47 protein-coding genes and 1 pseudogene (2 of these 48 running past the window's edge) are annotated in these 57,671 nt (G+C 68.7%); 25 read left to right on the top strand and 23 right to left on the bottom strand.

What is annotated here, in order from left to right:
* Positions 1-1,088, top strand: the 3' end of a protein-coding gene (polA, locus tag ACPL7H_RS07200) for a DNA polymerase I (RefSeq protein WP_424796325.1). 1,597 nt of this gene lie to the left of the window's left edge; 1,088 of the gene's 2,685 nt are visible here — the last part of the coding sequence; its start codon lies off the left edge, out of view; the stop codon is at positions 1,086-1,088.
* Positions 1,089-1,132: 44 nt separating this feature from the next.
* Here polA and ACPL7H_RS07195 read toward each other — a convergent pair whose 3' ends face one another.
* From ACPL7H_RS07195 to ACPL7H_RS07145, 11 genes are all read right to left on the bottom strand, one after another.
* The gene (locus ACPL7H_RS07195) at positions 1,133-1,591 is read right to left on the bottom strand and encodes a GNAT family N-acetyltransferase (protein WP_424785811.1); all 459 of its coding nucleotides are present in this window, start codon (positions 1,589-1,591) and stop codon (positions 1,133-1,135) included.
* A 66-nt stretch (positions 1,592-1,657) separates the two neighbouring features.
* Entirely contained in the window at positions 1,658-2,467 is an 810-nt protein-coding gene (locus ACPL7H_RS07190) for a class I SAM-dependent methyltransferase (RefSeq protein WP_424796324.1), read from the bottom strand.
* A gap of 27 nt (positions 2,468-2,494) precedes the next feature.
* Positions 2,495-5,875 (bottom strand): thiol reductant ABC exporter subunit CydD, encoded by a 3,381-nt coding sequence (gene cydD, locus ACPL7H_RS07185; RefSeq protein ID WP_424796323.1) that lies wholly within the window; start codon positions 5,873-5,875, stop codon positions 2,495-2,497.
* Positions 5,872-6,954, bottom strand: coding sequence for a cytochrome d ubiquinol oxidase subunit II (cydB, locus tag ACPL7H_RS07180; RefSeq protein WP_424796322.1), 1,083 nt, complete (start codon positions 6,952-6,954; stop codon positions 5,872-5,874). Before cydB ends, cydD begins: the two co-directional genes overlap by 4 nt.
* A 26-nt stretch (positions 6,955-6,980) precedes the next feature.
* Entirely contained in the window at positions 6,981-8,450 is a 1,470-nt protein-coding gene (locus ACPL7H_RS07175; RefSeq protein ID WP_424796321.1) for a cytochrome ubiquinol oxidase subunit I, read from the bottom strand.
* A gap of 73 nt (positions 8,451-8,523) precedes the next feature.
* The gene (gene mobA, locus ACPL7H_RS07170; protein ID WP_424785816.1) at positions 8,524-9,120 is read right to left on the bottom strand and encodes a molybdenum cofactor guanylyltransferase; all 597 of its coding nucleotides are present in this window, start codon (positions 9,118-9,120) and stop codon (positions 8,524-8,526) included.
* The gene (gene narI, locus ACPL7H_RS07165) at positions 9,117-9,860 is read right to left on the bottom strand and encodes a respiratory nitrate reductase subunit gamma (protein ID WP_424790904.1); all 744 of its coding nucleotides are present in this window, start codon (positions 9,858-9,860) and stop codon (positions 9,117-9,119) included. The genes mobA and narI overlap by 4 nt, the downstream gene beginning before the upstream one ends.
* Complete coding sequence (gene narJ, locus ACPL7H_RS07160) at positions 9,857-10,621, bottom strand: nitrate reductase molybdenum cofactor assembly chaperone (protein ID WP_424796320.1); 765 nt, start codon at positions 10,619-10,621, stop codon at positions 9,857-9,859. Before narJ ends, narI begins: the two co-directional genes overlap by 4 nt.
* Positions 10,618-12,297, bottom strand: coding sequence for a nitrate reductase subunit beta (gene narH, locus ACPL7H_RS07155; RefSeq protein ID WP_424796319.1), 1,680 nt, complete (start codon positions 12,295-12,297; stop codon positions 10,618-10,620). Before narH ends, narJ begins: the two co-directional genes overlap by 4 nt.
* Before the next feature lie 71 nt (positions 12,298-12,368).
* Complete coding sequence (locus ACPL7H_RS07150) at positions 12,369-16,073, bottom strand: nitrate reductase subunit alpha (protein WP_424796318.1); 3,705 nt, start codon at positions 16,071-16,073, stop codon at positions 12,369-12,371.
* The gene (locus ACPL7H_RS07145) at positions 16,070-16,813 is read right to left on the bottom strand and encodes a helix-turn-helix transcriptional regulator (RefSeq protein ID WP_424796317.1); all 744 of its coding nucleotides are present in this window, start codon (positions 16,811-16,813) and stop codon (positions 16,070-16,072) included. Before ACPL7H_RS07145 ends, ACPL7H_RS07150 begins: the two co-directional genes overlap by 4 nt.
* 379 nt (positions 16,814-17,192) lie before the next feature.
* Between ACPL7H_RS07145 and ACPL7H_RS07140 the strand changes: the two genes are divergently transcribed.
* The 7 genes and pseudogenes from ACPL7H_RS07140 to ACPL7H_RS07110 all read left to right on the top strand — a co-directional run bounded on the left by ACPL7H_RS07140 (position 17,193) and on the right by ACPL7H_RS07110 (position 24,719).
* Positions 17,193-17,489, top strand: coding sequence for a DUF2249 domain-containing protein (locus ACPL7H_RS07140; protein WP_424796316.1), 297 nt, complete (start codon positions 17,193-17,195; stop codon positions 17,487-17,489).
* A 13-nt stretch (positions 17,490-17,502) separates the two neighbouring features.
* Entirely contained in the window at positions 17,503-18,636 is a 1,134-nt protein-coding gene (locus tag ACPL7H_RS07135; protein ID WP_424796315.1) for a hypothetical protein, read from the top strand.
* Complete coding sequence (locus ACPL7H_RS07130; protein WP_424796314.1) at positions 18,633-21,410, top strand: multicopper oxidase domain-containing protein; 2,778 nt, start codon at positions 18,633-18,635, stop codon at positions 21,408-21,410. The genes ACPL7H_RS07135 and ACPL7H_RS07130 overlap by 4 nt, the downstream gene beginning before the upstream one ends.
* Positions 21,411-21,449: 39 nt before the next feature.
* Positions 21,450-22,676: a ThiF family adenylyltransferase gene (locus ACPL7H_RS07125; RefSeq protein WP_424796313.1), complete on the top strand. Its 1,227-nt coding sequence runs from the start codon at positions 21,450-21,452 to the stop codon at positions 22,674-22,676.
* Positions 22,673-23,932, top strand: coding sequence for a gephyrin-like molybdotransferase Glp (gene glp / locus ACPL7H_RS07120; RefSeq protein WP_424796312.1), 1,260 nt, complete (start codon positions 22,673-22,675; stop codon positions 23,930-23,932). The genes ACPL7H_RS07125 and glp overlap by 4 nt, the downstream gene beginning before the upstream one ends.
* Positions 23,929-24,396 (top strand): annotated as a pseudogene (moaC, locus tag ACPL7H_RS07115) (cyclic pyranopterin monophosphate synthase MoaC); the annotation flags it as partial. The gene glp and the pseudogene moaC, both read left to right, overlap by 4 nt.
* Before the next feature lie 80 nt (positions 24,397-24,476).
* Entirely contained in the window at positions 24,477-24,719 is a 243-nt protein-coding gene (locus tag ACPL7H_RS07110) for a MoaD/ThiS family protein (protein ID WP_424796311.1), read from the top strand.
* Positions 24,720-24,752: 33 nt separating this feature from the next.
* Here the strand turns inward: ACPL7H_RS07110 and moaA are convergent, their stop codons facing one another.
* Genes moaA through ACPL7H_RS07095 form a run of 3 tightly spaced genes read right to left on the bottom strand, consistent with a single transcriptional unit; the run spans position 24,753 to position 26,772 of the window.
* Entirely contained in the window at positions 24,753-25,844 is a 1,092-nt protein-coding gene (moaA, locus tag ACPL7H_RS07105; protein WP_424796310.1) for a GTP 3',8-cyclase MoaA, read from the bottom strand.
* Positions 25,841-26,284, bottom strand: coding sequence for a molybdenum cofactor biosynthesis protein MoaE (locus ACPL7H_RS07100; RefSeq protein WP_424796309.1), 444 nt, complete (start codon positions 26,282-26,284; stop codon positions 25,841-25,843). Before ACPL7H_RS07100 ends, moaA begins: the two co-directional genes overlap by 4 nt.
* The gene (locus ACPL7H_RS07095; protein WP_424796308.1) at positions 26,284-26,772 is read right to left on the bottom strand and encodes a MogA/MoaB family molybdenum cofactor biosynthesis protein; all 489 of its coding nucleotides are present in this window, start codon (positions 26,770-26,772) and stop codon (positions 26,284-26,286) included. The genes ACPL7H_RS07100 and ACPL7H_RS07095 overlap by 1 nt, the downstream gene beginning before the upstream one ends.
* Positions 26,773-27,045: 273 nt before the next feature.
* Between ACPL7H_RS07095 and rpsA the strand changes: the two genes are divergently transcribed.
* The 3 genes from rpsA (at position 27,046) to coaE (ending at position 30,571) form a co-directional block, all read left to right on the top strand.
* The gene (gene rpsA, locus ACPL7H_RS07090) at positions 27,046-28,536 is read left to right on the top strand and encodes a 30S ribosomal protein S1 (RefSeq protein WP_424785831.1); all 1,491 of its coding nucleotides are present in this window, start codon (positions 27,046-27,048) and stop codon (positions 28,534-28,536) included.
* A gap of 98 nt (positions 28,537-28,634) precedes the next feature.
* Positions 28,635-29,264 (top strand): pyroglutamyl-peptidase I, encoded by a 630-nt coding sequence (locus ACPL7H_RS07085; protein ID WP_424796307.1) that lies wholly within the window; start codon positions 28,635-28,637, stop codon positions 29,262-29,264.
* Between the two features lie 62 nt (positions 29,265-29,326).
* Positions 29,327-30,571, top strand: a complete 1,245-nt coding sequence (gene coaE, locus ACPL7H_RS07080; protein WP_424796306.1) for a dephospho-CoA kinase — start codon at positions 29,327-29,329, stop codon at positions 30,569-30,571.
* Positions 30,572-30,591: 20 nt separating this feature from the next.
* Here coaE and ACPL7H_RS07075 read toward each other — a convergent pair whose 3' ends face one another.
* The 5 genes from ACPL7H_RS07075 to ACPL7H_RS07055 all read right to left on the bottom strand — a co-directional run bounded on the left by ACPL7H_RS07075 (position 30,592) and on the right by ACPL7H_RS07055 (position 35,217).
* On the bottom strand, positions 30,592-31,017 hold the full coding sequence (locus ACPL7H_RS07075; RefSeq protein ID WP_424785834.1) for an OsmC family peroxiredoxin: 426 nt from the start codon (positions 31,015-31,017) through the stop codon (positions 30,592-30,594).
* Positions 31,018-31,190: 173 nt separating this feature from the next.
* Positions 31,191-32,843, bottom strand: coding sequence for an ABC transporter permease (locus ACPL7H_RS07070; RefSeq protein WP_424796305.1), 1,653 nt, complete (start codon positions 32,841-32,843; stop codon positions 31,191-31,193).
* A complete protein-coding gene (locus ACPL7H_RS07065) occupies positions 32,840-33,763 on the bottom strand; it encodes an ATP-binding cassette domain-containing protein (RefSeq protein WP_424796304.1) in 924 nt (307 codons plus the stop codon). Before ACPL7H_RS07065 ends, ACPL7H_RS07070 begins: the two co-directional genes overlap by 4 nt.
* The gene (locus tag ACPL7H_RS07060) at positions 33,760-34,440 is read right to left on the bottom strand and encodes a TetR/AcrR family transcriptional regulator (protein WP_424796303.1); all 681 of its coding nucleotides are present in this window, start codon (positions 34,438-34,440) and stop codon (positions 33,760-33,762) included. Before ACPL7H_RS07060 ends, ACPL7H_RS07065 begins: the two co-directional genes overlap by 4 nt.
* Positions 34,441-34,527: 87 nt before the next feature.
* Entirely contained in the window at positions 34,528-35,217 is a 690-nt protein-coding gene (locus tag ACPL7H_RS07055) for an alpha/beta hydrolase (RefSeq protein ID WP_424796302.1), read from the bottom strand.
* A gap of 166 nt (positions 35,218-35,383) precedes the next feature.
* Between ACPL7H_RS07055 and uvrB the strand changes: the two genes are divergently transcribed.
* The 6 genes from uvrB (at position 35,384) to murQ (ending at position 43,123) form a co-directional block, all read left to right on the top strand.
* On the top strand, positions 35,384-37,480 hold the full coding sequence (gene uvrB, locus ACPL7H_RS07050; RefSeq protein ID WP_424796301.1) for an excinuclease ABC subunit UvrB: 2,097 nt from the start codon (positions 35,384-35,386) through the stop codon (positions 37,478-37,480).
* A gap of 188 nt (positions 37,481-37,668) precedes the next feature.
* Positions 37,669-38,628, top strand: coding sequence for a MurR/RpiR family transcriptional regulator (locus ACPL7H_RS07045; RefSeq protein ID WP_424796300.1), 960 nt, complete (start codon positions 37,669-37,671; stop codon positions 38,626-38,628).
* Between the two features lie 103 nt (positions 38,629-38,731).
* Complete coding sequence (ngcE, locus tag ACPL7H_RS07040; RefSeq protein ID WP_424796299.1) at positions 38,732-40,156, top strand: N-acetylglucosamine/diacetylchitobiose ABC transporter substrate-binding protein; 1,425 nt, start codon at positions 38,732-38,734, stop codon at positions 40,154-40,156.
* On the top strand, positions 40,153-41,178 hold the full coding sequence (locus ACPL7H_RS07035) for a carbohydrate ABC transporter permease (RefSeq protein WP_424796298.1): 1,026 nt from the start codon (positions 40,153-40,155) through the stop codon (positions 41,176-41,178). The genes ngcE and ACPL7H_RS07035 overlap by 4 nt, the downstream gene beginning before the upstream one ends.
* Positions 41,178-42,074, top strand: a complete 897-nt coding sequence (locus ACPL7H_RS07030; protein WP_424796297.1) for a carbohydrate ABC transporter permease — start codon at positions 41,178-41,180, stop codon at positions 42,072-42,074. Before ACPL7H_RS07035 ends, ACPL7H_RS07030 begins: the two co-directional genes overlap by 1 nt.
* A gap of 119 nt (positions 42,075-42,193) precedes the next feature.
* On the top strand, positions 42,194-43,123 hold the full coding sequence (murQ, locus tag ACPL7H_RS07025) for an N-acetylmuramic acid 6-phosphate etherase (RefSeq protein WP_424796296.1): 930 nt from the start codon (positions 42,194-42,196) through the stop codon (positions 43,121-43,123).
* Here murQ and ACPL7H_RS07020 read toward each other — a convergent pair whose 3' ends face one another.
* Positions 43,124-44,254: a serine hydrolase domain-containing protein gene (locus ACPL7H_RS07020; RefSeq protein ID WP_424796295.1), complete on the bottom strand. Its 1,131-nt coding sequence runs from the start codon at positions 44,252-44,254 to the stop codon at positions 43,124-43,126.
* Positions 44,254-45,129: a MurR/RpiR family transcriptional regulator gene (locus ACPL7H_RS07015; RefSeq protein WP_424785847.1), complete on the bottom strand. Its 876-nt coding sequence runs from the start codon at positions 45,127-45,129 to the stop codon at positions 44,254-44,256. The genes ACPL7H_RS07020 and ACPL7H_RS07015 overlap by 1 nt, the downstream gene beginning before the upstream one ends.
* A 304-nt stretch (positions 45,130-45,433) precedes the next feature.
* On the opposite strand from ACPL7H_RS07015, the gene ACPL7H_RS07010 reads away from it, so the two are divergent.
* Positions 45,434-46,447: a TerC family protein gene (locus ACPL7H_RS07010; protein ID WP_424785848.1), complete on the top strand. Its 1,014-nt coding sequence runs from the start codon at positions 45,434-45,436 to the stop codon at positions 46,445-46,447.
* A gap of 7 nt (positions 46,448-46,454) precedes the next feature.
* Here the strand turns inward: ACPL7H_RS07010 and ACPL7H_RS07005 are convergent, their stop codons facing one another.
* The gene (locus ACPL7H_RS07005) at positions 46,455-46,748 is read right to left on the bottom strand and encodes a YciI family protein (RefSeq protein WP_424796294.1); all 294 of its coding nucleotides are present in this window, start codon (positions 46,746-46,748) and stop codon (positions 46,455-46,457) included.
* Positions 46,749-46,771: 23 nt separating this feature from the next.
* Positions 46,772-47,455, bottom strand: coding sequence for an MBL fold metallo-hydrolase (locus ACPL7H_RS07000; protein ID WP_424796293.1), 684 nt, complete (start codon positions 47,453-47,455; stop codon positions 46,772-46,774).
* An 86-nt stretch (positions 47,456-47,541) separates the two neighbouring features.
* On the opposite strand from ACPL7H_RS07000, the gene uvrA reads away from it, so the two are divergent.
* The 7 genes from uvrA to ACPL7H_RS06965 form a co-directional block, all read left to right on the top strand.
* A complete protein-coding gene (uvrA, locus tag ACPL7H_RS06995; protein ID WP_424796292.1) occupies positions 47,542-50,517 on the top strand; it encodes an excinuclease ABC subunit UvrA in 2,976 nt (991 codons plus the stop codon).
* 51 nt (positions 50,518-50,568) lie between these two features.
* Positions 50,569-52,770, top strand: coding sequence for an excinuclease ABC subunit UvrC (uvrC, locus tag ACPL7H_RS06990; RefSeq protein WP_424796291.1), 2,202 nt, complete (start codon positions 50,569-50,571; stop codon positions 52,768-52,770).
* A 4-nt stretch (positions 52,771-52,774) separates the two neighbouring features.
* Positions 52,775-53,725 carry an RNase adapter RapZ gene (gene rapZ, locus ACPL7H_RS06985; protein ID WP_424796290.1) on the top strand — a complete coding sequence of 317 codons (951 nt, stop codon included), beginning with the start codon at positions 52,775-52,777 and terminating at the stop codon, positions 53,723-53,725.
* Positions 53,722-54,717 (top strand): gluconeogenesis factor YvcK family protein, encoded by a 996-nt coding sequence (locus tag ACPL7H_RS06980; protein ID WP_424785854.1) that lies wholly within the window; start codon positions 53,722-53,724, stop codon positions 54,715-54,717. Before rapZ ends, ACPL7H_RS06980 begins: the two co-directional genes overlap by 4 nt.
* A gap of 17 nt (positions 54,718-54,734) precedes the next feature.
* Positions 54,735-55,715, top strand: coding sequence for a DNA-binding protein WhiA (gene whiA / locus ACPL7H_RS06975; protein WP_424785855.1), 981 nt, complete (start codon positions 54,735-54,737; stop codon positions 55,713-55,715).
* A gap of 171 nt (positions 55,716-55,886) precedes the next feature.
* A complete protein-coding gene (gap, locus tag ACPL7H_RS06970; RefSeq protein ID WP_424796289.1) occupies positions 55,887-56,891 on the top strand; it encodes a type I glyceraldehyde-3-phosphate dehydrogenase in 1,005 nt (334 codons plus the stop codon).
* 111 nt (positions 56,892-57,002) lie between these two features.
* On the top strand, positions 57,003-57,671 hold the 5' portion of the coding sequence (locus tag ACPL7H_RS06965; protein ID WP_424796288.1) for a phosphoglycerate kinase. 531 nt of this gene lie beyond the right edge of the window; 669 of the gene's 1,200 nt are visible here — the first part of the coding sequence; it begins with the start codon at positions 57,003-57,005; the stop codon falls past the right edge of the window.

The following is a 57,671-nucleotide window of genomic DNA, read 5'->3' as shown; positions in this document are numbered from 1 at the left end:
AGAGCGCCTACGACGTGATCGGCCGGGAGGTGAACCTGTCCTCACCCAAGCAACTCCAGGAGGTCCTCTTCGACCAACTCGATATGCCCAAGACCCGCAAGACCAAGACGGGTTACACCACCGACGCCGACGCCCTGGCGGAGTTGTTCGTCAAGACCGAGCACCCGTTCCTGCAGCACCTGCTCACCCACCGGGATCTGATCCGGCTGCGCCAGACCGTCGAAGGGCTGTTGCGCACCGTGGCCGAGGACGGGCGCATCCACACCACCTACTCCCAGACGATCGCGGCCACGGGCCGGTTGTCCTCGGCGGAGCCGAACCTGCAGAACATCCCGATCCGCACCGAGGAGGGTCACCGGATCCGGCAGGCGTTCGTGGTGGGCGACGGATTCGAGACCCTGCTCACCGCCGACTACTCCCAGATCGAGATGCGGATCATGGCCCACCTGTCCGGTGATGAGGGCTTGATCGAGGCGTTCCGCACCGGCGAGGACCTGCACTCCTTCGTTGGCTCGCGGGTGTTCGGGGTGGAACCTGACCAGGTGAGTGCCCCGATGCGGGCGAAGGTCAAGGCGATGAGTTACGGCCTGGCCTACGGCCTCAGCGCGTTCGGGTTGTCCAAGCAGCTCAAGATCGCCACCGCCGAGGCGCGGGCCCTGATGGAGGAGTACTTCGAACGCTTCGGTGGGGTTCGCGACTACTTGACCGGCGTGGTCGAGGATGCCCGCAGCACCGGGTTCACCGAGACCATCCTGGGCCGGCGCCGCTACTTGCCGGACCTGACCAGCGACAACCGCCAGCGCCGGGAGATGGCCGAGCGGATGGCCCTGAACGCCCCCATCCAGGGCAGCGCCGCGGACCTGATGAAGGTGGCCATGCTCGGTGTGCAGCGTGACCTCCTGGATCGCGGCCTGGCCTCCCGGATGCTGCTGCAGGTGCACGACGAACTGGTCCTGGAGGTGGCGGCCGGCGAACGCGAGGAGGTCGAGCAGATCCTGCGCGAGCAGATGTCCGGTGCCGCCGAGTTGACGGTGCCGCTGGAGGTCTCGGTGGGCGTGGGCACCGATTGGCGCACCGCCGGCCACTGAGCATCGGCCGCTCCGGGGGCCGGCTCCGGTGACCTGCGCCGGTGTCAGCGCCCGAAGCGGTGCAGCCGCTGCCAGGGCCAGGCCGCGCGGAGCCAGGAGTGCAAGGCGTCGGCCAACGGCGTGTCCAGATCGGCGCGGTCGGCCCGCACCCACGACTGGACGTCGACGTCGTAGTCCGGCGAGGCGGCGGGGTAGAGGTACACGCAGCCGATGACGTCGCCGCCTGCTGGGTCCAGGACCGTGAAAGTGAATCCCTTTCCGGCGGCGAAGTCGTCCGCGTGGCGTTGCAGATCCCGAAGATTGTCCTCGGGTGACATCCCCTCATGCGGAGGCCAGCGGCCATCGGGGTAGCCCGGGGTGTTCCGGATGTGCTCCACGCTCGATGTCCATGCCGCCAGGTCGGCATCGTTGTGCTGGGGGCCCAGGGGCTCGAGCCGGAACTGGTCGGTGACCAGGGAAGTTGGGGGGTTGAATCCGACGGGAATGAATGTCGTGGAAGCCATGGAAGTACGGTACGAGCCGCCGGCGGAATGTCACCCTCATTTTCCGCCGCCCGCCGATGGGACCACTCATCGCAGGGTGGTGGCGAAGATCGCGGTTCCGGGGAGGAAGGCCCCGAGCTCGGGCCCCCATCCGCCCCAGATGTTGGTGTTGCCCGGCGGCCACTCGGGTTCGACCAGACCGGTCACCTGCAGCCCGGCGCCGACCAGGTCGCCGACGTGATCGCCCAGGGTGCGGTGAAACTCGCTGTAGAGCACCTCCCCGTCGGGTCCGGTCTCGACATAGGGGGTCCGGTCGAAGTAGGAGCGCACCACCGACATGCCGTGCCTCGTGGGGTCATCGGGGAAGGCCCAACGGATCGGGTGGGTCACGGAGAACACCCACCGGCCACCGGGGCGCAGTACCCGGGCCACCTCGGTGTGCACCCGGTCGGCATCGGCCAGGAACGGGATGGCACCGAAGGCGGTGAAGACCACGTCGAAGGAGTCGTCGCCGAACGGCAACGCGCGAGCGTCGGCCACCAGCGCCGGCACGGCGATCCCGGTGCGTCGGTCCAGGTCTGCGGCGGCGGCGATCATCCCCGGCGCCACGTCGGTGGCGATGGCGTTGACTCCCTGGCCGCGCAGCCACCGGGAGCACTGCGCCGCCCCGGCGCCGACCTCGAGCACATCCTCGGAGCGCAGCCGCTCCAACGGACCGAGGAGCCGCGCCTCGCTCTCGCGCAGGCCCTCCGGGCACCAGCAGAAGTCGGCGTCGCCGAGGAAAGGGCCGTGCTCGCCCAGATAGTCATCGGCCACGGCACTCCACCAGTCCCGGTTGGCGTGTGCTGCCGCCTCGCGGTCGACCTCGACGTAGCCGGCTCCGGTGAGTTCACCCATGCAGCCCAGTATGACCGCCGGCCTTCTTCAACCGCTGGTTCCAGCCAACGTCGCCGCCTGCGTGCCACCGGTCCCGGATCCAGCGCCGCCCAGGGCCACCTCATCGAAGTGCGCGCCGGGCACCCTGCGGTGGCTGACCAGCACGATCGTGGTCCCGGGCATCAGGGCCTCCAGCACGGTGCGCAGCGTGGTCTGCGCGGTGAACTCATCCAGGTGAGCGGCCGGCTCATCCAGCAGCACCACCGGGCGCCGGGACAGCACGGCACGGGCCAGGGCCAGGCGCGCACGCTCGCCACCGGAGAGGCCGCCGATGGTGGTGTCCAACCCGTGGGGGAGCGTGGCGTACCAGTCACTCAGTTGCGCAGCCGCGAGCGCGGCGACCAGCTCCTCGTCATCGGCATCGGGTCGGGCCAGGCCCAGGTTCGCCCGGAGCGGCCCGGCGAAGGCATGCGGCTCGTCGTCGACAACGGCGAGCAGCACCCGCACTTGCTCGGTCTGCAGGTCGGTGGTGCTCGCCGTACCGAGCAGGTACCGGCCTGCGAATGGATCGAGGTGGCGAGCCAGCACAGCCAGAGCGGTGGACTTACCGGACCCGTTCGCCCCGGTTAGTTGGACCCGGGCGCCCGGGGGCAGGTCCAGGTCCAGTCCGGTCAGCGCGGGTGGCCGGAAGGGATCGGTGGACCACCGCGCGCTGAGGCGGTCCAACGCCAGGTCCGGGCCGTGGCGCTGGTCGCCGGGCACCGGCCTCTCACCGGTATCGGCGACGGCGGGCTCGGAGTCCAGGAGCGCCGAGACCCGGCTCGCGGCGGCGCGCGCCCGGGCCCGGGCACCGGCGATGTCCGGCACCTCCCCCCACACGTCGGCAAGGGCCATCGGCAGCAGTGCCAGCAACGCGGCGTAGGGAGCCGACAGTGACCCGACCGAGTGCGCCTGCCACGCCAGCATCAGGACGACCGCGGCCGTGCCCGCGAGCGTGAGCCAGACTGCGGCCAGGGCACCCGCGCGCACCCCGATGAGGCGGCGCTCGGCACGCTGGTGCGCACGCTGGGACAGGGCCACCGGGGCCAGCAACGCTGAGGTGTCATGGCGCAGGCGCCGGATGCCGCTGGCCGCCTGGACCGCAAGCATCCGCCCGGCCACCGCGGTCGTGCGATGCTGCAGTTCACCCCGGGTCGTGACCGCCTGGTGCTGGGCGGTCAGTTCGGTGCGGGTGGCAAGCCACCCGATCATCCCCACGAGCGCGGACCCGGCCAGCACCGCCCCGGCTGCGGTCGGTGAGTGGAAGAGCGCGATGCCGCTACCGATCACCGAGGCGATGGCGACCGACCACCCGGGCACGGTGACCCGGATCTGGTCATCGACCACGTCGTCCAGGTCCCGGACGAGCGCGGTGAGCAACTGGCCGCGGCTGCGCCGGCCCAACCGGGCCGGGGTGAGCGGGATCAGCCGGGCGAAGACGTCCGCCCGGCGGGTTGCCAGGTCCTCCAGGGCCACGTCGTGGGAGACGATGCGCTCGGCGTAGCGCAACACCGGACGAGCCAGGCCGAAGGCGCGCACCCCCACGATCGCGACCAGCAACGTCAGGATCACCGGCTGGGTGGAGGCCTGCACGATCAGCCACCCGGACGTGGCAGTCAGGGCGATCCCGGCCGTCAGGGCGAGTCCACCCAGGACGCAGGCCAGGATCAGGCCGCGCCGGCCGTCCGGGGTGACGATCGGGGCGACCTGCCCGGGGCGCGGGGTAGCGGCCCGCGCGCCCTCCGCGTCTGCTCCAGGATCGGCTTCGGTCACGGGCCGGGCCGGCGTCGTCGGCGGGGCCGGATGAGGGGCAGGATCGATCCGCCAGCGCTGGTCGGCGAGCCCGGCCAGGTCCTCATCATGGGTGACCACGATGACTCGCCGGGTGCTGGCCAGTTCGGTGATCGCCTCATGCAGCGCCGGCAACGCAGCCGCGGCCACATTGGCCGTGGGCTCGTCCAGGAGCACCAGGTCGGCCTCGCTCAGCAGCGCACGCGCCAGGGCGAGGCGTGCCAACTGTCCGGCGGACAGGCCGAACCCGTCGTCGCCCAGGTCGGTGTCCAGACCGTCCCGGTCACGTAGCGCAGGCCACAGACCGACTCGGTCCAGGGCAGCGACGCGTGCCTCGTCCGGTCTCGCACCGGCGAGGGCCAGGTTGTCCCGGACCGTGCCCGGCAGGATCACCGGACGTTGCGCGGCAAGGTGCACATCACCGCCGCGCACGGCGCCGCCGGCGGGTTCCCGCAGCCCGGCGATGAGTTCCAGGACGGTGGTCTTGCCGGCACCGGATGGGCCGGTCAGTACGGTCAGGCCGGGGCCGGCCGGGGTGTTCAGGGTGACGTCGACGAGCGTTCGGGTGCGACCCGGGTGGGCGTAACTGACGTGGCTGAGCCCGACTGTGGCTGTGGATGCGGGCCCCACCTGCGGTACCGGCGACCCGCCCCGGTGCGGTCGGTTCGTGCGCAAACTCCCGCGCAACCGGTCCAGGGTGGTGGCGCCGTCGGCGGCGTTGTGGAACTCCGCACCGACGCGACGGATCGGCCAATAGGCCTCCGGCGCCAGCAGGATCGCCATCAGGCCGACCTGCAGGTCCATCGCTCCGTAGGCCAGGCGCAGCCCGACCGCCACCGCCACCAGCGCCACCGAGATGGTTGCCAACAGTTCCAGGGCGGTGGTGGTCATGAACGCGGTGCGCAGCGTCTTCCCGGTGGCCCGGCGGTGGCGCTCACCGACACGGCCGACGACGCCCACCTGGGCGCGGGCCCGCCCGTAGGTGACCAGGGTGGGTAGGCCCTTGACCACATCCAGGAAGTGGCCGGACAGCAACTCCATCGCCGCCCAGCGTCGTTCGGTTTCGGCCGCGGTGTGCTGACCGATCAGTGCCGCGAAGACCGGCAGCAGGGGCAGCGTGAGCAGCACGATGAGGGCGCTCCAGAAGTCCACCCACAGCAGTGTCGCCACCGCCAGGACCGGCACCACCACACCGGTCACCAGCGCCGGTAGGTACCGAGAGATGTACGGCTCGATCGTCGTCACGCCCTCCCCGGCGCGGGTCACCGCCTCATCGTCGCCGGGGCGCTGCTCCGCCGGATGGGTCAACCAGTGCCGCAGCACGGTGAGACGCACGATCCCGGCCACCTTCTGCCCCGTGACCCGGGCGACGTACTCGGCCGCGGCAGTGAGCAGTCCGCGCAGGACGATCAGGCCCACCACCGCCCCCAGCACCCAGCCCCAGGGCGTGCCGGTGACCACCCTGGCCACCGCGACGGCCACCAGCACCGCCTGTGCGATCGCAGCGACCCCGGAGACGACGCCGAGTACGCCGAGCAACCCGACCGGCCCTCGGATAGCCGGCAGGTCACGCAGCAGACCAGGGTCGAACGGTTTCATCGCTGCGTGGTGCTCTCCTCGGTCACCGCGGCGATATGCACACCGGTGGGGATGTGGTGCCCGGAGACCCGTTTGCGGAAGATCCAGTAGGACCATGCCTGATAGGCCAGCACGATCGGCATGAAGATCACCGCGACCCAGGTCATGATGCCCAGGGTCTTCTCCGAGGATGCCGCGTTGTGCACCGTCAAGGAGTTCGCGGGATCAAGCGTGGAGGGCATCACGTCGGGGAAGAGCGCGACGAACAGGGAGGCCACTGCCAGCCCGAGCGTCACGAACGTGCCGGTGAAGGCCCACCCCTCCCGGCCCCGCCGGGCCATCACGAGGCCGCCGAGGAAGACCACGGCCGCAGCCATCGCCATCGCCCAGGACAACGCCGTGCCGGTCCCGGACTGCATGAGAACCAACCAGACCACGGCCAACGCCGCGGCACCACCCCCGAGTCTGAGGCCGAGGGCGCGCGCGTCGTGACGTAGCCGCCCATCGGTCTTCAACGCGATGAAGAAGGCGCCGTGGACCAGGAACAGCGCCAGCGTGACCAACCCGCCGAGCAGGGCCACCGGATTCAGCAGGGCCCAGAACCCGCCGACGTACTCCATGTCGGCATCGATGGGAACCCCCCGGACGATGTTGGTGAACGCCACCCCCCACAACACCGCGGGAAGCAGCGAGCCGACGACGATCATCACATCCATCCGGGCCCGCCACAGCGCCGAGTCAACCTTGCCGCGGTACTCCAGCCCCACACCGCGGACGATCAGCGCCACCAGGATCAACAGCAGTGGCAGGTAGAAACCGGAGAACAAGGTGGCGTACCAGTGCGGGAACGCCGCGAAGGTCGCCCCGCCGGCGGTCAGCAGCCACACCTCGTTGCCGTCCCATACCGGGCCGATCGAGGAGAGCATCTGACGCCGCCGGGTCTCGCCGCTCTCGGGCTTCACGTCGAGGCTGTCGGTGCGGACATCGTCCCGGCCGAGCACCGGCAGGAGCATGCCGACGCCGAAGTCGAACCCCTCGAGCACGAAGTAGCCCACCCACAGCACCGCGATGAGGACGAACCAGATGGTGGTCAGTTCCATGATCAGTCGTAGTCCTTCCGCGCCGCTCAGTAGGTGAAGACGAATTCGTCGTCGTCGGACCGCTCGCCCGGGTCGAAGGAGGCGTCCTCGGGTACGTGTTCGGCGCCGGCCCGGCCGTAGCGCAGGCTCAGCTTCACCATCACCACCGCCAGGGCCCCGTAGAGCAGGGTGAAGACCGCCAGGGAGGTGGCCACCTCGAAGGTGGTCACACCCGGGGAGACGCCGGTGCGAGTGGTCATCAGGCCCATCACCAACCAGGGCTGGCGGCCCATCTCGGTGAAGATCCACCCGAAACTGTTGGCCAGTAACGGCATGAACAGCACCGTCGCCGCCGCCCAGAGCCAGTACCGGTGGCTGACCCGGTCCTCATCGTGCTCCGAGCCCCGGCCCCGCAACCGCCAGAGCACCGCCGCGGCCACCGCCATTCCGGCGAAGCCGAGTCCCATCATGAGGCGGAAGCTCCAGTACGTCACCGGGATGATCGGGCGGTAGTCATCCGCCTCGGTCAGTTCGTGGCCGGAGTAGGTCATCTCGTAGCGCTGTTGAATGTGGTTGATACCCTCCACGGCACCGGTCAGTGACCCGGTGGCCAGGTAGGACTGCAACTTGGGGACGGTCAACGCCCAGATCTCCTCCCGACCGTCCAGGGTGCCCACGGTGATGATGGAGAAGGGGGCGCCCACTCCCTCCGGGACGTCGTGGTACTGGCCCTCGGCGGCGGCCATCTTCATCGGCTGCACGTCGTACATGACCTTGCCCTGCACGTCACCGGTGACGATCACCAGCGCCCCGGAGATCAGCAGCGCCCAGGCGCCCAGTTTGGCGCCCTTGCGATACATCGGCTTGTCCGCCGCGGGCGTCTGGTCGGTGCTGCGCCATAGGTGCCACAGCGTGAAGGCCAGCACGAACGCCCCGCCGGTCATCCAGGCCGCGGTGAGCACGTGCGGGAAGGCCGCCAGTTGCACCTTGTTGGTGAGCACGGCGAGGAAGTCGGTGAGTTCGGCTCGGCCGTTCTCTTCGTTGATGTGGTACCCGACCGGGTTCTGCATGAAGGAGTTCGCGGACAGGATGAAGTAGGCCGACAGCATGGTGCCGATATGGATGATCCACATACTGGCCGCGTGGAGCTTCTCCGGGATCCGGCCCCAGCCGAAGATCCACAGGCCCAGGAAGGTCGACTCCAGGAAGAACGCCAGCAGGGCCTCGATCGCCAGGGGTGCGCCGAAGATGTCGCCGACGAACCGGGAGTAGTCCGACCAGTTCATCCCGAACTGGAACTCCTGCACGATGCCGGTGACCAGTCCGAGGATGAAGTTGATCGTGAAGAGTTTGCCGAAGAATTTGGTCAGCCGCAGCCACTGCGTATCGCGGGTGCGCAACCAGCAGGTCTGCATGATGGCCACCAGCAGGGACAGCCCGATCGTGATCGGCACGAAGAAGTAGTGGTAGACCGTGGTGATGCCGAACTGCCACCGGGCCAGTTCCAACGCTTCCATGACGCTCCCGCAGAACGAGGGGTGTAGTACTACAAGCGGTAGTTAGCCTACACCCGCGCGCCTGCGGTGCGGTTCAGAGCCCGCCGAGGCGTTGTTCCCAGCGGGCGTGGTCGGCCCAGGTGTCGATGTCGCCGACGTGCTCGGCCCCGGCCCGCAGGTACTGGAACCGCAGGCCCGAGACCAGGCGCCCGACAGGGACGCCGTGGCCGGTTCCGTGCGGGGCGAGAGCCTGGACGAGTGCGTCGTGGCGATAGGCGGCCAGGAGCCACTGCGCGTGAGACGTGGCATCGAGGTGGCACACCACCTCCACCAGGGGGTCGATGGCCGGTAGAGCGCCGATGATCGCGCTCAGCGCAGCCCCGGCGCCCGGCTGGTCCACCGCGAGCACACACGTCCACGGTGCCGGCTCGCCGAGGGCGGCCACACCGGCGTTGATCCCGGCGACCGGTCCGCCACCGGGAGGTTCCTCACTGACCTGCCGTACGCCGTCGGGCGTGTGCGCCTGCCCGACCACGACGACGTCGCGGGCCCCTTGCGCAGCCTCCAGCACCCGAGCCAGCATCGGCCGCCCGGCTACCGGCAGGGCGGCCTTGTCCTGCCCTCCCATGCGGCGTCCACGGCCACCGGCGAGGATCACGACGTCGAAGGAGGGGGTAGCCCCGGGGCTCAACGGTTCTGTTCCCAGCCCCGCTTCGGGGCCCGGCTGCCCACCGCGGCGACGGGGCGCTCATCCCGGCTGCGGTAGACGATGTAGGGCCGAACCACGTAGCCCAACGGGGCGGAGAAGACGTGCACCAGGCGGGTGAACGGCCAGATCGCGAACAGGAAGAACGCCGTCAGGGAGTGCGCCTGGAAACTCCACGGGGCGCCGGTCATGAGTTCGGGCTGGGGCTGGAACCAGAAGATGGAACGGAACCACACCGACACCCCCTCGCGGTAGTCGTAGTGCTCGGTGCCCGCCACCGCGATCATCCCGGAGGACTGGATGGTGTTCAGGCAGCCCAGCAGGATCACCACCGCCAGCACGAGGTACATGAACTTGTCGTTGGCCGTGGTGGCCGAGAACACCGGACCGGTCATCCGGCGCCGGTAGATCAGGATCACCAGGCCGGACAGGGCTGCGGCGCCGGCCAGCATGCCGCCGGTCACGGCGACCACGTGATACGCCTCATCGTTGATGACGGTCTGCGTCCAGGTCTTGGGGATCACCAGTCCGAGGAAGTGGCCCATCACCACCCACAGCATCCCGAAATGGAACAACGGGCTGCCGATCCGGAGCAGCCGTGACTCATACAACTGCGAGGAGCGGGTGGTCCATCCGAACTTGTCGTAGCGATAGCGCCAGATATGACCGCCCACGAAGATCGTCAGGCAGATGTAGGGGAAGATCACCCACAGGAACGTGGTCATCGCGGAACTCCAACGTCGATGGTGGAGCCCAGGAACTTGGGCTCCTGGGCGCCCGTGGGTGTGCCACACCCATCGGACCCGGGGGGTGTGCGCAACTGGTCCAGCGCCGGATCCAGCGCGTAGGGCGCGTTGTCGATACCGACGTCCTCGTGCGGGGGTCCCTCGGCGATCAGACGGGCCAGGGCCAGATTGTCGTCCTCATCCAGATCCGGCAACGTGGCTCGCAATGCCCGCACCACGTCGATCCAGGGGGAGGACCGGCGGAGCAAGCCCTGGTGCAGCAGTTCGATACCGACCCGGTGATGGTTCAGCAGCGTCCAGGCGGCGTCGGCGTCCACCGTGGCACCGAACTCCAGCACCACGCACAGGTGATCGGGCAGCTCGGCACGCTCATCGTGGAGCACCACCCCGGCCTTGCGATAAGCCTGCTTGAACTGCACCAGGGCCGCGCCACGGTTGCGGGTGTCCCCGTGCAGGAAGTAGGTCAGGTGCAGACAGCACTTCCGGGTGACGTCGAAGGTGTCCACGTACTGGGTCTGCAGTTCCGCGGGGTCACTGCGCCGGGCATGCTCGAGGAAGTCGTTCAGTGGTCCGGCGACCCGCTCCGGCAGGCTCGTGGCAACCTCGGCCAGGGTGGGTAACAGGGCCAGGAGCCGCGGTTCGGGGTAACCGAGCAGCAAGGACACGATCTGCCAGGTGTCGGCCTGCTCCCGGGGGCTCAGCGTGGGCCGGGAGCGGCGGTGTCGCAGCCAACGTTTCATCGGGACCCCGACTCCTCGGACTCCGGCGCCGGTGGGAACATCCCCTCCGGCACACCCTTGCCGTCCCAGTTCAACAGGTTGACCCGACCGGACTTGGGCTGCCCGCCCACCAGCGTGTCGGAGGTCTGGCGCTCCTGCAGCACCGCGAAATTCTCCGCGGCCACCCTGGTGCCCTGGCCGTGCCCGGACCCCTCTCCGAAGGGTCCCGAACCGGTCATCAGGTCCTCGTCGAAGCCGCTCACCGGGCAGTCGGTGGCGATCTCCTCCAGGGCGTGGGCGTCCTCGCCATGAGCCGAGGGGATCACGTAGCGGTCCTCGTACTTGGCCAGGGCGAGCAGGCGGTACATCTCATACATCTCCTCCTCGCTCATCCCCACCGACTCCGGGATGATCGCCTGTGCCTCCCGGCCCAGGTTGATGTCGCGCATGTAGGAACGCATCGCGGCCAGCCGCTGGAGCACCTTGGTCACCGGGGCGGTGTCTCCGGCGGTGAACAGGTTCGCCAGGTACTCCACCGGGATCCGTAGCGCGTCGATCGCGGCGAACAGGTTGTCCTGGTCCTCCGCATCGTGGCCGGTGTCCCGGATCACGTCCACCACCGGGGACAGCGGCGGGATGTACCACACCATCGGCATGGTGCGGTACTCCGGATGCAGCGGCAGCGCCACCTCGTAGGTGTTGATCAGGGTGTAGATCGGGGACCGCTGGGCCGCCTCTATCCAGTCCAGCGGAATGCCGGCCCGTTCGGCCTCGGCCTGGACCTGCGGGTCATGAGGATCCAGGAACACCGAGCGCTGCGCATCCAGGAGGGCGTGCTCGTCCTTCACCGAAGCCGCCTCCAGCACCCGGTCGGCGTCGTAGAGCACCAGGCCGATGTAACGGAGCCGGCCCACGCAGGTCTCGGCGCACACCGTCGGGATGCCCACCTCGATCCGGGGGTAGCAGAAGGTGCACTTCTCCGCCTTGCCGGTCTTGTGGTTGAAGTAGACCTTCTTGTACGGGCAGCCGGTGATGCACATCCGCCACCCGCGGCACTTGTCCTGATCCACCAGCACGATCCCGTCCTCGCTGCGCTTGTAGATCGCGCCCGATGGGCACGAGGCCGCGCAGCTGGGGTTCAGGCAGTGCTCACAGATCCGGGGCAGGTAGAACATGAAGGTGTCATCGAAGGCCAGTTTCACCTTGTCCTCGAGGCCCGCGAGCATCGGGTCCTTGGCCGCGTGCTCGCCGGAGCCGCCCAGGTCATCGTCCCAGTTCGCCGACCAGGTGATGTTCATGCGCTCCCCGGTGATCAGCGACTGCGGGGTAGCCACCGGGAAGGTCTGCTGAGCGGGGGCGTTCAGCAACGTCTCGTAGTCGTAGGTCCAGGGTTCGTAGTAGTCCTGGATGGAGGGCATCTTGGGGTTGGAGAAGATCGTGGCCAGTTTCCTCATCCGGCCGCCAGCCTTGAGTTTCAAGCGTCCGCGGGAGTTGAGTTCCCAGCCGCCCTTCCACTCCTCCTGGTCCTCATAGCCACGCGGGTACCCGAGGCCGGGCCGGGTCTCGACGTTGTTGAACCAGACGTACTCGGTGCCGGATCGGTTCGTCCAGGCCTGTTTGCAGGTGACCGAGCAGGTGTGACACCCGATGCACTTGTCGAGGTTCATCACCATCGCCATCTGGGCCATGATGCGCATGTGATCTCCTTCTCGGGGGCCGGGACAGCGCCCGGCCGGGCGGGGGGACGTGGGCAGCGCCTCGGGGAAGGTCAGTACTGCACCGGGGCGGTGCGTCTGCGGATCATCGTCACCTCGTCACGGTTGTTGCCGGTGGGGCCGATGTAGTTGAAGAAGTAGGACAGTTGGGCGTATCCGCCGATCATGTGACTCGGTTTCATCAGGATCCGGGTGAGGCTGTTGTGGATCCCTCCGCGCTTGTTGTCGGTCTCGGTCAGCGGTACGTCGATCAGCCGGTCCTGGGCGTGGTGCATGTACACCGTTCCCTCGGGCATGCGGTGGCTGACGATGGCGCGGGCGGCCACGACGCCGTTGCGGTTGACGGCCTCGATCCAGTCGTTGTCAGCCACCCCGATCTTGGCCGCGTCGACGTCGGACATCCAGATCGTCTGCCCACCCCGGGACAGGCTGAGCATGAACAGGTTGTCCTGGTACTCGGAGTGGATCGACCACTTGTTGTGCGGGGTCAGGTAGCGCACCGAGACCCCGAGTTCGTTCTGGCTCCCGATCGGGGATTCACCGAACAGGTCGGTCATGTTCAGTGGTGGCCGGTACACCGGCAGACCCTCGCCCATCCCGAGCATCCAGTCGTGATCGACATAGAACTGTTGGCGCCCGGTGAGGGTGTGGAACGGTTTGAGCCGCTCGATGTTGATGGTGAACGGGCTGTAGCGCCGCCCGCCGCTCTCCGACCCGGACCACTCCGGGGAGGTGATCACCGGCACCGGGGCGTTCTGGGTGTCGGCGAAGGTGATTTGCTTGCCCTCGTGCTCGGCGGCCAGGTCGTGCAGTCGGGTACCTGTGCGTTGCTCCAGGTTCCTGAACCCCAGCGTGGACAGGTGCCCGTTACAGGTGGCCGACAGGTGCATGATGGACTCGGCGAACTGGATGTCGGTCTCCAGGCGTGGCATGCCCTTGGCCGAACCGGAACGCACGGTGCCGTTGCGGTGGCGGAGGAGATCCACCTCCCGCTTGACGTCGTAGGCCACTCCCTTGGTGAGCATGCCAACCTTCTCCAGCAACGGGCCGACCGCCGTCATCCGCTCGTAGGTGGCCGGGTAGTCCCGCACCACCTCGGCCAGGACCGGTAGCGTCTTGCCCGGAACCGGTTCGACCTCACCGGTCTTCCAGTCCTTGACCCGCCCGTGCACCGTGGCCATCGCCTCCGGGGTGTCGTGCCACAACGGCTTGGTGACCACGTCCTTGCGCACACCGAGGTGGTCGACGGCCAGCTCGGAGAACCGCTTGGCGATCGCCTTCCACGTATCCCAGTCGGTCTTGGACTGCCACGGCGGGTCGATCGCCGGGTTGAAGGAGTTGACGTAGGGGTGCATGTCGGTGGTGTTCAGATCGTGCTTCTCGTACCACGTCGCCGCCGGTAGCACCACGTCGGAGAGCAGGGTGGAGGAGGTCATCCGGAAGTCGAGACTGAGCAGCAGGTCAAGCTTGCCCTCCGGTGCCTGTTCGGGCCACGCGATGCCCTCCGGACGATGCTCCGGCGGCGCCTCGGTGGCCTTGACGGCGTTGTCGGTGCCCAGCAGGTGCTTGAGGAAGTACTCGTTGCCCTTGGCGCTGGACCCGAACAGGTTGGCTCGCCACAGCGACAGGATCCGCGGGTGGTTCTGCGGCGCCTCGGGATCCTCGACGGCGAATCTCAGGTCCCCGCTCTGGAGGGCCCGGGTCACGTACTGGCCTACGTCCTGCCCGGCCCTCGCGGCCTCGTCGGCGACCTCCAGGCTGCTCCGGTCGAACTGCGGGTAACTGGGGGTCCATCCCAACCTGGCGGACTGGGCGAGCAGGTCCATGGTGCTCTTGCCGTTGAACACCCCGGTGGAACCGTTCAGGTTCTCGGCACCGAAGGTGTCGTACCGGTACTGGCTGGTGTTGACGTACCAGTAGGCGGTCTGGTTCATGTGCCGGGGCGGGCGGATCCAGTCCAGCGCGAAGGCCAGGTGCTGGAACCCCATGATCGGCCGGATCTTCTCCTGGCCCACGTAGTGCGCCCACCCGCCACCGTTGCGGCCCTGGCAGCCGGTGATCGTGGTGAGCAGGAGCATCGCCCGGTAGATCTGGTCGGAGTGGTACCAGTGGTTCGTCCCGGCGCCCATCAGGATCATCCCGCGACCCTGGGTGTCGATCGCGTTCTGGGCCCACTCCCGGCTCAGCCGGATGATCTGCTCCGGCGGGACCCCGGTGATGTCGGAGGCCCACGCCGGGGTGCCGGGAACCGACGGGTCGGCGTAGTCGACCGGCCAGGCTCCGGGTAGACCCGGGCGGGCCACTCCGTACTGGGCCAGCAGCAGATCCAGCACCGTGGTGACCACGTGCCCACCGATGCGGCGAACCGGCACGCCCCGGACGTCCAGGTTCAGCGCGCCCTCGGGATTGTCGAACCGCGGCAGTTGCACCAGGGCGGCCGAACCGCCGTCGTCATGGCCGTACAGGCTCAGCGCCGGTTCGATGTCGCCCAGGTCCAGGTTCCACTTCCCGGCCCCCTCCGGGCCGAACCGGTGCCCGATCGAACCGTTCGGGACCGCGACCTCGCCGTTGGTCTCATCCAGCACCACCGGCTTCCACATCGCGTTCTCACTGTCGCACTGGGGGTTGTCGAAGTCCCCGGCGACCAAGAACTTCCCCGGCCGGTAGGTGCCGTCGGCGCCTTCGACCTCTTCGAGGGTGACCAGGTAGGGCAGGTCGGTGAAGCGGCGGTTGTAGTCGGTGAAGAAGTCCACCTGCCGGTCCGCGAAGTACTCCTTCAGCAGGACGTGACCCATCCCCATCGCCAGCGCACCGTCGGTGCCCGGAGCCGAGGCGACCCACTCGTCGGCGAACTTGACGCTCTCGGCGTAGTCGGGAGCCACCGAGATCACCTTCTGCCCGCGGTAGCGTGCCTCGATCATCCAGTGCGCGTCCGGGGTGCGGGTGACCGGGACGTTGGAGCCCCACATGATCAGGTATCCGGCGTCCCACCAGTCCCCGGACTCGGGCACGTCGGTCTGGTCCCCGAACATCTGCGGAGAGGCATTGGGCAGGTCGGCGTACCAGTCGTAGAAACTCAGCATCGGCGCACCGATGAGTTCATGGAACCGGGAGCCGGAGGAGTAACTGACCGGTGACATCGCCGGGATCGGGGAGAAGCCGGCGATCCGGTCCGGGCCCCAGCGTTTGATCGTGTAGACGTGCGCGGCCGCGAGCATGTCCACCACCTCGGCCCACGTGGCCCGGACCATGCCACCCTTGCCGCGGGCGCTCTTGTAGGTGCGCGCCGACTCGGGGTCCTGCACGATCGAGCCCCAAGCCACCACCGGGTCGGTGTACTTGGCTTTCGCGGCGCGGAACATGTCCAGCAGCACCCCCCGCACGTAGGGGTAGCGCACCCGGGTGGGGGAGTAGGTGTACCAGGAGAAGGCCGCGCCCCGTGGGCAGCCGCGGGGCTCGTACTCGGGCCGGTCCGGCCCCGCGGATGGGTAGTCGGTCTGCTGGGCCTCCCAGGTGATGATCCCGTCCTTGACGTAGACCTTCCAGGAGCACGAACCGGTGCAGTTGACCCCGTGGGTGGAGCGCACCACCTTGTCGTGGCTCCACCGGTCCCGGTAGAAGGAGTCCCCGGCGCGCCCTCCGGACAGGTGCAGGCTGCGTTTGTCCTCGCTGACCTCGGCGCTACCGAAGAAGCGCCGGGTGCCCACCAGGGCGCCGCTGAGGGGACCTTCAATCGTGGGGGGCTTGGTGGTGGTCATGCTGGGCCTCCGGTGAGCGGTGTCATCGTTCGTAGGTGGGCGCGGCAGGCGTGCGGTCCCACCTTGGGTTGCAGACTGACCCGCACCTCGGGTTCCCCGATGGCCTCCAGCGTGCCGCGCAGCAGACCGCGGTGGGCCGCGCAGACCACATCGGGATCCTCGGTGGCCATGGCCAGGAAGGGGCAGTAGTGCAACGTCAGTTCCACCGACGCACCGGTGGTGCGCACGTTCGGCCCGTAGCCCCAATCGGTCAGTTCATCGATCAGCCGGCCGATCTTGGCCAGCCAGGTGCCGGGTGTGCGGGCCGGGGCCGGTGAGAGCCCGGGTCCGGCCTGCACCCGAGCCCGGGCCCACGCCAGCCCGGCCTCTTCGGCCCGCGCGGGCCCGTCCTCGCCGGCCTCGAGTTCGGCGTGCAGTCCGGCCAGCGCCTCGTGGTGCCGGCTCGTGGTGGGCTCCGGCCAGCGACTCAGGTGCGAGGTGTAGATCTTGCGCGGACGGCCCACCCCGGTGGGCGGCTCGAAGTGGGCGTGTAGGAAGCCGGCGCCGACAAGTCGCTCGAGGTGGAACCGCACCGTGGTCACGTGCAAGCCGGTGAGTTCGGCCAATTCCCTGGCCGTGCGTCCGGGCGGTGTCGCGGAATCCAGGTCACGGCTGTGGAACAACTCGACCAGGTGTTCCAGGAGTTCCTTGCGCACCGGCGATTCCAGTACTCCCAAACCATCCACCGGTTGCCGGTCCATCATTGGATCCTCGCAATTTGAAGGAACTGCCCTCACGAGCAATCTAGGCCGATCCCGGGGCCCCCGCAAGCGTTCCTGCCGAATCAATTGACCATTGAATTCGGCAACGCCGGCCTTGGAAAATGCGGCTTGAGCGCTCTATTCCAACAGTCGCGGAGAATGCACCGGGATGACCGTTCGGGCATTTGCCGGCTGCGTCGCGTGCGTATTCCCGACCGGATTTCCAGGACGCATCGCGGCTCCGGCCCGGCAGCGCGACAGGTCTCCAGCGCGGTGCGCCCGGGGCGCGTGAGGGGTGTCGTGGCGGCGCGGGGATTTGCACAACTCGGATATGTAATAATTGGGCGTCCCAGCCCGACGCTCACCCGAGGAGCCAGCGATGACCGACGTCCGCCCGATGCTGAACGTGATCCAGGAGCCCGCCGGGTGCGCCTGCGGTGAGCACGATGGTGACCTGCCCGAACTGGATGTACGCCCCATCCCGCACCGGATCCGGCATGGGAGCGTGTTCGGTGCGCTGTCAGCGATCGGTTCCGGTGAGGCGATGGTGCTGGTAGCCCCGCACGACCCCAAGCCGTTGCTGGCCCAGATCGCCGAACGGGAGGCCGGCAGCATCTCGGTGACCTACCTGGAGGAGGGCCCGGAGGCTTGGCGGCTGCGGCTGCAGCGCGACTAGCACGGAGAGGTCATTGACGACGACGGCGCCACCGGTCCGACCGGCGACCGGAACCGGCCGTAGCACGAGAGCGGGCCGGCTGGTACTGCTGTCAGCCGCCGGCGTGAGCATGCTCGCCGGGCTGAATGCCGCCCTGCTGCTGCTGGGCCTGCCCGCCCCGGCGACCTCGGCGGGCCTGCCCGTGCTGCACGGCATGCTGATGGTGCTGGGCTTCCTGGGCGCCCTGATCTCACTTGAGCGCGCGGTGGCGCTGCGGAGCGCCTGGGGCTTCCTCGCACCGACGTTGCTCGGTGGCGGCGGGCTGGCGCTGCTCAGCCCGGCACCGGCGGTGCTGGGCCAGTTGCTACTGGTCAACGGGGCGGCCGTGCTGTGCGCGGTCTACGTGCAACTCTGGCGGCGGTCCTGGGACAACACCGTGCTGGTGCAACTGCTCGGTGCGTTGCTGGCCCTGTTCGCGGCCGCGTTCTGGATCCGGGTTGAGATCGTGGACCTGGTCGCGCTGTTGTCCGGATTCATCGTGCTCACCATCGTCGCCGAACGGGTGGAACTGGCCCGGATCTCCCTGTCCCGCTGGGCCGAGCCGATCGTCCTGACGCTGGCCGGTGCGCTGGTTCTCGCGTCGTTGGCGACCATGGTCTTCTCCCGTGCGGGAGCGGCGGGCTTCGGTCTCACGCTGCTCCTCCTGGCCGCTTACCTCGGGTGGCATGATGTGGCCCGCCGGATGGTTCGGGCCAAGGGCTTGCCCAGGTTTGCCGCGGCCGCGATGCTCGCCGGGTACGCGTGGCTGGCCCTGGCGGGCCTGGTCTGGATGATCGGTGGACCGGCCTGGGTGCCGCACTGGTATGACCTGGTGGTGCACGGGATCTTTCTGGGCTTCGGCATGTCGATGGTGTTGGCGCACGCCCCGGTGATCCTGCCGGCGGTACTGAGGATCTCGCTGCCCTACCACCCGGTGTTGTGGGCGCCACTGGCGGTGCTGCACGCCGGGATGGTGGTTCGCACGTTGGGAATGGTGACGGAAGTGAACACGGTGTGGCAGGTCGGGGGCCTGTTGACGATCGCGGCATTGCTGCTGCTGGCACTCAGCGCGGTGGGCGTGGCGGTCTGGGCCGGCAGGAGCCGAACGACACCGGCGGCCCGGGCATGAGAACAACCACCTCCCCGCCGCAGGCGGGTGCGTCCACCACACGGGGCGTCTGGGCGATGCGGGACCGGCCCGCCCTGCTGTGGCTCGCTATGGCGGTGATCATGGCCATCGCCCACCCGTTCGTGCCCGAGTCCCGCTGGCTGATGGTGCACCTGGTGCTGCTGGGCGCCGCCACCCACTCGATCATGGTCTGGAGCGTCTACTTCGCCCAGGCCCTGCTGAAGACTCCCACAGAACTGGATGACCGCCGTCGTCAGTCCCGGCGGTTGGCCACCCTGCTGGTGGGTGTCACAACGGTGATGGTCGGGGTGCCCACCACGATCTGGCCCCTCACGGTGGCCGGCGCGGTCCTGGTGGTCACCGCTGTGGTGGCGCACTTCCTGGCGCTGTGGCGCCGGCTGCGGCACGCGCTGCCGGGCCGGATGCGGATCACCGTGCACTACTACCTGGCCGCGGCCGCCTTCCTCCCGGTCGGCGCACTGTTCGGGGTGCTGCTGGCGCGCGGGTACCCCGACCCCCTGCACGGCCAACTGCTCCTGGCGCACTCGATGCTGAATGTGCTCGGCTGGGTGGGACTCACCGTGACCGGCACGCTGATCACGCTGTGGCCCACGATGCTGCGCACCCGGATGGACGAGCGGGCCGAGCGCCTGGCCAAGCGGGCTCTCCCGGTGTTCGGCGCGGCCCTGGTGGTGGTCCTGACCGGGGCGCTGGCCGGTGTGCTGGCCGTGGTCGGCGCGGGATTGTCGGCCTACGTTCTGGCGCTGGTCTGGTGGGGCCGGGCGCTGGTGCGGCCCGCGCGCACCCGTCCGCCGCGCGAGTTCGCCCCGGCCTCGGTGGCCGCCGCGATGATCTGGGCGGTGGTCGGTCTGGGGTGGCTGACGCTGAACACCATGATGAGTTCGACCTGGGGGGAACTGACCGCCGGGTTCGGCCCCGTCGTGGCGGTGATCGTGGCGGGCTTCGCCGCGCAGCTCCTCACCGGCGCGATGTCCTACCTGATCCCGGTGGTGCTGGGTGGGGGCCCGGTGGCGGTGCGGACCACCCAATGGTGGTTCAACCGGGCCGGTGCCGCCCGCCTGGTCCTCATCAACCTCGGCCTGGTCATCTTCCTGCTCCCGGTGCCCAGTGCCGTGCGGGTGACCACCTCGGTGGTGACGCTGGCCGGTCTGGCCTGGTTCATCCCGTTGATGCTCGGGGCGATCCGGGCCCGCCGGGCACTGCGCGAGGAACAGGAGGCAGCGGCTGCCGATGCCGGGAGCGCCGAGCGCACTGAGAGCACCGTGGCGGTGTCCCGGGAGCATGCTCGGGGCCCGTTCTGGCGGGGCGGGCAGTTCGTGGGGGCGATCACCGCGCTGGCGGTGGCGACCGCCGTGGGGGTGGGTATGGATCCGGCCGCCGCCGGTCTGGGCACTCCCGCCGGTACTGCGGGGACCGGCGCGGCCGAGGACGTCGTCCCGACCGGGCGGACCACGACCGTGCAGGTGGTGGCCGACGACATGCGGTTCAGCCCCGACCACATCGAGGTCCCCGCGGGGAACAGCCTCGTGATCGAACTGATCAATGAGGACACCTCCGACGTACACGACCTGATCCTGGGCGGTGAGCAGACGCCGCGGCTGGCCACCGGGGAGTCGGCCACGTTGGAGGCCGGTGTCATCTCCGGGTCGTTGGAGGGCTGGTGCACCATCGTGGGGCACCGGCAGATGGGAATGGTGCTCACCGTCAGCGCGGTCGGCGCCGACGGTACGCCGGTGCCGGCCGACCAGGCCGGGCCGGAAGGGGACGATGACGACGTCGCCGCGGCGGGCGGGCACGGCCACGCCAGGCACGGAGGCGGGCAGGGCGATGCCGACGGGCCACGACCGTCGATCCTGCCCGACGCGGCAGAAGTCACCGGCTTCGTCGATCCCGAGCTGCCGCCGCTGGACACCGACGCGGGCACCGTCCACGAGCTCACCCTGACGGCCCAGGAGGTGGAGCTGGAGGTGGCCCCGGGAGTATGGCAGCGCCGATGGACCTTCAACGGTCAGGTACCCGGTCCCACGGTGCACGGGCGGGTCGGGGACGTCTTCGAGATCACCCTGGTCAACGACGGCACGATCGGGCACTCGATCGACTTCCACGCGGGGTCGCTGGCCCCCGACGAGCCGATGCGCACGATCGCCCCGGGGGAGTCGCTGGTCTACCGCTTCACTGCCGGGATGGCCGGGATCTGGCTCTATCACTGCGGCACCGACCCGATGACCAGCCACATCGGGGCCGGCATGTTCGGGGCGGTCATCATCGAACCCGACGACCTGGAGCCGGTGGACCGCAACTACGTGCTGGTCCAGTCCGAGGCCTACCTCCGGGCGAGCGGGCACGGGCGGGGCAACGCTGCCGAGGTGGACGCCGACCGCGCCCGGGCCGGCTCCGCCGATGCGGTCGCGTTCAACGGCATCGCCTTCCAGTACCGTCAGCAGCCGCTCCCGGCACGGGTGGGGGAGCGGGTGCGGTTCTGGGTGCTCAACGCCGGCCCCAACCGGGGCAGCAGTTTCCACATCGTCGGTTCGCAGTTCGACACCGTCTTCCACGAGGGCGGCTACCACCTGAACCGCGGGGTGGACGCCTTCGGCAACACCGGCGGCGGCAGTCAGGCGCTCTCGGTCGCGGTGGCTCAGGGCGGGTTCGTCGAGACCGTCTTCGGCGAGGCCGGGAACTACCCGATGGTCAACCACGTGATGGCTGATGCCGAACGAGGTGCCTCGGGGATCGTCACGGTGACCGAGTAGGCGAGGGCACGTGGAGTTTTTCAGACCTAGACTGAAGCGATGACGTCCCTGCCGCCCCTGGTCGAACCGGTGCCGGCTCTGTCCGCGACGGAAGCGGCCCGCACCGCGCGTCAGACGCTGTTGCCGGAGTTCGGTGAGATCGGCCAGCGCCGTCTCGCAGCCGCCCGCGTGCTGGTGGTGGGAGCCGGAGGACTCGGTGCACCCGTGCTGCAGTACCTGGCCGCTGCCGGGGTCGGCAGCCTGACGATCATCGACGACGACGCGGTCGAGGCCTCGAACCTGCACCGGCAGGTGATCCACGCCCATGAAGACCTCGGATCCTCCAAGGCGCAGAACGCCCGGCGGCGGGTGCTCGGGCTCAACCCCGGTGCACAGGTGCGACTGCACGAAGAGCGGCTTACCGATGACAACGCGGCCCGGATCCTCACCGGGCACGATCTGGTACTGGACGGGACCGACACCTTCGCCACCCGCTATCTGGTGGCAGACACCTGCGCGGAGTTGGCGATCCCGCTGGTGTGGGGTTCGGTGCTGCGTTTCGACGCCCAGGTGTCGGTGTTCTGGTCCACGCCACCCTCACCCGCCGCGCCGGTCACGATGCGTGACCTGTTCCCCCGGCCGCCGGCGCCGGGCACGGTGCCCTCGTGTGCTGAGGCCGGGGTGATCGGGTCCCTGTGCGGCATCGCCGGCTCGATGATGGCCACCGAGGCGATCAAACTCATCACCGGGATGGGCCAGGTGCTGCTGGGCCGGGTCGCCGTCATCGACGCGCTCACGATGCGAGTTCACGAGGTTCCGTTGCACACCGGCCGGGGCGACGATGAGGCCGTGCCGGCGATGGGCGCAACTGCGTCCGCGCCCGGCGCCGCAGTCGGGGACCCCCTGGGGGCGGTCCGGCCACCGGATGGGGTCACCACCCTGGACCTGAGTGCATTCCAGCAGCGCCGGGACCGGACCGACAAAGCCGCGACGGTGCTGCTCGACGTGCGCGAGCCCGATGAGGCCGCCCATGACGCGTTGCCCGGAGCAGTGAACGTGCCGATCAGCGCGCTGCTGCAGGCAGCCCGGGGGGCAGACCAGACGCAGGCGGTCACGGACCTGCTGCGCCGGGCCGGACTGGACGATGAGCAGGATGTGGTCACCTACTGCTCCGCAGGTGTCCGAGCTGCACGGGCCACCCGCTTGCTCATCCGGGCGGGCTGGACCAGTGCGGTGCTGGCCCCCGGAACGGTGGACCACCTACGCCAGGAACCGAAGCTGGTATGAGTGACCTGATCGCGGTGTCCGACCAGCGCGAGCGGATCCTGTCCGGGATGCGGCCGCTGACGGCCCAGCACCTCCCGCTCACCGAGGCCCACGGCCTACGCCTCGTCGAAGCTGTGCACGCGCGCTTCCCGGTTCCGCCATGGGACAACTCGGCCATGGACGGTTACGCCGTCCGGTTCGCCGACGTGGCCGGTGCAGCCGCAGACACTCCGGTCACGCTCGACGTCGTCGCCGACCTGCCCGCGGGCAGCGGCCTGGACCCTGCGCTGGGGCAGGGGCAGGCGGCCCGGATCATGACCGGGGCGGTGCTGCCCACCGACGCCGACACCGTGGTGCAACTGGAGCACACCGACCGCACCGACCCGCACGGCGCACTCGCCGCGACCGTGACCGTCAACCAGCCCCAGACGCACGGCCGGCACGTGCGATCCGCCGGCGGGGACATGATGCCAGGGGACCTCGTCGCCCCGGCCGGCACGTACCTCAACGCGACGGCTTTGGCCTCGCTGGCCTCCACCGGCCAGGGCAGGGTCGGCGTGCACCCTCGGGCGAAGGTCGCCGTCATCGCCACCGGCAGCGAACTGCTGCCACCGGGCGCGGACCTGGCCCGGGGCCAGATCCCGGACTCCAACTCGTTACTCATCAGTGCGCTGGCCCGCCAGGCAGGTGCCGAGGTGGTGAGCGCCGCACCGGTCGGGGACGACCCCGCCGAACTGGCCGACCACCTGGCCCAGGTTGAGCCGCAGGCGGATGTGATCGTGCTGACCGGGGGAGTCAGCGCCGGCGCCTACGACCCGTTGACTCGCGTGTTCGCCGGCTCCGAGGAGGTCACCTTCAGCAAGGTCGCGATGCAGCCGGGCAAGCCCCAGGCGTTCGGCCGGTACGGCGGCGCGTGGCTGTTCGGCCTGCCCGGGAACCCGGTCAGCGCATGGGTGTCCTTCCACGTGTTCGTCCGGCCGGCGCTGCAGTTGCTGCACGGTGCACCGCCGGACGTCGTGTTGCCCGCCACAGTGCCGGCCCGTGTCACCCAGGGATGGCGCACCCCACCGGTGCGTGACCAGTACCTGCCCGCCCGGGTGCGGCACGGCGCCGATGGGCACGCCGAGATCAGCCCGACCGCCAGGCACGGGTCCCAGTCGCACCTGGTGGCCAGCCTCGCACGGGCCAACGGGTACGCCATCGTGCCCGGGCACGTCGATCATGTCGAGCCCGGCGACATCGTCGAGGCCGTCGTCGAACCGGGAGGACACCTATGACCGCCTTCACCCACCTGGACCACGCGGGCCACGCCCGAATGGTCGATGTCACCGAGAAGTCACCCACGATCCGGTCGGCAACGGCCAGTGCGTTCGTGCACTGCAACGCTGAGGTGATGGGCCATCTGCACGACGGCACCGCACCGAAGGGCGATGTGTTCGCCGTGGCCAGGATCGCGGGAATCAACGCCGCCAAGAAGTGTGCGGATCTGTTGCCGCTGGCCCATGTGATCGGGGTGCACGGGGCGAACGTTGACGTCGAGCCGGCCGAGGGCGGGGTGCGCATCGTCGCCACGGTTCGCACCGCGGACCGCACCGGGGTGGAGATGGAAGCCCTCACCGCGGCGTCGGTAGCGGGCCTGGCGGTCGTGGACATGGTCAAGGGCATCGACCGGGCCACCTGGATCTCCGACGTACGCCTCGAGGCCAAGGACGGCGGCCGGTCCGGGTCCTGGCGCCGTGAGGAGGCAGGCGACGGGCCACCGGCGCCGGCGGTGGGCGCGGCGGGCGGCGCGGCGCCCGCGGATGGATCGCGGAGGACGGCATGAGTGTGCGGGTGCGGCTGTTCGCCGTCGCTGCCGAGATGATCGGACGGACCGAGGTGCAGTCCGCCGCAGGCACGGTCGGTGACCTGCTCCGGGACCTGACCGCACACGGTGGTCCGGGCACCGGCGCCGTGCTGGACCGGTGCTCGATCCTGGTCAACGGGCGCCGGTCGTCCTCGGCCCAGGATCCGGTGCCCGCCGGCGCCACCGTGGACGTGCTGCCGCCCTTCGCCGGGGGCTGACGCCCGCGCTGCGCCGGGCTGGCGCCCGGGGTTTCAGCCGCCGATGGCGTTCATCCCACGTGCAGGTTGCAGGAAGCCCGGATCGTTGATGCCGTGCCCGGCTTTCTTGGCGTCGATGCAGGCCCGCAGCACCGCGTCGATGCGCTCATCGGTGTTCAGTTCCGGGTCCTCGGCCCGCACCACCGGGATGAGGTCGTACTCGTCGGTGGAGAACAGGCAGTTGCGCAACTGGCCGTCGGCGGTCAGGCGCAGCCGGTCGCACGCCCCGCAGAACGGGGCGGTGACCGAGGCGATCACCCCGACGTGGCTGTCGGTGTCATCGAGTCGGAACTTCTCCGCGGGAGCACCGCCACGCCCCGGCACCGGGTGGAGTTCCCAGCGCTTGCCCAGGGCCGCCAGGATCTCCTCGCGAGTCACCATCTGCTTCCGGTCCCAGGTGTGGCCGGCGTCCAACGGCATCTGCTCGATGAACCGCATCTGTGCCTGCATCGACAGGGCGAACTCGACCAGGTCGACCAGTTCGTCGTCGTTGACCCCGCGCATCGCCACGGCGTTGAGTTTCAACGGGCGCAGCCCGGAGCGGGAAGCGGCCTCGATACCGGCCATCACGTCCTTGAACCGGTTGCGCCGGGTCAGTTCGGCGAAGCGTTCGGGTTGAACGGTGTCCAAGCTGATGTTCAACCGGGCCAGGCCGGCATCGGCCAGGGCGGTGATCACCTTGTCCAGGCCGATGCCGTTGGTGGTCATGGCGACCTGCACCGGCTTGCGGTCCGGGGTGCGGAGCGCCGCCAGTTCGGAGACCACCTGGACGATGTCGCGCCGGAGCAGCGGTTCACCGCCGGTGAGGCGGAACGTGGAGATGCCCGCCTCGGCGCAGATCCGGGCGACCCGGACGATCTCATCCACCGAGAGGATCGAGGAACGTGCCAGCCACTCCATGCCCTGTTCGGGCATGCAGTAGGTGCAGCGCAGCGAACAGCGGTCGGTCAGGGAGATGCGCAGGTCCCGGTGCACCCGTCCGAAGGTGTCCACCAGTGGGCTGCCGCGCCGCGGGTCCGGGTCCGGAACCGTCCGGGGAGGGGGAGGAGCGGAGCCGATCGTCACCGGTACCGGCTGGGAACTCATATGCCGCTCCAGTGGCCGGCGCCATCGGCGGTGTGCTGCTTCTTCCAGACCGGCAACTCGACCTTGATCCGTTCCACGACCTCACGCGATGCCGCATAACTCTGTGCGCGGTGCGCGCTGGCCACGCTCACCACCAGGGCCAGGTCGCCCACAACCAGGTCACCCACCCGGTGGCTCACCGCGATCCGCAGCCGATCGGCTCCGCCGGAGACCTCGGCCACGATCCGCTCGAGCACCGACTGGGCGTCCGGATGGGCGGAGTAGCTGATCGACGTGACCGTGCCGGTCACGCCCGGGTCGTGATCGCGCACCTGCCCCACGAAGGTGGTCACCGCTCCGCACCGGGGATCGTCCACTGCTGCCATGTGTGCCGCGACGTCCAGGGTCTGCTCGGTCACCTGGATCATGTTCAGGCGTTCATCCTCGTGCGTCACCGTCATCAGTGGTCACCTCCGCGCAATTGGTCCAGCAGGTGGGGCAAGAGCGGAACCACCACCTCGAGTCCGTCGCGTACGCCACCCGAGGAGCCGGGCAGAGCGATCACCACGGTGGTTCCGATCACACCGCACGGCCCGCGGGACAGCGCGGCCGTCGGCGTGTTCCTCAGCCCGTGTGCGCGGATCGCCTCGGCCACCCCGATCAGTTCCAGTTCCAGCATGGGCGCGATCGCCTCCGGGGTGCGGTCCCGCGGACTAACGCCGGTGCCACCCAGGGTGAGCACGACGTCGGCGCCGCTGTCCAGCGCCCGGGTGAGGGCGGTACGCACCGTTTCCACGCCGTCGGGCACGATCCGACGGGTCACCGCGAAACCGTGGTCGGTGAGGTGCTGTTCGACCAGCGGACCGGAGCGGTCCTCACGTTCTCCGGCCGCGCTCCGATCGGACACGGTGATCACGAAGGCCCGGGGCGTGCGCTGCTCGGTTGGCATCCTCCGAGCCTAACCCGCATAAGCGGCTCGGGACGGGCCGGAACCCGGCTGTGCAGATCACGTTGCTCACGGTTGCCCGCAGGCACTAGACTGCGTTGTCGGTGCCTCGTGCCCGCATGCCCGGATGGCTTGTCATCCACGTGGTGTCGCGGTCGAACGCGGGCCTGTTGTCCGGTCATTGTGATCAGACTCGGCCCGTCCCGGTCAATCCGGGTGCGGCGTGCCACGTCAGATATCCCAACAATCCCTGTCCGCAACGGAGTCCACTACTCAATGACTATCACTACCCCCGCCTCGACCAGCGTCCCGTCGGTCGCAGTCAATGACATCGGCTCGGAAGAAGACTTCCTCGCAGCCGTTGACGCGACCATTAAGTACTTCAATGACGGTGACATCGTCGAGGGCACTGTCGTCAAGGTCGACCGCGACGAGGTCCTCCTCGACATCGGGTACAAGACCGAGGGCGTCATCCTGTCCCGCGAGTTGTCCATCAAGCACGACGTCGACCCCGATGAGGTCGTCGAGGTGGGCGAGCACGTGGAAGCACTTGTCCTGCAGAAGGAGGACAAGGAAGGCCGGCTGCTGCTGTCCAAGAAGCGCGCCCAGTACGAACGTGCCTGGGGCACGATCGAGAAGATCAAGGAAGAGGACGGCGTCGTCACCGGCACCGTGATCGAGGTCGTCAAGGGTGGCCTGATCCTGGACATCGGGCTGCGCGGCTTCCTGCCCGCCTCCCTGGTGGAGATGCGCCGGGTGCGTGACCTGCAGCCCTACATCGGCCAGGAGATCGAAGCCAAGATCATCGAACTGGACAAGAACCGCAACAACGTGGTGCTGTCCCGCCGCGCCTGGCTGGAGCAGACCCAGTCCGAGGTGCGCTCCACCTTCCTGCAGACCCTGGCCAAGGGCCAGGTCCGCCCTGGTGTCGTCTCCTCGATCGTCAACTTCGGTGCGTTCGTGGACCTGGGTGGCGTGGACGGTCTGGTGCACGTGTCGGAACTGTCCTGGAAGCACATCGACCACCCCAGCGAGATCGTGGAGGTCGGCAAGGAGGTCACCGTCGAGGTGCTCGACGTCGACTTCGAGCGCGAGCGTGTCTCGCTCTCGCTCAAGGCCACCCAGGAGGACCCGTGGCAGGCCTTCGCCCGTACCCACGCGATCGGTCAGGTGGTGCCGGGCAAGGTCACCAAACTGGTGCCCTTCGGTGCGTTCGTGCGCGTGGAGGACGGCATCGAGGGCCTGGTGCACATCTCCGAACTCGCCCAGCGTCACGTCGAACTGCCCGAGCAGGTCGCGACCGTGGACGATGAGGTGTTCGTCAAGGTCATCGACATCGACCTGGAGCGTCGCCGCATCTCGCTGTCCCTGAAGCAGGCCAACGAGGGGGTGGACCCGAACAGCGACGAGTTCGACCCGTCGCTGTACGGCATGGCCGCCGAGTACGACGAGGCGGGCACCTACAAGTACCCCGAGGGCTTCGACCCGGAGACCAACGAGTGGCTCGAGGGCTTCGAGGCCCAGCGCGAGGCGTGGGAGTCCCAGTACGCCGAGGCACAGTCCCGGTGGGAGGCCCACAAGAAGCAGGTGGCCGCCGCTATCGAGGCCGACTCCGAGGTTCCGGTCGGCGAGGAGGACAGCGGTTCGTCCGCTTCCCCGTCCTCGTCCTCCAGCAGCAGCTACACCGCTGCGCCGGCCGACACCGGCGGCACCCTCGCCTCCGATGAGGCACTGGCTGCCCTGCGGGAGAAGCTGACCGGCAACTGAGCCGTTCACGCTGATCAACACTGATCGGCCCGCGCAAGGCCCCTCACCCGGGTTCGGGTGAGGGGCCTTGCTGTGTCCGGGTGGCTAGAGTGAGCGCGATGTCCACGACCACAGTGCTGATCACCGGTTTCGAACCCTTCGGTGGCCACGCCAGCAACCCCTCGCTCGAGGTGGCCACCGCGTTGCAGGATCACCCCGGCTGGGAGACCGAGATCCTCCCCGTGGACTTCTCGCGCTGCGTGCGGCTCATCAGCGACCTGGTGAGGCGACACCGCCCGCAGGTGGTCCTCAGCCTGGGGCTCGCGCCGGGCCGGGAACGCCTTGGCCTGGAACGCGTGGCGGTCAACCTCATCGACGCGCGGATCCCGGACAACGCCGGCGAGCAGCCCGTGGACGTACCGGTGATCCCCGCGGGCCCGAGCGCCTACTTCACCACCTTGCCGGTGAAGGCGATGCGGCGGGCGATCCATGAGGTCGGCATCGAGGCAGAACTCTCCCTGAGCGCGGGCACCTACGGGTGCAACGCAGTCATGTACGCCGGGCTGCATGCCGCCGCAGGAGTGGGAGGGCGGGTGGAAGGGCCGACGACGACGCGGGCCGGGTTCGCCCACCTACCGCCGGTCGAGGTGCTCGGCGTGGCCGGGGCCACCCGGGCGGTGGTCGCGGCGGTGGAGTGTGCCCTGGCCACCGAGACCGACGACGTCGTGCCTGACGGCGCGGTGGACTGAGCACGAGCACGGTGCGGAGCCGGGCGGACCACGACGGCCGCCCGAACCACTACTGTCGGAGCGTGCTCAACATCGGCCTCACCGGCGGGATCGCAGCCGGTAAGTCCACCGTGGCGGCGGTGCTGACCGACCTCGGCGCACGCCTGATCGACGCCGACGTCCTCGCCCGGGAGGTGGTCGAGGTGGGTACCGACGGCCTGGCCCAGGTGGTGCGGGCCTTCGGGCCCGAGGTGCTGCAACCCGACGGCTCCCTGGACCGGCCGGCCCTGGGCCGGATCGTGTTCAACGACGAGGAGGCCCGCGCGCGCCTGGGGGCGGTGGTTCACCCGCTGGTCACCGACCGATCCCGGGCGCTCCTGAGCCGGATGCCACCAGGGCAGATCGTGGTGCACGACGTACCGCTGATCGTGGAGAATGACCTGGCCGACCGGTATCACCTGGTCCTGGTGGCAGGAGCGGGCGAGATCGAGCGTCATCGCCGCCTGGTGTCCGGGCGCGGACTCTCCGAGGCAGATGCCTGGTCGCGGATACGGGCACAGACCGACGATCAGCGCCGCCGAGCCGTGGCGGACGTGTGGCTGGAAACCGAGCGACCCAAGGCGCAGGTGCGCGAGGAGATCGAGGACCTGTGGCACACCCGGTTGGCGCCGTTCGCGCACAACATCGCGCAGAACCGGCGGGCCGAGCGTGGGCCGGGCCCCGCAATGCTGATGGAGCCTCCCGGGGGCGCGCGTGCCGCGACCGGTGCCGGTCCGACCGGGCTGGATCGTCCCTGGGACGTGCAGGCCGAGCACCTGCTCGCCCGGATCCGGCGCGCCGTGGGGGAGCAGGTCGAGACGGCCGACCACATCGGTTCAACCGCGGTCCCCGGTCTGGTGGCCAAGGACGTCATCGACCTGCAGTTGGGCGTCGTCGACCTCGACGCCGCGGTGGACCTCGATGAGCCGTTACGCACCGCGGGTTTCATCCGGCACACCGCGATCGAGCGCGATGTACCCAAACCCCACGCACCCGAACCGGCGCAGTGGCGCAAACGCCTCTACACCAACGCCGACCCGGGAAGGCCGGTGAACCTGCACGTGCGGCACGTGGGTGGCCCCGGCTGGCGCTACGCGCTCGCGTTCCGGGACTGGCTGCGCGCGGACGGGGAAGCGCGGGCCGAGTATGCCGACCTGAAGCGACGCACCGTCGCCGGCACGGCCACGACCGGTGAGTACGCACAGGCCAAGGAGCCGTGGTTCACCGCCGCCTGGCCTCGCCTGCAGGCCTGGATCGGGAAGACCGGCTGGCATCCAGGCCACGGGTGAACCGCGGCCCCGCGCCCTGCTCAGGCGAGGGTGGCCTGCAGTTGGATCTCGACCCCGGCCAGCGCCTGGGAGACCGGGCACCCGTCCTTGGCGCCCTCGGCGAGCCGCTCGAAGTCCGCGGCGCTGATGCCCTCGACCGTGCCGGTCACGCGCAGCGTGATCCCGGTGATGCCGGTGCCCGGTTCGAAGGTGACCTCGGCCCTGGTCTCCAGTGCCGTGGGGGGTGTCTCGTTGTCGGCCAACTCCTTGGAGAAGGCCATGGAGAAGCAGGAGGCGTGCGCCGCCGCGATCAGTTCCTCCGGGTTCGTGGTGCCCGCGCCCGGTTCGGCCCGTGCCTTCCAGGAGACGTCGAAGGTGCCCACCTGGGAGGTCTGCAGACTGGTGGCTCCGGAGCCGTTGAACAGGTCGCCCTTCCAAGCGGTGCTGGCCTTGCTGACAACAGCCATGGTGTACTCCTCATCCGTGGATTCAGTGACGTGGCCATCCTGCCTGTTCCCCGCGCCAGGCGCAGCCGGAGTCGGCGCTCAGGGCATGGCGTCCCACGTGGTGGGCACCTCACCGCAGTCGGGCCGACGCGTCCGCAGGTCTCACCGCAGTCGCGCCGGCGCGTCCGCAGGTCTCACCGCACGTAGATCTGGCGCCGGCTCAGGCCCACCAGCCCCAGCCCCACACCGAGCACCGTCAGCCCGCCCAGCCACACCAACGGCGTCCCGGCGAAGTCCTCCACCGGTAGTTGCGCCGGGTGGCTCAGCGGTGACAACTGCTGCACCCAGTCGGGCAGGTCGAGAAGGTCGCTGAAGACGCCGGCCACCACGACGAGACCCACCACTGTCCATCCGAGTGGGGCCATCAGCGTGGGAAGCCAGCCGAACAGCAACCCGCACAGTCCGAGCACCAACAGCAGCCCGGGGAGCAGGTTGAGATGCACGCCCAGGAGGGTGCCGACCAGCGACCAGTCCCCGGTGGAGATGGCCGCACCCAGCCCGGTTCCCGCACCGGCCACGACCATGATCATCGTCGCACCGAGTGCGATGGCGAGCAGGTGCGATCCTGCCCACGCGGCCCGGCTGGTGGGGGTGGCCAGCACCGCCTCGGCGCGCCCGCCGGTCTCCTCGGCTCGCAGCCCTTGGACGGCGAAGACGATGTAGGCCACGATGATGTAGGCGTTGAACGCGGCGATGAACGCCAGGTAGCCCTCCATCAGTGCTTGGGAACCGAACACGTCCCGGAATGCCTCGGGCATGTCGTCGGCGGCCTCGACCATCAACTGGGTGAAGGCACCGTTGAGGACGCCCAGGGCGGTGATCGACAGCCCCCAGGCGACGACGGCGGCGAGTTGCAGCCGCGCGGCCAGGCCCAGGGGAGTGCCGAGGACGTGGCGTGCCCGCGCCGGGCCCTTCGATGACGCCAGCAGGCCTGCGCCCAGGTCCCGTCGGTGCTGTAGGGCAAAACCAGCCGCGACGGCCGCGATGGCCAGGGCGACCAGCAGGGCGAGCGGCCACCACCGGTCGTGCACGAACGGCGCGGTCTGGGAGGCCCAGCCCAGGGGCGAGGCCCACGAAAGCGCCGTGCCACCTACCGCCGCCATGTCGCCCAGGGCGCGCAACGCGAACGCCGCCCCGAGTACGGCGCCGGCCATTCCGGAGGTAGGACGGCTGTTCTCGCTGAGTTGCGCGGTGACTGCGGCGATCCCGGCGAAGGCCATGCCGACCAGGGCGGTGCCCGTTCCGATCAGCAGCGAGCCCATAGCGCCATAGCCTCCGGCCACCGACATCGCCGTGATGACCACCAGTACGCCGAGGTTGGCCAGTGCGGCCACGATGAGAGCCGCGGTCAGATGCGCGTGCCGCCCGACCACGCTGGCACGGACCAGTTCGGCCCGGCCGGACTCCTCCTCGGCCCGGGTGTGCCGGGTGACGAGCAGGATGGACATCAGTGCGGCGAGGACGAAGAGGTACAGCACGTAGCCGCTGGCGAAGAATCGCTCATGGGTCAGCGCGTCCATGCCGTAGGCGGGTCCGGTGAACATCCGTCCCACGGGCTGTTCCAACAGCGGCGCCAGGGCGCCGAGCTCTTCATCAGTGCCGGCGATCACGGGCAGTGCGGTCGAGACGTACAGGACGTACAGCCCCAAGCCGGCCACCCATGCGGGGATCCTGATCCGATCGCGTCGAAGTGCCAGGCGCACCAGTGCGGCGGTACCGGTACCCGGGCTGTTGCGTTGCTCGGCCCGCTCCGCGTGTTCCGCGGGTCGCGTGGTCGTGGTGCTCATGACCGCTCGCCCGGCGTCTGCTCTACCCGCGCCGCGACGTCGTCCCCGTAGTGGCGCATGAGCAACTGCTCCAGCGTCGGGGGCTGGGCCACGATGGACTGCACTCCCAGTGTGCTGAGGGCGCGCACCACTTCGTCGACCCGGTCACCGTCGACGTCGAAGCGCCATTGGCCGTCCTGCCGGGCCACGTCGTGCACCCCGTGTAGTTCGCCCAGTGCCTCCGGCGAGGCCTTTGTCTCGGTGATGAACGTGGTGCGGGTCATGTGCCGCAGGTCACGCAGTGAGCCGCTCTCGACGATCCGACCCTGCCGGATGATCGAGATCCGGTCGGCCAGGACCTCCACCTGGGCCAGGATGTGGCTGGAGAGCAGCACGGTGGTGCCCTGCTGGCGTGCTTCTCGGATGGTCTCCTGGAAGACGACCTCCATCAGCGGGTCCAGGCCCGCGGTGGGCTCGTCCAGGAGCAGCAGCTCCACATCAGAGGCCAGCGCCGCGATCAGTGCCACCTTCTGCCGGTTGCCCTTGGAGTAGGTGCGGGTCTTCTTGGTGGGGTCCAGGTCGAACCGCTCGACCAGCCGGTCGCGGCGACGCTGGTCCACTCCGCCACGCAGGCGCGCGAACACGTCGATCGCTTCGCCTCCGGTGAGCTTGGGCCAGAGTTCGACGTCACCAGGGACGTAGGCCAGGCGCCGGTGCAGCGAGACCGACTGCGCCCACGGGTCGGAGCCGAACAGCCTGGCTGTGCCACCGTCGGCCCGGAGCAGGCCCAGCAGCACCCGGATGGTGGTCGATTTCCCGGCACCGTTGGGTCCGAGGAAACCGTGCACCTCCCCGGCCTCCACGCGCAGGTCGAGGCCGTCCAGGGCGCGCGTGGAGCCGAAGGTCTTGACCAGGTCGGTTGTCTCTATCACGGGATTCATCTGCTCTCCCTTTCGGTGGGGGTGTTGGCGATGTCGGCGCGGAGCGCCTGGTAGGCATCGGGGGTGAGGATCCCTTCGCCGAGGATCTCGGTGGCGGCGCGCAGGTAGTAGAGCGGCGGTCCGGAGCCGCCGAGCAGATCCTCACCGATGAGCCGCTCCAGGTGGCCGTGCATCACCAGCGCACCCAACGACCACACCGTCAGCACGGCGATCATGGTGCGGGGGTCGTCGCTGTGCCGGATCAGGCCCATCTGCTCGGCCTCGCCGGTTCGCTGCGTGGCGTCATCAACCATGCTGTCCACCAGGTCGTTGACGTGCTCGCTGTCCTCACCGAGGCGGCGAGCGAGGTAGCGCATCACGGGTCCGTACTGCTTGAAGGCCCAGAGCGGGCCGAGGGGATCGAGGGAGCCGCCGGGAGCGGCCTCGGTCTTGACCCGGTGCACCGTGTCCACGACGTATTGATCGCAGGCGAGTTGCAGCCCTTCCTTCGAACCGTAGTGGTGCACGATCAGGGCGGGGGCGACCCCGGCGCGCTCGGCGATCCGCTTGAAACTCGTGGCGCTGCTGCCCCGCTCTCCGAAGAGCTCGGTGGCAGCCTGCAGGATTCGTGACTTGCCGGCGCTGGTCTGCGGATCCTCGGCGGGGTCGGGTGGAGGTGGATGCGGTGTGGTCGGCATGCCGTTACGATATGACTGAATGTTCAGTCAGCGCAGGAGATATAGAATAGAAATACGTTCGCGGTGGAGAGGCCGTGCCGGAGCGCCTCAAATTCGAGGCAGGTGCTCCTCGAGGAACGAGACGACGTCGTGCAGTCCTGCCGAGGAGATTCCGTGCCCGACGCCGGGGTAGGTCCGGGCGGACAGGGTGGTGTGCTCCCGGGCGAACGCTTCCAGCCGTTCCCGCGCCGCCGGCGGGATGATCGGGTCGGCCGGATCGACCCCGGTGAACACCGGGGGGCGGACCTGGGCCAGCGCCTCATCGCCGCCGTGCGGGCCGGGCACCACGAAGCCCGAGAGCAACGCAGCACAGGCAAAGGCCTCCGGTTGGTGACGCAGCATCTGCAGGCACATCGCCGCACCCTGACTGAATCCGAGCAGGCCGACCGGGCCGGCGGAGCGCACCTGGGCATGGGTGTGCTCCAACCAGCGCAACACCCCCCGGGTGGCAGCGTCGGCCAGGGCAGCGTCCGGGGCGGCCAGTCGCTCGGGGTCGAGAGGGAACCATGCGTAGGAACCACTCATCCCTGGCAGGGGCAGCGGCGCGCGCAGACTCGCCATCAGGTACTGCGGACCCAGGGCCTGGAACAGGCCCGCCAGGTCTCGTTCGTTCGAGCCGAACCCGTGCAGCATCACCAGAAGTGGCCGATCGGCCAGGGCTTGCTGTCGTTCTGGCTCGGGCAGGGACCAGATGACCGCTCGATCGTCCACGGGCAGGTGGGTGGGGGGAGCGGTCATGGGCGCCAGTCTAGGAGTCCGCCGGGCACGGTAGGCCGGGTGGCGGACGTTGCGAAGTCGCTGCGGACCGGCGCGCGGTGCGCACGCAGGGCCTCGGGGTTCGTGCGGCTACGTCGGGAGAGAAATGGCCCGGGCCGATGTCGGTAGGAGGTCGTACTGTGGTCGCATGCGACCTGTGACCGATTTGCAGCGGACGGTAGCGCCCTTCGAGGTGATCTCGGACTTCACCCCTTCCGGGGACCAGCCGACCGCTATCGCCGAACTCACCGAGCGGCTGAACGCCGGGGAGAAGGATGTGGTGCTCCTGGGTGCCACCGGTACCGGGAAATCGGCGACCACGGCCTGGCTGATCGAACAGGTGCAACGCCCCACGCTGGTGATGGCCCCGAACAAGACGCTCGCGGCGCAGTTGGCGAACGAGTTCCGTGACCTGCTGCCGAACAACGCGGTGGAGTACTTCGTCTCCTACTACGACTATTACCAGCCCGAGGCCTACGTACCGCAGTCGGACACCTATATCGAGAAGGACTCATCGATCAACGACGAGGTGGAACGGCTGCGGCACTCGGCCACCAACTCCCTGCTGACCCGCCGCGACGTGGTGGTGGTGGCTTCGGTCTCCTGCATCTACGGACTCGGCACTCCGCAGGAGTACGTGGACCGGATGGTGCCGCTGCAGGTGGGCCAGCAGATCGAGCGTGATGACCTGCTGCGCCAGTTCGTGCAGATGCAGTACACCCGCAACGACATGGCGTTCACCCGGGGCACGTTCCGGGTGCGCGGTGACACCATCGAGATCATCCCGGTGTATGAGGAACTGGCGCTGCGGATCGAGATGTTCGGCGATGAGATCGAGGCGCTCTACACGCTGCACCCGCTCACGGGGGAGGTGCTGCGCAATGAGACGCAGAGCTTCCTGTTCCCCGCTTCCCACTACGTGGCCGGGCCGGAGCGGATGGAGAAGGCGATCACCACCATCGAGGAGGAACTGACCGAGCACCTGCAGGTGCTGGAGTCGCAGAACAAACTGCTGGAGGCGCAGCGGCTCCGGATGCGCACCAGTTACGACATCGAGATGATGCGCCAGATCGGCAGTTGCTCCGGCATCGAGAACTACTCCAGGCACATCGACGGCCGGCCCGCCGGATCGGCACCGCACACATTGCTGGACTACTTCCCGGAGGACTTTCTGCTCGTCATCGACGAGTCGCACGTCACGGTGCCCCAGATCGGGGCGATGTTCGAGGGGGATATGTCCCGCAAGCGCACCCTGGTCGAGCACGGGTTCCGCCTGCCCAGCGCGATGGACAACCGGCCGCTGCGCTGGGAGGAGTTCCTGGACCGGATCGGCCAGACGGTCTACCTCTCGGCGACCCCGGGACCGTATGAACTGTCCCAGTCCGACGGGGTGGTCGAGCAGATCATCCGGCCCACCGGCCTGGTGGACCCCGAGGTGGTGGTCAAGCCGACCCAGGGCCAGATCGATGACCTCCTCGCCGAGATCAACGCGCGCGCCGAGCGCGATGAGCGGGTGCTGGTCACCACCCTGACGAAGAAGATGGCCGAGGACCTGACCGACTACTTCCTGGAGAAACAGGTGCGGGTGCGGTACCTGCACTCGGAGGTGGACACCCTGCGCCGGGTGGAACTGCTCCGGGAACTGCGCTCGGGGGTGTTCGACGTGCTGGTCGGGATCAACCTGTTGCGCGAGGGTCTGGACCTGCCCGAGGTGTCCCTGGTGTCCATCCTCGATGCGGACAAGGAGGGGTTCCTGCGTTCGGGGACATCCTTGATCCAGACGATCGGGCGGGCGGCCAGGAACGTGTCCGGCCAGGTGCACATGTACGCCGATGGGATCACCGACTCGATGCGTGCCGCGATCGAGGAGACCTCCCGGCGTCGGGAGAAACAGGTCGCCTACAACGAGACGCACGGCGTGGACCCGCAGCCGTTGCGCAAGCGCATCGGAGACATCACCGACATGCTCGCGCGTGAGGACATCGACACCGCCGAGCTCCTGGCCGGTGGCTACCGTCAGCAGGGCAAGGGCCGCGGGCAGGCACCGACTCCGCGTAGCCAGACCACCGGACGGCAGGCACTGGCCGGCGCGGCCGCATCTGACCTGGCGGGGCTGATCCAGGAACTCTCCGATCAGATGCACACCGCGGCCGAGGAACTGCAGTTCGAACTGGCCGCACGGTTACGCGATGAGATCGCCGACCTGAAGAAGGAACTGCGGCAGATGAGCGAAGCGACCGCCTGAGCCCCGCTCAGTCCCGGGAGGCGTGGGCGCAAGTGCGACGCCCGCGACCGACCGGCCATGCTCACGGATGACGCTTTCCGCGACTTCACGAGCACCTGTAATCAATCTGTGACCAAGGGGTCCTTGACCCTGCGCGGTGGTGAGAATATCTTTCACGTATACGCACAGATGCGTGAGAGGAATTTTCATTGAGGCCAGAGTCGTCGCTTTCCGCTGATGCGCCCGTCCGGGTGATCGAGCGGATCGAAGCGCTGCTGCCGCAGATGTCGGAGACGATGTCCAAGATCGGCATACTCCTGCTGGCCCAGCCCACGGCGCCGCTGGAACTCTCGATCACCGACCTTGCTGACCGGGCAGGCACTTCGGCTGCCACGGTGACCCGGTTCTGCCGGCTCCTGGGGTATTCGGGGTACGTGCAGTTCCGCGTGGCCGTCGCGGCTGACTCCGCGCGGACCTCCGATGAGGAACGCCGCGCCGACATCGGCCGCAGTCTGCGCCCGGACGACTCCGCCCAGGACGTGCTGCGCAATGTCCTGAACGCCCACGAACGCTCTCTGCGCGCCACCGCCGCGCTGCTTGATCTGGAGCTATGCGGACAGGTGGCCGACCGGATCGCAGGCGCGCGTCATCTCGACATCTATGGGACCGGCGGCAGTGCGGCGATGGCATCGGAACTGCGTAATCGGCTCTACCGCATCGGGGTGAACGCCCACTCCTGGGGAGACGTGCACGCCGGTCTGGCCAGTGCCTCGATCCAGGATGAGCACACCGTGGCGATCGGGATCTCCAACTCCGGGCTGACCAGCGAGACGGTCGAGATGCTGGGACAGGCCAAGTCATCCGGGGCCTACACCGTGGCCATCACCAACCGGCTCACCTCGCCTCTGGGCCAGCTGGCTGATGCCTGCCTGATCGCCTCGGTGCCGGAGCGGTACCTGCACCCGGCGGACCTGTCGGCCAAGCACTCGCAATTGTTCGTCCTGGACCTGCTCTACCTGCTGGTGGCGCAGCGCAACTATGACGCCACCCTGGAGCGGATCGCCGCTTCGGCCGCAGCGGTGCTCGGCCACCGCCGGCCAGGCCCGGCCGATCGCCTTCCGGAGAGGCCGGGCCGGCATGACCGTCCGGCGCAGGCGGTGCCGCAGTGAGCGATCGGAGCGGCCCATGGCCGACACACCACACAGGCCTCCACCCCGACCCGGCTGCGGCAGAGCCCGCCGCAGCACGAAACCCCGAAGAAAGGTGTCAGTGATGACCAACGACGGTACGTCGATGAAGCGACGTAGCATTTTGATTGCCGCGATGGGCGCGCCCCTGGGCGTGACCCTCGCCTCCTGTGCCACTGGCGGCTCCGACGGTGACCCGACAGACGACCCGACGGAGGACGGCAACGGCGAGGCGGAAGAAGTCGACACGGAGAACCCGTTCGGGGTCGACGAGACGTCCTCGGTGGAGGCGGTGATCTTCGACGGTGGCTACGGCATCGACTACGTCGAGTTCGCCGCGGACATCATGGCGGAACGCTTCCCCGACATGAATTTCGACGTTTCCGGCACCGTCAACATCGCGCCGGAACTACAGCCACGGTTCGTGGGTGGTGACCCACCGGACCTGATCGACAACGCCGGTGCCCTGCAGATCGGGTTCACCACGATTCTTAACCAGCTCGAGGAACTCGAGGACGTCATCGACGCTCCGAACCTGGAGGGTGAGACGATCCGGGACACCCTGTTCGACGGCGTTCTGGAGCCGGGCACCTTCGGTGGCCGGTTCGTCGCGATCAACTATGTGCTGACCGTCTACGGCCTCTGGTACTCCGGGTCGTTGTTTGAGGAGTACGGCTGGGAGCCACCGACCACCTGGGATGAGGCCAAGGAACTGGGGGCGGCAGCCCAGGAGGAGGACCTGTACCTGTTCGTGTGGGGCCAGGAGGCCGCGACCTACTACCAGACGCTGGCCATCGACTCGGCGATCAAGGAGGCCGGCGACGAACTGCGCCTGGCACTGGAGAACCTGGAGCCGGACGCCTGGAGGCACGATGCGCTCCAGGACGTCTTCCAGCACATGAAGGACATCGTGGACGCCGGCTACTTCCTGCCCGGTGGTTCCGGCACTCAGTTCACTGCTGCGCAGGCACAGTGGTCGCAGGAGCAGCAGGCCATCCTGTACCCCTCGGGCTCCTGGATCGAGAACGAAATGTCCGACCAGACCGCCGACGGCTTCGAGATGCGCGGATTCCCCGCGATGTCGTTGACCGACAGTCCGGCACTGGGTGCAACCGCGCTCCACTCCACCGCTGGTGAGCCGTTCATCGTTCCCGCCGACGCCGCGAACGTCGCGGCCGGTAAGGAACTGCTGCGCACGATGCTCTCTCGTGAGGCGGCGGAGTACTTCGCTCGGGAGAAACTGGCTCCGACCATCGTCGCCGGAACCGTCCCCGAGGATGGTTTCGGTTCCACCGCGCTGGTCTCTCAGACGGACATGCTGGAAGCGGCCTCCGGAGCGATCTACACCCACGACTTCGTCAGTCGTTATGGGATGAACCAGGAGATGTTGGTGCACTGGAACTCGTTCCTGGATGGCCAGACCAGCGTGGATGAACTCACTGAGGCGCTGCAGTCGCAGAGCGACCAGATCCGTGAGGACGACTCGATCGAGATCATCGAGGTGACGTGACTGCCACCAGCCAGGACCCAGGGCGTGCCCTGGCCGTCACGGCTGGGCCGACGCCGGGGGGTGTCAAGACCCCCCGGCGTCGTCGGCGCCACCCGTTGACTTTGGATTACATCAGTTTCTTCGTGATGTTCCTCGGCCTGCCCCTGGGCCTGTTCCTCGTCTTTGTGATCTGGCCGTTCGCGCAAGCGGCCTACTACTCGGTAACCAACTGGACCGGCTTCACCGCCGAGTTCGACGTGATCGGTATGTCCAACTACGTCCGGTTGTTCAACGACGATCTGTTCCGTACCGCCGTGTGGAACAGCACCCGGCTGGCCCTGGTTGTACCGTTCGTCACGATCACGATTGCGCTGATCTTCGCCAGCCTGATCACCGTCGGTGGTGCCGGTAGGGGCAATGTGCGTGGCCTGGCCGGTTCGGACTTCTACCGGGTGGTGTCCTTCTTCCCGTACGCGATACCGGCGATCGTGATCGCACTGATGTGGCGGTTGATCTTCGACCCGAATATCGGTCTGGTCAACGGGATCCTCACCGCCTTCGGATTGGACCAGTTCGAGTCCTATCCCTGGTTGGGGCGGGTCGCCACCGCGATGCCGGTGACGATGTTCGTGATCATCTGGGGCATGGTCGGGTTCTACATGCTGTTGTTCATCGCAGCGATCAAGGGGGTGCCGGCCGAAACGTTTGAGGCCGCCCGCCTGGATGGGGCCGGTCGCTTCCGGACCATCCGCTCGATCATCTTGCCGTTGATCCGCAACAACGTGCAGACGGCCTGGATCTACCTGGGCATCATCGCCCTGGACGGCTTCGTCTACGTCCAAGCCCTCAACCCCAGTGGTGGTCCGGCCAACGACACCCTGGTGATGTCGCAGTACCTGTTCCGCACGGCCTTCACCGATGGGCGCTTCGGGATCGCCAGCGCGATGGGCGTGGTGCTGGCCCTGGTGACATTGCTCTTCGCGGCGATCGTCTTCAGCGTCAACCGTCTCCTCGGCGGGCGCGATGAGAAGGGAACATCCTGATGAGCCTGCAAACGGAAGCCAGGCCCCCGGCTGCGGGGGCGGTGAAGGTGCGCCACCGTCGCGAGGACGGCCGGGACCGGGTGGTGATGGGCAGCGCCCACGTCGTGCTGGCGATCTGGGCCGTCGTCGTGATCCTCCCGATGCTGTGGACGTTGATGTCCTCGTTCAAGACGAACACGGCCATCTTTTCGTCCCCGTTCGCATTGCCGACGGGGGTGAACCTGGACAACTACGTCACGGCGTGGACCCAGCACGGAATCGGCGGGTACTTCGTCAACACCGTCCTGGTGGTGGGCGGAGCACTGTTCCTCGTGATGCTGCTGGGGGCGATGTGTTCCTACATCCTGGCCCGGTATGAGTTTCCCGGGCGCAGGGGCATCTACTACATGATGCTCGCAGGGCTGACCTTCCCGGTCTTCCTGGCCATCGTGCCGTTGTTCTTCGTCATGGAGAACCTGGGCATCCGCAACACCCTGCCCGGGCTGATCGTTGTGTACGTGGCCTTCGCACTTCCGTTCACGGTGTTCTTCCTGTACGCCTTCTTCCGCAGTCTGCCGGTGGAGATGAGCGAAGCAGCGCAGGTCGACGGCGCCGGGCATTGGCGGACCTTCTTCTCGGTCATGCTGCCGATGGCGGTACCGGGGATGGCCTCGGTGGCGATCTTCAACTTCCTCGGGCTCTGGAACCAGTACCTGCTCCCGGTGGCGCTGAACACCAACCGGGACAACTGGGTACTGTCCCAGGGCATCGCCTCCTTCGTCAGCTCGGCCGGCTACCGCACCGACTACGGCGCCATGTTCGCCGCCGTGGTCATCACGGTCATCCCGGTGCTGGTCATCTACGTCATATTCCAGCGTCGCCTCCAGGGGTCGGTCGCCCAGGGAACCATGAAATAGTCCGCCCACCCCGTTCTCCCGCGGCCCGCGGGAGGACGGGCCCACCCCACGCAGCGGCGAGTCTGCCTCGCCGGCGATCCCGAGGAGTCGGCTGGTTGCGCACCAGCGTTGTGCCGAACATGACAAGTCACCACGCCCCCACCCCACCTGATCGAACGATCGACGCACTGGCCACCGAACAGGTCGATCCCCGCCACCAGGGACTCGACCTGGCTCCCACCCTTGAGGTGATGGCGGCGATGAACGAGGCGGAGCGGCAGGTCCCGGCAGCGGTGGCCGCGGTGCTGCCGGCGATCGCGGCGGTGGTCGACGCCGTCGCGGATTGCCTGCGGGCCGGTGGCCGCCTGTTCTATATCGGGGCCGGGACGTCCGGGCGGCTCGGAGTGCTGGACGCGGCCGAGTGCCCACCCACCTTCCACACCGATCCCTCCCTGGTCCAGGGCATCATCGCCGGTGGCCGCACCGCCATGTTCGACGCCGTCGAGGGGGCCGAGGACTCCCCGGACCAAGGCGCCCAGGACGTTACCGCCGCCTCGGTGCGAGCCGGTGATGCGGTGGTGGGGATCGCAGCCAGCGGGCGCACGCCCTATGTGCTGGGTGCGCTCCGTGCTGCCCGCGAGGCCGGAGCGCTGACAGTAGGACTGGCCTGTAACACCGGATCGGAGCTCGGCCTCGTGGTCGATCACGCACTCGAGGTAGCCGTGGGACCGGAGGTGCTGGCCGGCTCCACCAGGTTGAAAGCGGGATCGGCCACCAAACAGGTGCTGAACATGATCTCCACCGGGGTGATGATCCGGCTCGGCAAGACCTACCGCAACCTCATGGTGGACGTCTCGGTGACGAACGCGAAGTTACGGGACCGGGCCGAGCGGCTGGTGATGGCGGTCACCGGTGTGGAGAGGGCGCAGGCGAGCCGCGCGTTGGATGAATCGGATCTGCGCGTTCCGGTGGCGGCGCTGATGATCCGGCACGGACTGGACCGGACCGGCGCCGAGCAGGCGCTGGACCAGGCCGGGGGCGTGCTGCGGGTGGCGTTGGAACAGGGCTGATCAGGCCCGATCCACCCATGCCTGGGCCAACTCCACCACGGCTCGACGCAACCCCATCACCGTGAACGCCGAGCGGTAGGGGTGCACCCGGTTCGTCAGCAGGACCACCGACAGTTCCCGGGCCGGGTCGATGACCAGCGAGGTGCCGGTGAATCCGGTGTGCCCGAGAAGCCCGTCGGCGTCGACGCCCATGAACGAGGCGTCGCCCACCCGTAGACCGACGGCCTGGCCGAACCCGGCGGCGACGCGCCCGCGGGCATCGAGCAGATCGGTGCTGAGGAGGTTGCGCACGGCGTCATCGATCGGGCCGGTCGCGGTACGGATCGCCTCGGCGAAGGTCAGGACATCGGCAGCGGTGGCGAAGACCCCGGCGTTCCCGGCGCCGCCCAGCACCCACGCGGCCTCGTCGTGCACCTGGCCGCGTACCAGCCCCCGGGCCGGGTCGTGCTGGTACTCGGTGGGCACCACCCGGTCGGGTTCGGCGGGGTGGTAGCCGGTATCGGCCATGCCCAGGGGCCCGGTGACCTCCCGCGCCAGCAACTCCGGCAGCGGGCGCCCCGTGGCCTGCTCGAGCAGGAGGCCGAGTACCTGGTAGCCCACGCACGAGTAGGTGTGCACGCGGCCGGCCCGGTGCCGCAGGCGCTGGCTGAGCACCACCGCGACCCGCTCGCCCCGGTGCGCCGGAGTGTCCCAGTGCTCGAACATCGCGGGCAGGCCGGAGGTGTGGAGGAGCAGGTGGCGCACCAGCACGTCCTCGCGCCCGTCGCCGGTGAACGCCGGCAGGTGCCGCACTACCGGATCCTCCAAGCCGATGACGCCGGAGCGCACCTGGGTCAGCGCGGTCGCCGCGACGAGCACCTTGGTCAGCGAGGCGAGGTCGAAGACATCGCCGGGACCCAGCGGGCGTGGGTCGGCGAGCAGGCCGCCGTCGGGCGTGAAGAGTTCAGCGGCACCGGCGTGCGCCGTCGCCACGACATGACCCCGGTGTGCGATCACCGCGTGCGCAGCCGGTGTACCCCTTCGTGGTTCCGCACCCGGCTCGCCGTGGCGACCCGGTGGCGTGACCGGGACGCGCGCGGCCAGCGTTGCCGAGTCCAGAGCCCGTTGCAGGGTCGCCTCCAGGCCGTCCATCACGTCTGCCGGTACTTGGCAACCGTGTCGTAGGTGTCCCGGAGGGCCGCAACCGAGTCATCCAGCCGGCGCTGGGCCACACCCACGAAGACGCAGTCCACCAGCACGAGTTGCGCGGTCCGGGAGGCCATCGGACCGGCCCGGAACTGGGATTCGCGCACGCTGGTGAACAGGGTGAGGTCGGAGGTTGTGGCGACCGGAGACCCGGCCACGTTGGTGATCCCGACCGTGGTGGCCCCCCGGCTCTTGGCTGCGGCGAGAAAGCCGATCACCTCCGTGGTCGTGCCACGGTGGGAGAGGCCGATCGCCACGTCGCCGGGCCGCATCAACGCGGTGGACAGGACCGCCTCGTGGCCGTCGACGAAGTGGGACGAGTGGCGCCCGATCCGGAAGAGCTTGCGGTGCAGGTCTGCCGCCGACCAGCCGGACGCGCTGACGCCGTAGACGGAGATGCGGTCCGCTCGGTCGATGGCCGAGACCACCTGTTCCAGGACCCCGAGGTCCAGTTTCGCGATGGTCTCCTCGATGCCCAGGCTCTCGGTGAAACCGATGGTGGCGATCATCGACCCCAGGGACGTGTCGTCGGCCTCCGCGCCCCCGGTCAGGTCCGCCCCGTGGAAGGAGGTGTCCAGGCGGCGTGCATCCTCGCGGCCCATCTCGGTGGCCAGGGCCAGGCGCAACTGCACATAGCCGTGCAGCCCGAGGGTCCGACAGAACCGCACGATTGTGGTCTCCGACGTCGACGAGCGGCGCGCGAGTTCGGAGATCGTGCCTTCCAGGACCACGTGGGGGTCGGTCAGGATGACATCGGCCACTCGCTGCATCGAAGGGGCCAGGAAGCCGCGTTTGGCCTGGATCTGTGACTGGATGCTCACGTGGAGGCCTCCGGGTGGTGGGTTCGAGGTAGCGAGCCGCGGGATGTACGAAGGTTACCTTCGGTCGGCTCGCTTCGGAGCTCGTTGACCAACCGCGTCGGTCCCGCTGTGATGGAGGTGACAGGGGCTTGCGGGTGCCGAACTGCGCGGGCACCTGTTAGCGTGAGCCCGTTGGAGGGGAGTATCCCGACCATGGCGGCGTCGTCATCACGATGAGCGTAGGTGCCCATCCGGTGCCGCCAGCCCACGAGTGTGGGTGGGAGAGACCTCCGGTGCCCATCGTGAGTGTCGCCGGAGGTTAGGTATGGATGTGCCCCTGTGGGTGTGGGGTGTCACGGTCGGGGTCATCCTGGCCATGCTCTTGGTCGACTTCCTCGGTCACGTGCGCAAGGCGCATGAGCCCCAGCTGAGGGAAGCGGGCCTCTGGTCTGCCGCTTACGTGCTCATCGCGCTGATCTTCGGCGTCGTGGTGTGGGTCACCTGGGGCTCGGAGTACGGCCAGCAGTACTTCAGCGGCTACGTGCTGGAGAAGTCACTGAGTGTGGACAACCTGTTCGTGTTCGTGCTGATCCTGTCGAGTTTCCGGGTGCCGCGGCAGTACCAGCAGAAGGTGCTGTTGATCGGCATCGTCATCGCGCTGGTGCTGCGCACGATCTTCATCTTCGTCGGCGCCGCCGCGGTCAACGAGTTCGCCTGGATCTTCTACATCTTCGGCGCATTCCTGATCTGGGTGGCGATCGGTCAGTTGCGCCAGGATTCGGAACAGGAGGGGGAGTACCAGGAGAACGCCATGCTGCGTCTGGTGCGCCGGCTGTTCCGGACCACCGACGACTACGCCGACGACAAACTCTTCGTCCGGCAGGACGGCCTCCTGTACGTCACCCCGATGTTGATCGTGATGATCGCGATCGGGTCTGCCGACGTCCTGTTCGCGGTGGACTCCATCCCCGCGATCTTCACCGTCACCCAGGAGACCTACCTGGTCCTCACCGCGAACGCGTTCGCACTGCTGGGCCTGCGCCAGCTCTACTTCCTGATCGACGGGCTCCTCGACAAGCTCGTCTACCTGCATTACGGACTCGCCGCGATCCTGACGCTGATCGGGGTGAAGGCCATCATCCACGCTCTGCACGAGAACGACCTGCCCTTCCTCAACAGCGGTGAGCCGATCGAGGTGGTGCCGGAGATCCCGACGAATGTCTCCCTGCTGGCGGTCCTGAGCATCCTGATCGTCACCACGGTGGCCTCGTTGACCATCGGACGCCGGCGGAAGGGTAAGCCCAAGCCGGTGAAACCACCGCGGGCACTGGGGAACTGAGAATTGCTCAGTCGTCCTCGAACGGCCCGAAAACCGGCTTCCAGGCACGCAAGGTACGGTGCGTGATCAACTTGGCCCGCTGGAACGGGTCGTCGTCGAGTAGCCGGGACACCTCGGCGTCGGACTCGCCGCGCAGGATCAGCAGGGCACCCGGGGCCGCATTGTCCAGCCATGGTCCGGAGGCCAGGAGCGTGCCCTCGTCGTGCAGCCTCCCGAGGAACTCCCGGTGCGAGGGCCGCAGTTCGTTCAGGTCCTCGGTGCGCTGGACGTCATAGATGTACTCGACGGCGAAGATCGTCATGCGCCGACCTTAGTACGCGAGGCTCACCACCGGCGTTCGCGCCAGTGGTCCAGTTGAGGACGTTCGGCGCCCAGGGTGGTGTTGTCGCCGTGCCCGGGGTGGACCACGGCATCGTCGCCGTAGACGTCGAAGATCCTGGTCTGCACATCGGTGAGCAGTGAGTCGAAGTCCTCCTCGCTCGTGGTTCGGCCCACCCCCCCGGGGAACAGGCTGTCGCCGGTGAAGAGGTGCACCACCCCGCTGCTGGTGTCGGTCCAGGCCAGCGCAACCGACCCGGGGGTGTGGCCGCGCAGTCCGATCACGTCCAGATGCTGCGTGCCCAGCCGCACGTGGTCCCCGTGCTGGAGGTGACGGTGCACGGGCACGGGCAGCGCAGCGGCGTCGTCGGCTCCCGCCAGGGCGGGCGCACCGGTGTGCTCGACCAGGGCCGGGAGGGCCCGGTGGTGGTCCCAGTGCTGGTGCGTGGTCACGATCGCGGCGACCTCGCCGGCGGGGCCGGGCTCGGCGAGCAGCGCGCACAGTCGGTGGGCATCATCGGCGGCGTCGATGAGAAGGTGCGCTCCGGAGGAAGTCTCGGTGAGCAGGTAGGCGTTGTTGTCCTGCTCCGATACCGAGGCCTTGCGGATCTGCACGACGCCCAGGTCCCACGCGATGCTGGGACCCCCGGGCTCGGCGTGGCCGGGGACGAAGTCTGCGGAGGTGTTCATCGACCCATTGTGCCGGTGCGGCCGGTGCACCGCAGATGCCCGGCGCGCGCGGTGTGGCCGAACGCACGCCGTCGAACAGTTGTACGATGTCGGTGCCAGCGTTTACCATTGGCGACGTGAGTGACCACCTCCTGATCCGCGGCGCGCGGGAACACAACCTGCGCAACATCAACCTCGACCTTCCCCGGAACCAGTTGATCGTCTTCACCGGGCTGTCGGGTTCGGGGAAGTCGTCGCTGGCCTTCGACACGATCTTCGCCGAGGGGCAGCGCCGGTACGTGGAATCCCTGTCCGCCTACGCCCGCCAGTTCCTGGGGCAGATGGACAAGCCGGATGTCGACTTCATCGAGGGGTTGTCACCCGCAGTCTCGATCGACCAGAAATCCACCAACCGCAACCCGCGCTCCACGGTGGGCACGATCACCGAGGTGTATGACTACCTGCGGTTGCTGTACGCCCGAGCCGGTACCCAGCACTGCCCGGTGTGTGACGAGAGGATCATCGCCCAGACCCCGCAGCAGATCGTGGATCAGTTGCGGCAGATGCCCGAGGGGACCCGGTTCCAGGTGCTCGCGCCGGTGGTCCGTGGCCGCAAGGGGGAGTACGCCGACCTGTTCCGTGACCTGGGCGCACAAGGATTCGCCCGGGCTCGGGTCGATGGTGAGACCGTTCCGCTGGCAGAACCGCCCACGCTGGAGAAGAACCTCAAGCACACCATCGAGGTGGTGGTGGACCGGCTGGTGGTCCGGGAGAACATCCGCCAGCGACTGACCGATTCGGTGGAGACCGCGTTGCGGCTCGCGGAGGGACTGCTCCTGGTGGACCTGGTCGACGCCGACCCGGAGGACCCGGAGCGGGTGCGCCGGTTCTCCGAGCGCCGGGCCTGCCCGAACGACCACCCACTGACACTCGATGAGATCGAGCCGCGCACCTTCTCCTTCAACGCACCCTACGGCGCCTGCCCCGAGTGCACCGGGATCGGGACGCGACTGGAGGTGGACCCGGATCTGGTCATCCCCGATGAGGACCTGACGTTGGCCGAGGGCGCCGTGGCGCCGTGGACCACCGGGTCGGCGGCCTACTTCGAGCGGGTGCTGGGCGCCCTGGGCGAGGAACTCGAGTTCTCCATGGACGTGCCGTGGCGGGCCCTGCCGAAGCGCGCCAGGGAAGCGATCCTGCACGGCAAGGACCACAAGGTGCACGTGCGCTACCGCAACCGGTGGGGCCGGGAGCGGTCCTACTCCACCGGCTTCGAAGGGGTGATCTCCTTCATCGAACGGCGCCACTCCGAGACCGATTCGGACTGGTCCCGCGAACGCTACGAAGGCTACATGCGGGAGGTACCGTGCCCGGCCTGCCATGGGGCGCGGTTGAAACCCGAGGTGCTCGCGGTGCGCGTCGGCGGCAAGTCCATCGCCGAGGTGTGCGGTCTGCCGATCGACCAGGCCAAGGAGTTCCTGGACGCGCTCGAACTGAGCCCCCGCGAGGCGGCGATCGCCGGCCAGGTGCTCAAGGAGATCCACGCCCGGATGGGCTTCTTGCTCGACGTCGGGCTCGACTACCTGTCGATGTCCCGGGCCGCGGGGACCCTCTCCGGTGGGGAGGCCCAGCGGATCAGGCTGGCCACCCAGATCGGCTCGGGCCTGGTCGGGGTGCTGTACGTGCTGGACGAGCCGAGCATCGGGCTGCACCAGCGTGACAACAGGCGTCTGATCGACACCCTCAGCCGGCTGCGTGACCTGGGCAACACCCTGATCGTGGTCGAGCACGATGAGGACACCATCCGGACAGCCGACTGGGTCGTGGACATCGGGCCGGGAGCGGGGGAGCTGGGCGGACGGATCGTGCACTCGGGTAGTTACGCCGACCTGCTCACCCAGGAGGACTCGGTGACCGCGGCGTATCTGGCCGGGCGACGGGAGATCCCGATCCCGGCCCAACGGCGCGAACCGGACCCGGAGCGCCAGATCGTGGTGCACGGGGCGCGGGAGAACAACCTCAAGTCGGTCACCGTGCCCTTCCCGCTGGGCTGTTTCATCGCCGTCACCGGGGTCTCCGGCTCCGGTAAGTCCACGTTGGTGGACTCCATCCTGTACAAGGTGCTGGCGAACGAACTCAACGGGGCACGCACCGTTCCGGGCCGGCACAAGCGCGTCACCGGACTGGAGACCCTGGACAAGGTCGTGCACGTGGACCAGAGCCCGATCGGGCGGACCCCACGCTCCAACCCGGCCACCTACACCGGGGTGTGGGACCACGTGCGCAGGCTCTTCGCCGAGACCCAGGAGGCGAAGGTGCGCGGGTACACCCCGGGCCGGTTCTCCTTCAACGTCAAGGGTGGTCGCTGTGAGGCGTGCTCGGGTGACGGCACGCTGAAGATCGAGATGAACTTCCTGCCCGATGTCTACGTGCCATGCGAGGTGTGCCACGGGGCGCGGTACAACCGCGAGACCCTGGAGGTGCACTACAAGGGCCGCACGGTGGCCGAGGTGCTGGACATGCCGATCACCGAGGCCGCGGACTTCTTCGCTGCCGTGCCCGCCGTGGCCCGGCACCTGAAGACCCTTGTCGATGTGGGCCTGGGGTACGTGCGGTTGGGTCAGCCCGCACCCACGCTGTCCGGCGGTGAGGCTCAGCGCGTCAAACTCGCCTCGGAGTTGCAGAAGCGCTCCTCCGGCCGCACGGTCTACGTGCTGGACGAGCCGACCACCGGGCTGCACTTCGAGGACATCCGCAAACTCATGGGTGTCCTGCAGGGCCTGGTCGACAAGGGCAACACCGTGGTGGTGATCGAGCACAACCTCGATGTGATCAAGAACGCCGACTGGGTGATCGACATGGGTCCCGAGGGCGGCATCGGTGGTGGCACCGTGGTGGCCAGCGGCACACCCGAGCAGGTGGCCCAGGTCGGGGCGAGCCACACCGGCAGGTTCATCGCCGAGATCGTCGGCCCCGACGCGGTCGTCCGGACGAAGCCGATCACGCTGGTGGCCACCCCGTCGCGGCCGAAGGCACGCTCGGTCCGGCGGGCCACCAAGGCACGGTCCAAGAAGAGCGCCTGAGCCGCCCTTACCCCGGCGCTGTCCGCGCGCGGGTCGAACTAGGGTGGAACCGTGGCTGATCCCTCGACCTACCGTCCCCGTCCCGGGGAGATTCCCGAGTCACCGGGGGTGTACCGCTTCCTGGACTCCCACGGGCGGGTCGTGTACGTGGGCAAGGCGAAGAACCTGCGTTCGCGCCTGTCGAGTTACTTCGGCAACCTCGCCGGCCTGCACCAGCGCACCCAGCAGATGGTGACCACCGCCGCCTCCGTGGACTGGACCGTGGTGAGCACCGAGGTGGAGTCCCTGGCGCTGGAGTACGCCTGGATCAAGGAGTTCGACCCCAGGTTCAACGTCAAGTACCGCGACGACAAGTCCTACCCGTTCCTTGCCGTGACCATGGGTGAGGAGTTCCCCAGAGTGCAGGTGATGCGCGGCGCGAAGCGGCCCGGCACCCGCTACTTCGGTCCCTATTCCCACGCCTGGGCGATCCGGGAGACGGTCGATCTGCTCCTGCGGGTGTTCCCGATCCGCTCATGTTCGGCGGGGGTGTTCAAACGGGCCAAGGCCGCCGGGCGCCCGTGCCTGCTGGGCTATATCGGCAAGTGCGCGGCCCCGTGCGTGGGCTGGATCTCGCCGGAGGAGCACCGGGATCTGGCCGAGGACTTCTGTGACTTCATGGCGGGGAACACCGCGCAGTTCGAGCGCCGCCTCGAGGCGCAGATGCGCGCGGCGGCGGCCGAGCAGGACTACGAGCGTGCCGCACGGCTGCGCGATGACCTGGGCGCCTTGCGCAAGGTGGTGGAGAAGAACGCTGTGGTGCTGCCCGATGGCACCGACGCCGACGTGTTCGCGATGGCCGCCGACGAACTGGAGGCCTCGGTCCAGGTGTTCCACGTCCGGGGCGGGCGGATCCGCGGCCAGCGTGGGTGGGTCACCGAGCGAGTGGAGGACCTGTCCGAGGGTGAGTTGGTCGAACGGCTGCTCCAGCAGGTCTACGGGGGCACCACCGATCCGCAGGCGGTACCCCGGGAGGTGATCGTTCCGGCCGAGCCGGACAACCTCGCCCAGGTACAGCAGTGGCTGCGGAGCCTGCGCGGGGCGAACGTGAGTGTGCGGGTGGCGCGGCGCGGGGACAAGCGGCGGCTGGCCGAGACGGTGGAGGCCAACGCCCAGCAGGCTCTGGCGTTGCACAAGACCCGCCGCGCCGGTGACCTGACGGCCCGATCCCACGCGCTGGCCCAACTCCAGGAGCACCTGGATCTGCCGACCTCACCGCTCCGGATCGAGTGCTACGACATCTCCCACACCGCCGGCAGTGAGCAGGTGGCCTCGATGGTGGTGTTCGAGGACGGCCTGGCCCGCAAGAGCGAGTACCGCCACTTCGTGGTCCGCGGCGCCCACGGCGACGGTGCCCGCGATGACACCGAGGCGATGTATGAGGTGCTCAGCCGCCGCTTCCGGCGCTACCTGGCCGGGGTGCGGGGGTCGGGAACCGAGGACGACGACGTCGCTGCCGCAGTGGAGGACGGTGCACCCGGGCCGGATCCGTCCGTTCCGCGACCGGACCTGCTCACCCAGCCGCACGCCGACCCCGGAAGCACGGCACGGGCGGCCTCGGCGCCCGACCAGGCACCACCCCGGGCCCTCACACCGGGGGAGGCGTCCTCGGCCGCCCCAGCGGCACGGCCCCAGAAACGGTTCGCCTACCCGCCGCAACTGGTGGTGGTCGACGGCGGCGCCCCCCAGGTGGCTGCTGCCGTTCGAGCGTTGGACGACCTGGGCATCGGGGATGTCTCCGTGGTGGGCCTGGCCAAACGGTTGGAGGAGGTGTGGCTACCGGGCGAGGACTACCCGCTGGTGCTGCCCCGCACCTCCGACGCTCTCTTCCTGCTCCAGCGCATCCGGGACGAAGCACATCGCTTCGCGATCGCCCACCACCGAAAGCGGCGCAGCAAGGCGATGACCCGCTCGGTGCTCGATGCCATCCCCGGACTGGGGCCGGCCCGTCAGCAGGCGCTGCTGACCGAGTTCGGGTCGGTGAAGAAGCTGCGCGCCGCGTCGGTGGACCAGATCCTGGCCGTGCCCGGGATCGGTCCCGGGCTCGCCCGAACCGTCCATGCCGTGCTCAATCCTGACTCCGACGAGGACACCACGGACCCTGGCGGGCCCGGGGGCTCCGTCGCAGCCGGGACGGCACCCCCCTCGGCGGCAACGCCGGGCACGGGCGGCGTCCCGAACCCGCCACCTGGTGGCGATGGCGTGAGAACCTAGTGGCATGAGCACCGAAGAGCCGGGGGATCAGGCGCCCTCCACGTTCCCCCGGGGAATCCCACTGCTGGAAGAGCAGACGCCGCCTCCGGAGGACACCCGGCCGGAGATCATCATCATCACCGGCATGTCCGGAGCCGGGCGCTCCCGCGCCGCTGCGGTGCTGGAGGACATGGACTGGTACGTGGTGGACAACATGCCACCCCGGATGCTGCTGGCCCTGGCCGGGATGATGACCTCGAACGAGGGCGGGGTACGCCGCCTGGCCGCGGTGGTGGATGTGCGTTCCCGGGAGTTCTTCGCCGACCTGATCGAGGTGCTCAACGACCTTCGCCGGCGCGGTGTGGAGTACCGGCTCATCTTCCTCGACGCCGGTGACGAGGTCCTGGTGCGCCGGTTCGAGCAGGTCCGCCGCCCGCACCCGTTGCAAGGGGAGGGCAGGCTCCTGGATGGGATCAAGGAGGAGCGCGGGCTGCTGGACAACCTGCGCAGACGCTCCGACGTGCTGATCGACACCTCCAACACCTCGGTGCACGACCTGGCCCGAGCAGTACGTGAACTGCTTGCCGAGGAGAGCGACCAGAGCCTGAAGATCACCGTGGTCTCGTTCGGTTTCAAGTACGGGCTCCCGCTGGACGCCGACCATGTGGTGGACGTGCGATTCCTGTCCAACCCCTATTGGGTCACCGAGTTGCGCCACCTCACCGGCAAGGACGAGCCGGTCCGGGACTACGTCCTGTCCCTGCCCGGGGCCTCCGACTTCATCACCCGGTACATCGATGCCATCGAGCCGGTGCTGGACGGGTACCTGCGCGAGCAGAAACCGTACGTGACCATCGCGATCGGATGTACCGGCGGTAAGCACCGGTCCGTCGCGCTGAGTGAGGCGATGGCCGCGGAGTTGCGATCCCGCGGTCAACGCGCCGGTGTCGTCCACCGCGACCTGGGCCGGGAATGACGGCGGCACCGACGTCACCACGGGGCCCGGCCCGCAGACCGGGCCCGCTGAAGGTCGCTGCCTTGGGCGGGGGGCACGGCCTCGCCGCGAGCCTGCGCGCACTGAGGCACGTGACCAGCGACGTCACCGCGGTGGTGACGGTGGCAGATGACGGCGGATCCTCGGGCCGGCTGCGCCAGGAACTGGGCGTGCTGCCCCCCGGGGACCTGCGGATGGCGCTGTCGGCACTGTGCGACGAGTCCGACTGGGGGCACACCTGGAGCGACGTTCTGCAGCACCGATTCACCTCCTCCGGGCCGTTGGACGGGCACGCGCTGGGGAACCTGCTGATCGTCTCGCTCTGGGAGTTGCTCGGCGATGAGGTCTCCGGTCTCGATTGGGTGGCCAAACTCCTCGGTGCCGACGGCCGGGTACTGCCGATGGCGGCGGTGCCCCTGGAGATCGAGGCGGACGTGAAGTTGCCCAACGGGCAGGAGGCGCTGGTGCGCGGCCAGTCCAGGGTGGCGGTGACCTCCGGGGCGGTGCAGCGGGTCCGGCTGATCCCCGCGGACCCGCCGGCCTGCCCTGAGGCTGTGCAGGCGATCCGGCAGGCCGATGTGGTGGTGCTCGGACCGGGCTCGTGGTTCACCTCGGTCATGCCGCATCTGATGGTGCCCGAGATCGCCGAAGCGCTGCACGAGGCACGCCTCACCCTGACGCTCAACCTCTCCGCGCAGCAGGGCGAAACCACCGGCTACACCGCAGTGGACCACCTGCACTCGTTGCAGTCTTACGCACCCGGGTTGAAACTGGACACTGTGATCGCCGACCCCGCATCGATCGAGGACCTGGACGAATTGCAGAGCCACGCCAGAACCCATGGGGCCCGGCTGCTGCTACGGCAGGTCGGACAGGGTGACGGTGGTCCTTATCATGACCCGCTGCGGCTCGCGGCGGCGTATCGTGATGCGTTCGACCGGTTCCTTGGCGACGTAGGGGAGAAGTCTGGATGAGTGGCAGGATGACGCTCATGTCTTTGACCACGGACGTGAAGGATGAACTGGCCAGGCTGAAGGTGGACCGGGTCTCGGCTCGCAAGGCCGAGGTTTCCGCCACCCTCCGGTTCGCCGGTGGCCTGCACATCATCTCCGGCCGGATCGTGATCGAGGCCGAACTGGACGCCGGGATCGCTGCCCGCCGCTTGCGCCAGGCGATCAATGAGATCTACGGGCATACCTCTGAGGTGATCGTGGTCTCCGGGGGTGCCCTGCGCCGGGGGAACCGCTACGTGGTGCGGGTGGTCCGCGAAGGTGAGGCACTGGCCCGCCAGACCGGTCTGCTGGACTCCCGCGGCCGGCCCGTGCGTGGCCTACCCCCGCAGGTGGTCTCAGCGAGCGTAGGTGACGCCGTCGCCGCCTGGCGGGGAGCGTTCCTGGCCCGCGGGTCCCTGACGGAACCGGGCCGTTCCTCGGCGCTGGAGGTCACCTGCCCGGGCCCGGAGGCCGCCCTGGCCCTGGTGGGCGCCGCGCGCCGGTTGGACATCATCGCCAAGGCGCGCGAGGTGCGAGGGGTGGACCGGGTGGTGATCCGCGACGGGGACGCGATCAGCGCCATCCTGACCCGGATGGGCGCCCACGACGCGGTCCTGGTCTGGGAGGAACGACGGATGCGCCGTGAGGTCCGCGGCACCGCCAACCGGCTGGCGAACTTCGACGACGCGAACCTGCGTCGGTCGGCGCAGGCAGCGGTGGCCGCCGGAGCACGGGTGGAACGGGCCTTCGAGATCCTCGGGGAGGACGTGCCCGAGCACCTGCTCCAGGCCGGTCGGCTGCGCCTGGAGCACAAGCAGGCCTCTCTTGAAGAACTCGGTCAGCTCTCCGACCCCCCGCTGACCAAGGACGCCGTAGCCGGGCGGATCCGCCGGCTACTGGCAATGGCAGACAAGCGCGCCTACGAACTGGGCGTGCCGGACACCGAGGCGAACCTGACCCAGGAGATGCTCGACATGTAGGACGCCCGGCGGCTGGGACCTTTGTCACAAGGTGTCCCGCCACACACGGGTGTAGCGTTAACCGTGGGGCACACACCGGCACGAGCCGGGTGTGTGCCACGTCCGAGGCCGGGCCGACAGGCCCGCCGACTACCGCACAGGACGCGCCTTTCGCGCGACGAGGAGGACATAGTGACCATTCGCGTCGGAATCAATGGCTTCGGTCGTATCGGACGGAGTTACTTCCGCGCCGTGGCCGAGAGCGGTGCCGACATCGAGATCGTCGGTGTCAACGACCTGACCGATAACAAGACCCTCGCCCACCTGCTCACCTGGGACACCGTGCTGGGCAAGTTCGGCCAGGAGGTCGGGTACGACGACGAGAACATCATCGTCGGCGGCAAGAAGATCCGGGCGCTGGCCGAGAAGGACCCCGCCGCGCTGCCGTGGGGCGAACTCGGTGCCGACATCGTGATCGAGTCCACCGGGCTGTTCACCGACGGCACCAAGGCGAAGGCGCACCTGGACGGCGGTGCGAAGAAGGTGATCCTGTCCGCCCCCGGCAAGAACGACGACGGCATGTTCGTCATGGGCGTCAACCACACCACCTATGACCCGGCGAACCACCACATCATCTCCAACGCCTCCTGCACCACCAACTGCATCGCGCCGCTGGCCAAGGCGATGCACGAGGCCGTGGGCCTGGAGCGCGGACTGATGAACACCATCCACGCCTACACCGGGGACCAGAACCTGCAGGACGGACCGCACAAGGACCTGCGCCGGGCCCGCGCAGCGGCACAGAACATCGTGCCCACCACCACCGGTGCGGCCAAGGCCGTCGGAAAGGTGCTACCGGAACTGGACGGGCGGTTGGACGGCTTCGCGCTGCGGGTACCGGTCATCACCGGTTCGGCCATCGATCTGACGTTCACCGCGTCCCGGGAGACCACGGTGGAGGAGATCAACGCCGCCGCCAAGGCCGCAGCCGAGGGCAACCTGGCCGGCACGATGCAGTACTCCGAGGACCCGCTGGTGTCCAGCGACATCATCACCAACCCCCACCAGAGCATCTTCGATGCTCCGATGACACGGGTGATCGGCAACCAGGTGAAGGTGGTGGCCTGGTACGACAACGAGTGGGGCTACTCCACCAGCCTGGTGAAGTTGACCAACTACATCGGCGAGCAGCTCTGAGGGCAGTGACGGTCACCGCGCCCGCGTGCACGATGCACGCGGGCGCGGTTGTCTGAGACAGCACCGCCGGCGTGGCCCGGCAGATCATGTGAGAGACGAGAAGGAGACACGATGCCCACCCTCGCCGAACTCGGTGACCTGCACGGAAAGCGGGTGCTGGTCCGGGCCGATTTCAACGTTCCGTTGGACGGTGACACCATCACCGACGACGGCCGTATCCGGGCGGCACTGCCCACCATCATCCGGTTGATCGAGGCCGGTGCCGTGGTGGTCCTGACCGCTCACCTGGGCCGGCCCAAGGGGAAGGTCGACCCGCACTACTCCCTGGCTCCGGTCGCCAGGCGGCTGGGTGAACTCCTCGGCCAGGACGTGACGTTGGCCGGTGACGTGGTCGGTCCGGAGGCCCGCGCCGCGGTCGACGCGGCCGTCCCAGGGCAGGTGGTGCTGCTGGAGAACATCCGGTTCGACGCCCGGGAGACGTCCAAGGATGACGCCGAGCGCGGAGCGCTGGCCGATGACCTGGCGAAACTCGCCGATGTCTTCGTCTCCGACGGCTTCGGGGTGGTGCACCGCAAGCAGGCCAGCGTCTATGACGTGGCCACGCGGCTGCCGAACGCGATGGGAGGGCTGGTGCAGCGCGAGGTCGCCGCACTGGAACGGGCCACGCAGGACCCGGCCCGACCCTACGTCGTCGTGCTGGGTGGATCGAAGGTCTCCGACAAACTCGGCGTGATCGAGAACCTGCTCACCAAGGCCGACACCCTACTGATCGGTGGGGGC

This window comes from Pseudactinotalea sp. Z1732 (assembly GCF_049724975.1).
GTDB lineage: Bacteria > Actinomycetota > Actinomycetes > Actinomycetales > Beutenbergiaceae > CALKWS01.
This window is presented reverse-complemented; position numbering and strand designations above follow the sequence as displayed.

What these genes read in the sequence shown, in the direction of transcription:
- ACPL7H_RS07195 (WP_424785811.1), bottom strand. Translation starts at nt 1,591, where the DNA reads ATGGCTTCCACGACATTCATTCCCGTCGGATTCAACCCCCCAACTTCC.
- ACPL7H_RS07190 (WP_424796324.1), bottom strand. Translation starts at nt 2,467, where the DNA reads ATGGGTGAACTCACCGGAGCCGGCTACGTCGAGGTCGACCGCGAGGCG.
- cydD (WP_424796323.1), bottom strand. Translation starts at nt 5,875, where the DNA reads ATGAAACCGTTCGACCCTGGTCTGCTGCGTGACCTGCCGGCTATCCGA.
- cydB (WP_424796322.1), bottom strand. Translation starts at nt 6,954, where the DNA reads ATGGAACTGACCACCATCTGGTTCGTCCTCATCGCGGTGCTGTGGGTG.
- ACPL7H_RS07175 (WP_424796321.1), bottom strand. Translation starts at nt 8,450, where the DNA reads ATGGAAGCGTTGGAACTGGCCCGGTGGCAGTTCGGCATCACCACGGTC.
- narI (WP_424790904.1), bottom strand. Translation starts at nt 9,860, where the DNA reads ATGACCACGTTCCTGTGGGTGATCTTCCCCTACATCTGCCTGACGATC.
- narJ (WP_424796320.1), bottom strand. Translation starts at nt 10,621, where the DNA reads ATGAAACGTTGGCTGCGACACCGCCGCTCCCGGCCCACGCTGAGCCCC.
- narH (WP_424796319.1), bottom strand. Translation starts at nt 12,297, where the DNA reads ATGCGCATCATGGCCCAGATGGCGATGGTGATGAACCTCGACAAGTGC.
- ACPL7H_RS07150 (WP_424796318.1), bottom strand. Translation starts at nt 16,073, where the DNA reads ATGACCACCACCAAGCCCCCCACGATTGAAGGTCCCCTCAGCGGCGCC.
- ACPL7H_RS07145 (WP_424796317.1), bottom strand. Translation starts at nt 16,813, where the DNA reads ATGGACCGGCAACCGGTGGATGGTTTGGGAGTACTGGAATCGCCGGTG.
- ACPL7H_RS07140 (WP_424796316.1), top strand. Translation starts at nt 17,193, where the DNA reads ATGACCGACGTCCGCCCGATGCTGAACGTGATCCAGGAGCCCGCCGGG.
- ACPL7H_RS07130 (WP_424796314.1), top strand. Translation starts at nt 18,633, where the DNA reads ATGAGAACAACCACCTCCCCGCCGCAGGCGGGTGCGTCCACCACACGG.
- ACPL7H_RS07125 (WP_424796313.1), top strand. Translation starts at nt 21,450, where the DNA reads ATGACGTCCCTGCCGCCCCTGGTCGAACCGGTGCCGGCTCTGTCCGCG.
- glp (WP_424796312.1), top strand. Translation starts at nt 22,673, where the DNA reads ATGAGTGACCTGATCGCGGTGTCCGACCAGCGCGAGCGGATCCTGTCC.
- ACPL7H_RS07110 (WP_424796311.1), top strand. Translation starts at nt 24,477, where the DNA reads ATGAGTGTGCGGGTGCGGCTGTTCGCCGTCGCTGCCGAGATGATCGGA.
- moaA (WP_424796310.1), bottom strand. Translation starts at nt 25,844, where the DNA reads ATGAGTTCCCAGCCGGTACCGGTGACGATCGGCTCCGCTCCTCCCCCT.
- ACPL7H_RS07100 (WP_424796309.1), bottom strand. Translation starts at nt 26,284, where the DNA reads ATGACGGTGACGCACGAGGATGAACGCCTGAACATGATCCAGGTGACC.
- ACPL7H_RS07095 (WP_424796308.1), bottom strand. Translation starts at nt 26,772, where the DNA reads ATGCCAACCGAGCAGCGCACGCCCCGGGCCTTCGTGATCACCGTGTCC.
- rpsA (WP_424785831.1), top strand. Translation starts at nt 27,046, where the DNA reads ATGACTATCACTACCCCCGCCTCGACCAGCGTCCCGTCGGTCGCAGTC.
- ACPL7H_RS07085 (WP_424796307.1), top strand. Translation starts at nt 28,635, where the DNA reads ATGTCCACGACCACAGTGCTGATCACCGGTTTCGAACCCTTCGGTGGC.
- ACPL7H_RS07075 (WP_424785834.1), bottom strand. Translation starts at nt 31,017, where the DNA reads ATGGCTGTTGTCAGCAAGGCCAGCACCGCTTGGAAGGGCGACCTGTTC.
- ACPL7H_RS07070 (WP_424796305.1), bottom strand. Translation starts at nt 32,843, where the DNA reads ATGAGCACCACGACCACGCGACCCGCGGAACACGCGGAGCGGGCCGAG.
- ACPL7H_RS07065 (WP_424796304.1), bottom strand. Translation starts at nt 33,763, where the DNA reads ATGAATCCCGTGATAGAGACAACCGACCTGGTCAAGACCTTCGGCTCC.
- ACPL7H_RS07060 (WP_424796303.1), bottom strand. Translation starts at nt 34,440, where the DNA reads ATGCCGACCACACCGCATCCACCTCCACCCGACCCCGCCGAGGATCCG.
- ACPL7H_RS07055 (WP_424796302.1), bottom strand. Translation starts at nt 35,217, where the DNA reads ATGACCGCTCCCCCCACCCACCTGCCCGTGGACGATCGAGCGGTCATC.
- uvrB (WP_424796301.1), top strand. Translation starts at nt 35,384, where the DNA reads ATGCGACCTGTGACCGATTTGCAGCGGACGGTAGCGCCCTTCGAGGTG.
- ngcE (WP_424796299.1), top strand. Translation starts at nt 38,732, where the DNA reads ATGACCAACGACGGTACGTCGATGAAGCGACGTAGCATTTTGATTGCC.
- ACPL7H_RS07030 (WP_424796297.1), top strand. Translation starts at nt 41,178, where the DNA reads ATGAGCCTGCAAACGGAAGCCAGGCCCCCGGCTGCGGGGGCGGTGAAG.
- murQ (WP_424796296.1), top strand. Translation starts at nt 42,194, where the DNA reads ATGACAAGTCACCACGCCCCCACCCCACCTGATCGAACGATCGACGCA.
- ACPL7H_RS07020 (WP_424796295.1), bottom strand. Translation starts at nt 44,254, where the DNA reads ATGGACGGCCTGGAGGCGACCCTGCAACGGGCTCTGGACTCGGCAACG.
- ACPL7H_RS07010 (WP_424785848.1), top strand. Translation starts at nt 45,434, where the DNA reads ATGGATGTGCCCCTGTGGGTGTGGGGTGTCACGGTCGGGGTCATCCTG.
- ACPL7H_RS07005 (WP_424796294.1), bottom strand. Translation starts at nt 46,748, where the DNA reads ATGACGATCTTCGCCGTCGAGTACATCTATGACGTCCAGCGCACCGAG.
- ACPL7H_RS07000 (WP_424796293.1), bottom strand. Translation starts at nt 47,455, where the DNA reads ATGAACACCTCCGCAGACTTCGTCCCCGGCCACGCCGAGCCCGGGGGT.
- uvrA (WP_424796292.1), top strand. Translation starts at nt 47,542, where the DNA reads ATGTCGGTGCCAGCGTTTACCATTGGCGACGTGAGTGACCACCTCCTG.
- rapZ (WP_424796290.1), top strand. Translation starts at nt 52,775, where the DNA reads ATGAGCACCGAAGAGCCGGGGGATCAGGCGCCCTCCACGTTCCCCCGG.
- ACPL7H_RS06980 (WP_424785854.1), top strand. Translation starts at nt 53,722, where the DNA reads ATGACGGCGGCACCGACGTCACCACGGGGCCCGGCCCGCAGACCGGGC.
- whiA (WP_424785855.1), top strand. Translation starts at nt 54,735, where the DNA reads ATGTCTTTGACCACGGACGTGAAGGATGAACTGGCCAGGCTGAAGGTG.